This window comes from Streptomyces lateritius, from assembly GCF_014649715.1.
GTDB lineage: Bacteria > Actinomycetota > Actinomycetes > Streptomycetales > Streptomycetaceae > Streptomyces > Streptomyces lateritius.
This window is the reverse complement of sequence record NZ_BMTO01000011.1, coordinates 205,104-250,980: the sequence shown is the minus strand read 5'-3', so window position 1 is coordinate 250,980 and position 45,877 is coordinate 205,104. Positions and strand designations below refer to the sequence as shown.

Annotated in this window: 43 protein-coding genes; 28 read left to right on the top strand and 15 right to left on the bottom strand. The window is 71.4% G+C overall.

From position 1 onward, the window contains the following. The 4 genes from IE136_RS23610 to IE136_RS23595 form a co-directional block, all read right to left on the bottom strand. Positions 1-3,975 (bottom strand): LamG-like jellyroll fold domain-containing protein (locus IE136_RS23610; protein ID WP_229819066.1); only part of this gene is annotated, 3,975 nt, incomplete at its 3' end. 593 nt (positions 3,976-4,568) lie between these two features. After that, positions 4,569-6,026 (bottom strand): catalase, encoded by a 1,458-nt coding sequence (locus IE136_RS23605; RefSeq protein ID WP_158991838.1) that lies wholly within the window; start codon positions 6,024-6,026, stop codon positions 4,569-4,571. A 189-nt stretch (positions 6,027-6,215) separates the two neighbouring features. Continuing rightward, on the bottom strand, positions 6,216-7,106 hold the full coding sequence (locus tag IE136_RS23600) for a 2-hydroxy-3-oxopropionate reductase (protein ID WP_189601322.1): 891 nt from the start codon (positions 7,104-7,106) through the stop codon (positions 6,216-6,218). 41 nt (positions 7,107-7,147) lie between these two features. Further along, positions 7,148-7,981, bottom strand: coding sequence for a TIM barrel protein (locus tag IE136_RS23595; protein ID WP_158991842.1), 834 nt, complete (start codon positions 7,979-7,981; stop codon positions 7,148-7,150). Between the two features lie 140 nt (positions 7,982-8,121). On the opposite strand from IE136_RS23595, the gene IE136_RS23590 reads away from it, so the two are divergent. From IE136_RS23590 to IE136_RS23550, 9 genes are all read left to right on the top strand, one after another. Then, positions 8,122-8,382 (top strand): thiamine-binding protein, encoded by a 261-nt coding sequence (locus tag IE136_RS23590; RefSeq protein WP_189601342.1) that lies wholly within the window; start codon positions 8,122-8,124, stop codon positions 8,380-8,382. 44 nt (positions 8,383-8,426) lie between these two features. Beyond that, positions 8,427-8,747: a helix-turn-helix domain-containing protein gene (locus IE136_RS23585; RefSeq protein ID WP_229819075.1), complete on the top strand. Its 321-nt coding sequence runs from the start codon at positions 8,427-8,429 to the stop codon at positions 8,745-8,747. A 157-nt stretch (positions 8,748-8,904) separates the two neighbouring features. After that, positions 8,905-9,420 (top strand): 2-oxo-4-hydroxy-4-carboxy-5-ureidoimidazoline decarboxylase, encoded by a 516-nt coding sequence (gene uraD, locus IE136_RS23580; RefSeq protein ID WP_189601320.1) that lies wholly within the window; start codon positions 8,905-8,907, stop codon positions 9,418-9,420. Further along, complete coding sequence (uraH, locus tag IE136_RS23575) at positions 9,417-9,806, top strand: hydroxyisourate hydrolase (protein WP_158991846.1); 390 nt, start codon at positions 9,417-9,419, stop codon at positions 9,804-9,806. Before uraD ends, uraH begins: the two co-directional genes overlap by 4 nt. Before the next feature lie 5 nt (positions 9,807-9,811). Then, positions 9,812-10,735, top strand: a complete 924-nt coding sequence (pucL, locus tag IE136_RS23570; RefSeq protein ID WP_158991848.1) for a factor-independent urate hydroxylase — start codon at positions 9,812-9,814, stop codon at positions 10,733-10,735. A gap of 72 nt (positions 10,736-10,807) precedes the next feature. Beyond that, the gene (locus tag IE136_RS23565; protein ID WP_189601319.1) at positions 10,808-12,214 is read left to right on the top strand and encodes a nucleobase:cation symporter-2 family protein; all 1,407 of its coding nucleotides are present in this window, start codon (positions 10,808-10,810) and stop codon (positions 12,212-12,214) included. Between the two features lie 48 nt (positions 12,215-12,262). After that, entirely contained in the window at positions 12,263-13,651 is a 1,389-nt protein-coding gene (locus tag IE136_RS23560) for an 8-oxoguanine deaminase (protein ID WP_158991852.1), read from the top strand. A gap of 356 nt (positions 13,652-14,007) precedes the next feature. Continuing rightward, positions 14,008-15,462, top strand: a complete 1,455-nt coding sequence (locus tag IE136_RS23555) for a nucleobase:cation symporter-2 family protein (RefSeq protein ID WP_189601318.1) — start codon at positions 14,008-14,010, stop codon at positions 15,460-15,462. A gap of 98 nt (positions 15,463-15,560) precedes the next feature. Continuing rightward, the gene (locus IE136_RS23550; RefSeq protein WP_229819063.1) at positions 15,561-16,259 is read left to right on the top strand and encodes an aspartate/glutamate racemase family protein; all 699 of its coding nucleotides are present in this window, start codon (positions 15,561-15,563) and stop codon (positions 16,257-16,259) included. A gap of 73 nt (positions 16,260-16,332) precedes the next feature. On the opposite strand, the gene IE136_RS23545 is transcribed toward IE136_RS23550, so the two are convergent. Together IE136_RS23545 and IE136_RS23540 are read right to left on the bottom strand one after the other, a co-directional pair. Next, positions 16,333-16,935 (bottom strand): TIGR03086 family metal-binding protein, encoded by a 603-nt coding sequence (locus tag IE136_RS23545; RefSeq protein ID WP_189601341.1) that lies wholly within the window; start codon positions 16,933-16,935, stop codon positions 16,333-16,335. A gap of 48 nt (positions 16,936-16,983) precedes the next feature. Then, a complete protein-coding gene (locus IE136_RS23540) occupies positions 16,984-17,562 on the bottom strand; it encodes a hypothetical protein (protein WP_189601317.1) in 579 nt (192 codons plus the stop codon). Positions 17,563-17,680: 118 nt separating this feature from the next. On the opposite strand from IE136_RS23540, the gene IE136_RS23535 reads away from it, so the two are divergent. Together IE136_RS23535 and IE136_RS23530 are read left to right on the top strand one after the other, a co-directional pair. Further along, on the top strand, positions 17,681-18,655 hold the full coding sequence (locus IE136_RS23535; protein WP_189601316.1) for a fibronectin type III domain-containing protein: 975 nt from the start codon (positions 17,681-17,683) through the stop codon (positions 18,653-18,655). 64 nt (positions 18,656-18,719) lie between these two features. Then, positions 18,720-20,582, top strand: a complete 1,863-nt coding sequence (locus IE136_RS23530; RefSeq protein WP_189601315.1) for a hypothetical protein — start codon at positions 18,720-18,722, stop codon at positions 20,580-20,582. A gap of 65 nt (positions 20,583-20,647) precedes the next feature. Here the strand turns inward: IE136_RS23530 and IE136_RS23525 are convergent, their stop codons facing one another. The 3 genes from IE136_RS23525 to IE136_RS23515 all read right to left on the bottom strand — a co-directional run bounded on the left by IE136_RS23525 (position 20,648) and on the right by IE136_RS23515 (position 24,558). Continuing rightward, complete coding sequence (locus tag IE136_RS23525; RefSeq protein ID WP_189601314.1) at positions 20,648-21,814, bottom strand: GDSL-type esterase/lipase family protein; 1,167 nt, start codon at positions 21,812-21,814, stop codon at positions 20,648-20,650. 272 nt (positions 21,815-22,086) lie between these two features. After that, the gene (gene aceB, locus IE136_RS23520; protein ID WP_189601313.1) at positions 22,087-23,718 is read right to left on the bottom strand and encodes a malate synthase A; all 1,632 of its coding nucleotides are present in this window, start codon (positions 23,716-23,718) and stop codon (positions 22,087-22,089) included. Positions 23,719-23,943: 225 nt separating this feature from the next. Then, positions 23,944-24,558 (bottom strand): nucleotidyltransferase family protein, encoded by a 615-nt coding sequence (locus tag IE136_RS23515; RefSeq protein ID WP_189601312.1) that lies wholly within the window; start codon positions 24,556-24,558, stop codon positions 23,944-23,946. 155 nt (positions 24,559-24,713) lie between these two features. Here IE136_RS23515 and IE136_RS23510 point away from each other — a divergent pair, with 155 nt between their 5' ends. Beyond that, positions 24,714-25,037: a DUF5955 family protein gene (locus IE136_RS23510; RefSeq protein WP_158991866.1), complete on the top strand. Its 324-nt coding sequence runs from the start codon at positions 24,714-24,716 to the stop codon at positions 25,035-25,037. Positions 25,038-25,096: 59 nt separating this feature from the next. Here IE136_RS23510 and IE136_RS23505 read toward each other — a convergent pair whose 3' ends face one another. Together IE136_RS23505 and IE136_RS23500 are read right to left on the bottom strand one after the other, a co-directional pair. Then, positions 25,097-25,723, bottom strand: coding sequence for a response regulator (locus IE136_RS23505; RefSeq protein WP_158991867.1), 627 nt, complete (start codon positions 25,721-25,723; stop codon positions 25,097-25,099). Beyond that, positions 25,720-26,979 carry a sensor histidine kinase gene (locus IE136_RS23500; protein WP_189601311.1) on the bottom strand — a complete coding sequence of 420 codons (1,260 nt, stop codon included), beginning with the start codon at positions 26,977-26,979 and terminating at the stop codon, positions 25,720-25,722. Before IE136_RS23500 ends, IE136_RS23505 begins: the two co-directional genes overlap by 4 nt. 112 nt (positions 26,980-27,091) lie before the next feature. Here IE136_RS23500 and IE136_RS23495 point away from each other — a divergent pair, with 112 nt between their 5' ends. Continuing rightward, positions 27,092-28,177 carry an ABC transporter permease gene (locus IE136_RS23495; RefSeq protein WP_189601310.1) on the top strand — a complete coding sequence of 362 codons (1,086 nt, stop codon included), beginning with the start codon at positions 27,092-27,094 and terminating at the stop codon, positions 28,175-28,177. Then, positions 28,174-28,854 (top strand): ABC transporter ATP-binding protein, encoded by a 681-nt coding sequence (locus IE136_RS23490; protein WP_158991871.1) that lies wholly within the window; start codon positions 28,174-28,176, stop codon positions 28,852-28,854. Before IE136_RS23495 ends, IE136_RS23490 begins: the two co-directional genes overlap by 4 nt. A 296-nt stretch (positions 28,855-29,150) precedes the next feature. On the opposite strand, the gene IE136_RS23485 is transcribed toward IE136_RS23490, so the two are convergent. Further along, complete coding sequence (locus tag IE136_RS23485) at positions 29,151-29,960, bottom strand: IclR family transcriptional regulator (RefSeq protein WP_189601309.1); 810 nt, start codon at positions 29,958-29,960, stop codon at positions 29,151-29,153. 334 nt (positions 29,961-30,294) lie between these two features. Here IE136_RS23485 and allB point away from each other — a divergent pair, with 334 nt between their 5' ends. Next, positions 30,295-31,629, top strand: a complete 1,335-nt coding sequence (allB, locus tag IE136_RS23480; protein ID WP_189601308.1) for an allantoinase AllB — start codon at positions 30,295-30,297, stop codon at positions 31,627-31,629. A gap of 1 nt (position 31,630) precedes the next feature. Continuing rightward, positions 31,631-32,746, top strand: a complete 1,116-nt coding sequence (gene alc / locus IE136_RS23475) for an allantoicase (protein WP_189601307.1) — start codon at positions 31,631-31,633, stop codon at positions 32,744-32,746. Positions 32,747-32,920: 174 nt separating this feature from the next. On the opposite strand, the gene IE136_RS23470 is transcribed toward alc, so the two are convergent. Beyond that, positions 32,921-33,661, bottom strand: a complete 741-nt coding sequence (locus IE136_RS23470; RefSeq protein WP_158991879.1) for an SDR family NAD(P)-dependent oxidoreductase — start codon at positions 33,659-33,661, stop codon at positions 32,921-32,923. Between the two features lie 185 nt (positions 33,662-33,846). Here IE136_RS23470 and IE136_RS23465 point away from each other — a divergent pair, with 185 nt between their 5' ends. The 3 genes from IE136_RS23465 (at position 33,847) to IE136_RS23455 (ending at position 35,896) form a co-directional block, all read left to right on the top strand. Continuing rightward, positions 33,847-34,458: a dihydrofolate reductase family protein gene (locus IE136_RS23465; RefSeq protein WP_158991881.1), complete on the top strand. Its 612-nt coding sequence runs from the start codon at positions 33,847-33,849 to the stop codon at positions 34,456-34,458. Between the two features lie 131 nt (positions 34,459-34,589). Continuing rightward, positions 34,590-35,525, top strand: coding sequence for a DMT family transporter (locus IE136_RS23460; protein ID WP_158991883.1), 936 nt, complete (start codon positions 34,590-34,592; stop codon positions 35,523-35,525). Between the two features lie 11 nt (positions 35,526-35,536). Then, positions 35,537-35,896, top strand: a complete 360-nt coding sequence (locus IE136_RS23455) for a hypothetical protein (protein ID WP_158991885.1) — start codon at positions 35,537-35,539, stop codon at positions 35,894-35,896. Between the two features lie 60 nt (positions 35,897-35,956). Here IE136_RS23455 and IE136_RS23450 read toward each other — a convergent pair whose 3' ends face one another. Then, positions 35,957-36,175: a hypothetical protein gene (locus tag IE136_RS23450; protein ID WP_158991887.1), complete on the bottom strand. Its 219-nt coding sequence runs from the start codon at positions 36,173-36,175 to the stop codon at positions 35,957-35,959. A 145-nt stretch (positions 36,176-36,320) separates the two neighbouring features. On the opposite strand from IE136_RS23450, the gene IE136_RS23445 reads away from it, so the two are divergent. The 4 genes from IE136_RS23445 to IE136_RS23430 are packed head-to-tail and all read left to right on the top strand — an operon-like array spanning position 36,321 to position 39,851. Continuing rightward, on the top strand, positions 36,321-37,559 hold the full coding sequence (locus IE136_RS23445; protein WP_158991889.1) for a sensor histidine kinase: 1,239 nt from the start codon (positions 36,321-36,323) through the stop codon (positions 37,557-37,559). Beyond that, a complete protein-coding gene (locus tag IE136_RS23440; protein ID WP_158991891.1) occupies positions 37,556-38,227 on the top strand; it encodes a response regulator in 672 nt (223 codons plus the stop codon). Before IE136_RS23445 ends, IE136_RS23440 begins: the two co-directional genes overlap by 4 nt. Positions 38,228-38,236: 9 nt before the next feature. Further along, positions 38,237-39,415: a cytochrome P450 family protein gene (locus IE136_RS23435; RefSeq protein ID WP_158991893.1), complete on the top strand. Its 1,179-nt coding sequence runs from the start codon at positions 38,237-38,239 to the stop codon at positions 39,413-39,415. 4 nt (positions 39,416-39,419) lie between these two features. Next, complete coding sequence (locus tag IE136_RS23430; protein ID WP_158991895.1) at positions 39,420-39,851, top strand: PaaI family thioesterase; 432 nt, start codon at positions 39,420-39,422, stop codon at positions 39,849-39,851. Between the two features lie 361 nt (positions 39,852-40,212). Here the strand turns inward: IE136_RS23430 and IE136_RS23425 are convergent, their stop codons facing one another. Then, positions 40,213-41,223 carry a Gfo/Idh/MocA family oxidoreductase gene (locus tag IE136_RS23425; RefSeq protein WP_158991897.1) on the bottom strand — a complete coding sequence of 337 codons (1,011 nt, stop codon included), beginning with the start codon at positions 41,221-41,223 and terminating at the stop codon, positions 40,213-40,215. A 143-nt stretch (positions 41,224-41,366) separates the two neighbouring features. Between IE136_RS23425 and IE136_RS23420 the strand changes: the two genes are divergently transcribed. The 5 genes from IE136_RS23420 to IE136_RS23400 all read left to right on the top strand — a co-directional run. After that, positions 41,367-42,086, top strand: a complete 720-nt coding sequence (locus IE136_RS23420; protein WP_158994837.1) for a GntR family transcriptional regulator — start codon at positions 41,367-41,369, stop codon at positions 42,084-42,086. Positions 42,087-42,171: 85 nt separating this feature from the next. Next, a complete protein-coding gene (locus IE136_RS23415) occupies positions 42,172-43,191 on the top strand; it encodes a sugar ABC transporter substrate-binding protein (protein WP_158991899.1) in 1,020 nt (339 codons plus the stop codon). Further along, positions 43,188-44,240: an ABC transporter permease gene (locus tag IE136_RS23410; RefSeq protein WP_189601306.1), complete on the top strand. Its 1,053-nt coding sequence runs from the start codon at positions 43,188-43,190 to the stop codon at positions 44,238-44,240. Before IE136_RS23415 ends, IE136_RS23410 begins: the two co-directional genes overlap by 4 nt. Beyond that, complete coding sequence (locus IE136_RS23405; RefSeq protein WP_189601305.1) at positions 44,237-45,052, top strand: ATP-binding cassette domain-containing protein; 816 nt, start codon at positions 44,237-44,239, stop codon at positions 45,050-45,052. The genes IE136_RS23410 and IE136_RS23405 overlap by 4 nt, the downstream gene beginning before the upstream one ends. Before the next feature lie 36 nt (positions 45,053-45,088). Next, a partial coding sequence (locus IE136_RS23400) for an ROK family protein (RefSeq protein ID WP_229819060.1) occupies positions 45,089-45,877 on the top strand: 789 nt, incomplete at its 3' end.

The following is a 45,877-nucleotide window of genomic DNA, read 5'->3' as shown; positions in this document are numbered from 1 at the left end:
GGCGCCGGTGCAGGTGCCCTGCTTGACGCCGTCGAGGTAGAGCGTCTGCGTGGTGCCGGTGGCCGACAGGACGGCGTGGTGCCACTTGTCGTCCGCGACCTCACTCGTGGAACCGAGCGCGGCCTGACCGTTGCAGGTGGAGCTCCACCAGTGGCCGTGCAGCTTCTTGTCGGCGCCGACGTAGAGCAGGTCGCTCCAGCTGCCGGTGACTCCACCCGGGTTGTTCGGAGCGACGCTCTGGTCGCTCATGATCACGCCGGGCTGGGCCGTCTTGAACCACAGCTCGACCGAGCGGTCGGCCTTGGCGTGCAGGGGACCGTACGGCACTTCCACGAAGGAGCTGGTGCCGTTGAACTGCGCGGCTGTGGCGTCCCCGGCACCGAACGGTCCCGCCACACCCTGCGTGACGGTGTTGTAGGTGCCGAAGCCGGTGTGCAGCTCGTTCGCGGCCTGCGCCGCGCCCTGGGTGTCGTCCAGGCGCCAGTAGCCGGCCGGGGCGGTACCCATGACCGCCGAGCGGTAGACCTGCGAGGAACCGGTGACGGTGGGGGGATTGAGCTTCCACGTACCGCCGTTGCCGTCGGTGGCCTGGAGGACCAGGTCGTCGGTGGTGCCGTAGACGACCGAGGCCTGCGTCTTGCCACCCGGCGTAGTGATCTTCTGGAGCAGTCCGGCGGACCGGGTGGCCGCCTGATACTGCGCGTTGATCACGTCCGGGGTGAGCGGCTCCGTGTAGATCGCAACCTCGCCGAGCTGACCGGCGAAGTGACCGAGCTGGTCGGCGGAGTTCATCGCGGGCCAGTTGCGGTTGTTCACACCCGCGCCGAGCGCGATGTAGGGAGTGTTCCAGTCCTTGATCTGACCGGCCTTGCTGCCCTGAGCGACGCCGTCCAGGTAGAGCGTCTGGGTGTTGCCCGCGCCGGTGAGGGTCGCCTGGTGCCACGTTCCGTCGTTGACGGAGGCGGCGGAAGTGATCGTGGTGGTGCAGACCCCGGTGGCCAGGCAGCCGCGCAGCTTGCCGTCGGTGCCGACGTACAGCGCCGGTGTGTTGTACCACGTGCTGCCGACCGGGTCGGCGACGCTCAGCGGCTTGTCACCGTAGTAGAAGAGAACTCCGCCGGCTTGCGTGGTCTTGAACCACAGCGAGATCGTCGTGTACGACGGCGTCGCACCCGGGGCGCTGGGCATCTCGACGTACGAGGTGGTGCCGTTGAACGTGGCCGTCTTCTGCGTGGAGCCGGCCAGCACACTCGCGCTGCCCAGAGTCACATCATGGTAGAGACCGTTGTACTTGCCCTGGTTGGCGTCGACGGTGTCCTTGGTGACGGTCGCCCCAGGGGCTTCACCCAACCGCCAGTACGCGTACGGGTCGGCGTCCAGCACCGTGGTGCGGTGGTGATTGCCGGTGGCGTACGTGTAGGTGGTGCACTTGGTCCAGTCGGCCGGCGGACACACCTTGGTGAGCTGGTCACCGGTGTAGCCGTACTGCCAGGTCTGGGCAGTGGCGGCGTCACCCGCGGTCGACGGGTCGGTGAAGACCGTCTCCACGTGCGGCACGGTCGCGCCGGCCGGTGTGAACCAGGTCAGACCCAGCGAACGCTTGGACGTGGTGTTCGTGATGGTGGTCAGCTGGCGTGAGGCGTTGTAGGTGAACGTCTCGGCGCGTCCCGCGAAATCCACGATGCCCGATATCGCGTAGACCCCGGTCTTGCCGGTCGCCTGCGTGAAGGAGTAGGCCGTGAAGTCCTTGTCGGTCAGCTTGTAGCCGTCGGTCACCGACTCCAGCCGGGCGTAGCGGCCCAGCGGCGGCACGAAGGTGCCGTCGGTGTTGCGGCCGAAGGCGACCTGCTCGCCACCGGGGTAGGTGATCGCGACGCTGGTGACCGTGCCGGCGCTGTCCTTGGTCTCGGTCGCCTTCATGTCGACGACCGTGGACCAGCCGGCGCCGAAGGCGCTGTCGATCCGCGGGTCGAGGCTGTTGTACGAGCGGTCGATCTCCAGCGACGGGCCGATGACCGGCACGTCGGCGTCGGTGTCCTCGGTGGTGTAGTTGCCGTCGGACGGGTCGAACTCGTGGCCGTCGGTGTTCTGCGCCAGGCCGGAGGTGACCGGCGGCTGTGGCACCGTGGTGGAGAACCGGCTCGCCGAGTACAGGACGGAGTCGTATCCGTCGGTGACGCTGACGTACCAGACGTAGCTCTTGCTCCAGCTCAGCTTGCCGGCCGGCACCTTCCAGGACCGCTCGGCGGTGAGGCCGGAGCTGGTGACGGGTGTGGTGCTCGTGCTGTCGGCGTCGTAGACCTCGAAGGAGTACGTCAGGGACCCTGGCCAGTTGTCGGCGTCGCTCGCGTAGACGAGCAGTTCCGGCTGGAGGGTGTTGGCCTGGAAGTTCTCCGGCGGATACTGGGCGTTGACCTGCGGCTTGGTGTTGGCCGTGTAGGTCAGCTCCAGCGCGGGACGCCAGGCGGCGGTCGCGGAGTTGTCGGAGTGGAACTTCTTCCAGTGCAGCGCGTTGGTGGTCGGCGCGGTGAGCGCGAGACCGTAGTTCGCGGCGCCGATGGCGACCTGGTTGAACCACGTGGTCGACAGCGACACCGGCATCTTCACACCGACGTCCGTGCCGCCGTCCGAGTTGGAGCAAGAAGCACCAGGCGCCGGGGTGGCCGAGCCCATGGAGGCGCCGAAGGCCGGGCCCGGGTAGCTGGTGACCCCGGACGGGGTCCAGGACTGGGTGATCGGGTGGACCGAGAACGACGAAGCGGTGCAGGTCGAGGACCAGAGCGCATACACGTTCAGGGTGGCGGCGGTGACCCGCTGCCCCGCGAGCGTGGTGCCCAGCGAGGAGAACTGCAGGAACGAGTTCGCCTTGTTCGTGCCCGAGTCGTAGGAGCCGACCTTGATCTGCGTCTCGGTGGAGTGGTCACCACCGAGGGTGTTCTGCGCGTACGTGGAGTTCGACGCGGTCACCGTCGGGTCGACGGTCACCGGGTAGACCCGCTCGGGCGCGTCGAGCCACGCACGGTCCGCGGTCATCCGCAGGGCGGGCTTGCCGTCCACCGTGACCAGCTCGTAGGTGACGGCCCGCGACTGGGCGGCGTCGCCCGAGCGCGGGTCGATCTTGGAGTCCTCCATGAACGCGTGCGGGATGGTCGCGGTGACCTTGCCCGCCGCGTCCGTGAACTCCACATCACCGTCGGCGGCTATTCGGGGCGTGAGCCCCTTCACCGCGAGCGGGAACGTCCAGGAGTTCGCCGCCTGCGGCGAGCGCAGGACGATGTTCTCCTTGAAGCCCTCCGCCAGCGGCACCAGCTGCACGTCGGTGTCCGACAGCACATCGGCGTAGGTCACCGTGCCGTTCGCAGCGACGGTGGGCTCGGCCTTTGCGGCGTCCTTGAGCGCGTACCCGAGCGAGCGTCCGGCGCCGAAGTCGACCGACGCGAGCTGCTTATCTGCGGCGTCCGGCGCGAACTCGACATCGAGGGAGTTGGCCCGCTGCTGGAGCCGGCCGTCGGTGTCCTCGGTCAGCCGGGTGTCGATCGGCTTCCACGTGCCGTCGGTGCCCTTGAAGTTCGTACGGCCCGGGAAGTGGCGCACCGTGGTCGAGCCGTCGGCGTTGACGTAGAAGTCCGACGTCGCCGTCGACTTCTTCGCGTCACGCTTACTGGTACGGGCGTCGAAGCTCTTCGCTGTGCCGGTGACGCGGCTCGTGGTGGCCGCTTCGGGCTTGTCCACATAACGCTGGTACGGCTCCAGCTCGCCCTTGCCCTTGCCGGGGCGGCGGCCGGCGCCGCCCTCGGTGCTGGTGGCGTCGGCGGTGGCGTGGTGCCCCTTGCCGCGGGCGGTGCCGCCCCGCTGGTCGGGGGTGTCCAGGGGATCCTCACTGGCCCAGTTCAGCAGGCCGGAGAAGGACAGTTCGGGCATGCTCAGCGGCGGCAGGGTGACCCCTGTGGCCATGGCCGTCTCGGTGGTGAGCATGCAGGAGAGGGAGACAAGGACGGAAAGAGCCGTAGCCCTCGCTCTGCGTCTTCCGGTGCGACCCGGTGGAAACAGGCGAGGGCTACGGACCCAACGAACGCGCATGGGCGAGCCTTTACTTATGCGGTGCTTATAAAACGACGTGAGCCTGCCTGATGCCCGCACGGCCATGCCCACCGGGGTCTGCTGTTTTACTTGCTCTTTACCTGTCGCGAAAGCGGGTTGCCCTCCGGGCCCAAAACGGCAGAAGAGCGCGGAACCAGGGACCGTAAACCTGGTTCCGCGCTCTCGTCTGAAACCCGCCCGACGGTGCGAGGCTGGCGCGACAGGACGTTCGCGCCGCCGGGCGGAGCATAAGGGGGAGGGGTGGAGGGGCGTTGGGACCGCGGCGGTGACGACGGGATGTCCGGGGCCCCCTTCCTTCAGGTCAAGAAGGGGCCCGGTTCGCCCTTACCACCGCACTGGCTCGTGCACCGCCGCGGTCCTCACGCTGTCCGTACCGCCGACCACCCCTCATCCGGGCCGGCGGGCCGGACGGCGTACGGCACTGACCTCCCGTCATGTGCCGTACGCGGTCTGGACACCGCTGGAGATCAGTCCTCGCGCAGGGCGCGGACCGCCTCCTCGACGCGCTTGCCGTACTCCGCGTCGGCGGCGGCGAAGTGCGCGATGTTCTTCTCGATCACGTCCTCGCGGGAGACCTGCGAGAGGCCACCGGCGATGTTGGCGATCAGACGGCTCTTCTCGTCCTCCGACATCAGGCGGTAGAGCTCACCCGCCTGGAAGAAGTCGTCGTCCTTGTTGTGCAGCGGGGCCTCGTGCGTGCCGGTCCAACCGGCTATGGCCAGCGGGGCGGAGAGCGCCGCGTCGGTCTGCGAGGGACCGGAGTACGAGTTGGGCTCGTAGTTCTTGTCCGTGCGCGAGCCGTTGCGGGTGGCCATGAAGCCGTCGCGGCCGTAGTTGTCGGCGACGGTCGCCTTCGGGGCGTTCACCGGCAGCTGGGTGTGGTTGACACCGAGGCGGTAGCGGTGGGCGTCCGCGTAGGCGAAGAGGCGGCCCTGGAGCATCTTGTCCGGCGAGGGGCCGATGCCCGGGACGAAGTTGTTCGGGGAGAAGGCGGCCTGCTCGACCTCGGCGAAGACGTTCTCCGGGTTGCGGTCGAGGACCAGGCGGCCCACGCGCTGCAGCGGGTAGTCGGCGTGCGGCCACACCTTGGTGAGGTCGAACGGGTTGAAGCGGTAGTCCGGAGCCTCGGAGGCCGGCATGACCTGGACGTACAGGGTCCACGAGGGGTTCACGCCGCGCTCGATGGCCTGCAGCAGGTCGGTCTGGTGCGAGTTCGCGTCCTTGCCGACGAGCTCGGCGGCCTGCTCGGCGGAGAGCGAGCGGATGCCCTGGTTCGTCTTGAAGTGGTACTTGACGAAGAAGGCCTCGCCCGCCTCGTTGGTCCACTGGTAGGTGTGCGACCCGTAGCCGTTCATGTGACGGTACGAGGCCGGGATGCCGCGGTCACCCATCAGCCAGGTGATCTGGTGCGTGGCCTCGGGGGAGTGCGCCCAGAAGTCCCAGACGTTGTCCGGCTCCTGCTTGCCCGTGAACGGGTCGCGCTTCTGGGAGTGGATGAAGTCGGGGAACTTGATCGGGTCCTTGATGAAGAACACCGGGGTGTTGTTGCCGACGAGGTCGTAGTTGCCCTCTTCGGTGTAGAACTTCAGCGCGAAGCCACGCGGGTCGCGGACGGCGTCCGCGCCACCGAGCGAGTCGGCCACGGTCGAGAACCGGATGAAGGTCTCGGTCCGCTTGCCGACCTCGGAGAGGAAGGCGGCCTTCGTGAAGCGGGTGACGTCGTCGGTCACCTCGAAGTAGCCGTACGCGCCGGAGCCGCGGGCGTGGACCACCCGCTCCGGGATCCGCTCACGGTTGAAGCGCGCGAGCTTCTCCAGCAGGTGCTGGTCCTGCAGCAGGATGGGGCCACCGACGCCGGCGGTGGCGGAGTTCTGATTGTCGGCGACCGGGGCGCCGGACTCGGTCGTAAGCACGCGCTTCGACATCGTGACCTTCCGTACGGGAGCTGCACTGCTGGGGGTGGCTGGAGCGTAAGTACGTCCCGAAGCCAACGTCAACAGTTTGTTGAAAATGAAGTGTGGTGTTCCGGACGGCGACGACGCCTGGGCGCGACAGGACAGGTGTCAGCGCCGCCGCCGTCCGGAAATCCGGGGCCCCTTCTCGGGGGCGGGGGGTCAGACCTGCTGGCCGGAGAGGCGCTCGACGGCGCGCAGCAGGGCCGAGTGGTCCAGGCCGCCGTCGCCCTGCGCACGCAGCGAGGCGACGAGCTGGGCGACGACGGCACCGACCGGAAGGGCCGCGCCGACGTTGCGGGCGGCGTCGGTGACGATGCCCATGTCCTTGTGGTGCAGGTCGATCCGGAAGCCGGGCTTGAAGTCCCGGTTCAGGAAGTTGTCCTTCTTGCGGGTCAGGACCGTGGAACCGGCCAGGCCGCCGTTGAGGACGTCCAGGGCGGCCTGGAGGTTCACGCCGGACTTCTCGAGGAAGACGACGGCCTCGGCGCAGGCCTGGATGTTGACCGCGACGATGAGCTGGTTGGCGGCCTTCACCGTCTGGCCGGAGCCGTGCGGACCGCACAGGACGATGGTCTTGCCGAGGGCCTCGAGGATCGGCAGGGCCTCGTCGAAGTCGGCCTGCTCGCCACCCACCATGATCGACAGGACGGCCTCGATGGCGCCGGCCTCGCCGCCGGAGACGGGCGCGTCGATGACGCGGATGCCCTTCTCCTTGGCGTTCTTGGCCAGATCGACGGAGGTCTGCGGGGTGATCGACGACATGTCGATGATCAGCGCGCCCTGGCGGGCGTTCTCCAGGATGCCGTTCTCGCCGTAGGCGATGGCCTCGACCTGCGGGGAGGCCGGGACCATGGTGATGACGACGTCGGCGCCCTTGACGGCCTCGGCGATCGACGCGGCGGCGGTGCCGCCGGCCGCGGCGAGGCGGTCCAGCTTGTCCTGCTCCAGAGTGAAGCCGGTGACGGGGTAACCCGCCTTGATCAGGTTCTCGGACATGGGGGAGCCCATGATGCCGAGACCGATCCACGCGATCTTGGGAAGAGTGCTCATGGTGAGGGTGCCTCTCGAAAACAGGTGGTACGGGGAGGAGGTCAGCGGGCCGCGCGGGCCTCGGCCGGGAGCCATTCGAAGGACGCGGCGGCGTCGGCGGCCTTGTACTCCAGGCCGACCCAGCCGTCGTAGCCGGCCTTCTTGAGCTCGTCGAGGAGCTGCTCCAGCGGCAGGTCGCCGGTGCCCGGCGCGCCACGGCCCGGGTTGTCGGCGATCTGGACGTGGCCGGTCCTGTCCGCGTACTGGGCGATGACCTCGCTCACGTTCTCGCCGTTCATCGACAGGTGGTAGATGTCGAGGAGGAACTTGGCGTTGCCGAGCCCGGTGGCCGCGTTGACCTTGTCGACGACGTCGATCGCGGCGGGGGCGCTCACCAGCGGGTAGAGCGGCGACTCCGGCTTGTTCAGGGTCTCGATCAGCAGGATGGCGCCGATCCGGTCGGCGGCGCGGGCGGCGAGGACCAGGTTCTCCAGGGCGAGGGAGTCCTGGATCTGCGGGTCGACGCCGTCGACGCGGTTTCCGTAGAGCGCGTTGAGCGCCTTGCAGCCGACCGAGGCGGCGAAGTCGGCCGCCACTTCGATGTTGGCGCGGAAGCGGTCCGACTCCTCACCGGGCACCGAGAGGGCGCCCCGGTCCGGTCCAGGCAGCTGTCCGGCGTAGAAGTTCAGGCCCACCAGCTGGGTGCCGGCGTCGTCCAGAGCCTTCTTGAGCGCGTCGAGCTCGCTCTGGTCGGGGGTGGCGGTGTCGATCCAGGGCCACCACAGCTCGACCGCGGTGAAGCCCGCCGCGGCGGCGGCCGCGGGGCGCTCCAGGAGCGGGAGTTCCGTGAAGAGGATCGACAGGTTCACATCGAAGCGCTGGTCCGTGTATCCCATGAGGGGCGGCGCTCCTTCCGTATTGCGGAAGTAAGTTTCTGTCTGACGGAATGTTGCACGCAGGTGTGCGGGGGTGTCAAGAGGGCCCCGCCGCTCCGGGCTGCCGCCGGCCGGCTCCCGGCCAGTAGCGTGGGGGCATGGTGCGTTTGAGAGTGGAGTTCACGACCGAGCCGTTCGACCTGGACGAGGCGCCCGCGCACGCCGTCGTGGCGCGTGAGGTCATCCAGGCGGCCGAGCTCGACGCGGTCGACGTCGGCCCCTTCGGCAATACGGCGGAGGGCGCCGCCGACGAGGTGCTGACCGCCGTCGACGCCCTGCTGCGCAGGTCCCTGGCGGCCGGCGCGACCCGTGTCTCCCTCCAGGTCAACGTGATCGACGGTGCCAGGGAGGGCGAGAAGTGAACGAACACCCCCTGGTCGCCGCGGTGAAGCCGCTGGCCGACGCGATGGGCGCGGAGATACTGGGCCCCGAGCAGGCCGAGCCCGACGACGTGGTCCTCGCCTGGGAGGGCGAGGACGTCCTCGCCGTCCGGCTGCCGCAGCTCTCCGACTCGCTCGACCACATCCTTGCCGCGATGGAACGGCGGCACGGGATGCCGCTGGCCGAGCTCGACCGCAAGGCCAAGCAGGAGGTGGTCCGCCTGCTCGAAGCCCGCGGCGCCTTCTCCGTGCGGCACGGGGTGGAGACGGTGGCCGGGGCACTGGGTGTCAGCCGGTTCACCGTGTACAACTACCTGAACAGGGAAAACGCCGCCAAGAACGGCTAGTTGATCATGTGTTGGCCATGAGCCGTCGTCCGGATGTCGGGACGACGGCTTTTGTGTGGCCGAGTTTTCAACAAAGTGTTGACGTGGTGTTGCGGGAGGGCGTTAGCTATCCGCAGCCCGTCCGACGCACAGCGAAAAACAGCCACGGAGGCTTCCCGTGACTTCAGGTACGACACCGGGCCTCACCCGGTTCAACACCTCGGCGGACAGCGACGCTGTCGCCGCGCTCCACGAGGTGTGTTCCAGTTCGGCGTGGGCGAGCAAGATCCTCGCCCAGCGCCCGTACGCCACCGTCGAAGCCCTCTTCCTCGCCAGCGACGCCGCCATGGCCGAGCTGACCGCCGAGGATCTGGCCGAGGCGATGGCGGGCCACCCGCCGATCGGTCGTCCGAAGGCCGGGGACCCGACCTCCTCCCGCGAGCAGAGCGGGATGGCCGGCGCCTCCGAGGAGCTCAAGGCCGAGATGCTCGAACTCAACCTGGCCTACCAGGACAAGTTCGGTCATGTCTTCCTGATCTGCGCCACCGGTAAGACCGGCGAAGAGATGCGCGACGCGGTCCGCGAGCGGATCGAGCACTCGCCCGAGCAGGAGCGGGAGATCGTCCGCACCGAACTGGGCAAGATCAACCGCATCCGCCTGACCCGTCTCGTAGAGGAAGAGAGCGCCGCATGAGCACCGACACCACCGCCTCGGTCTCCACGCACATCCTGGACACCAGCATCGGCCGCCCCGCCGAGGGCGTCGCCATCACGCTCGCGGCCCGCAGCGGCTTCGACGCGGAGTGGGTCGCACTCGGTGGCTCCGCCACCGACGCGGACGGGCGCTGCAAGGACCTGCCGGCCCTGCCGGAGGGCACGACCCACGTACGACTCGACTTCGAGGTCGAGGAGTACTTCTCCAAGAAGCAAGCCGAGGCGCAGCAGGACGCCCCCCGCGTAAGGGACAGCGGTGCGTTCTTCCCGGAGGTGGCGATCACGTTCACCGTCAAGCCGGGCGAGCACTACCACGTACCGCTGCTGCTCAACCCGTTCGGCTACTCCGTTTACCGAGGGAGCTAGCAGACATGCCCACGATTCTCGGCCAGAACCAGTACGGCAAAGCAGAGAACCGCGTCGTCAAGATCACGCGGGACGGCGACACCCACCACATCAAGGACCTGAACGTCTCCGTCGCCCTCTCCGGCGACCTCGACGACGTCCACCTCACCGGCTCCAACGCCCACTGCCTGCCCACCGACACGACGAAGAACACCGTCTACGCCTTCGCCAAGGAGTACGGGATCGAGTCGGCCGAGCAGTTCGGCATCCACCTGGCGCGTCACTTCGTGACCAGCCAGGAGCCCATCCACCGGGCCCGGATCCGGATCGAGGAGTACTCCTGGGAGCGCATCGCCACCTCCGACGCCAACTCCAAGTTCATCGGCGCCGACGACGTCAACCACTCCTTCGCCCGCAAGGGCCAGGAGACCCGCGTCACCCAGATCACGTACGACGGTGAGAAGTGGGAGGTCATCTCCGGCCTCAAGGACCTCGTCGTCATGAACTCCACCAACTCGGAGTTCTGGGGCTACATCAAGGACAAGTACACGACGCTCCAGGAGGCGTACGACCGCATCCTGGCCACGCAGGTCTCCGGCCGCTGGCGGTTCAACTGGACCGACGACGAGCAGCGGATGCCCAACTGGGAGAAGTCCTACGAGCAGACGCGCAAGCACATGCTCCAGGCCTTCGCGGAGACGTACTCGTACTCGCTGCAGCAGACGCTGTACCAGATGGCCACCCGGATCATCAGCCATCGCTCGGAGATCGACGAGGTCCGCTTCTCGCTCCCGAACAAGCACCACTTCCTGGTGGACCTGGAGCCCTTCGGGCTCAAGAACGACAACGAGGTCTACTACGCCGCCGACCGCCCGTACGGCCTGATCGAGGCCACCGTGCTGCGCGACGGAGCCACGGCGCAGATCCCGGTCGACATGACCAACCTCTAAGCGGCCCTGCGTGATCGCCTCCGCCCGCCCGCAGTCGGGCGGGGGCGGCCACCAGACCGGAGGGACGTACCCATGGCACAGCCCGCAACGGGGCCGGCACCTGCCGGAGACCCGTGTTCCACCCCGCCGGCCACCTCGACCGAGGTCCACCCGGTGGACGAGAAGCTTCCCGCCTCGCGGCTCGTACCCGCCGCACTCCAGCACATCGCGGCCATGTACGCGGGCGTCGTCACCCCTCCGCTGATCATCGGCCAGGCGGTCGGCCTGGACGCCGCCGGGATGACCCGCCTCATCGCCGCGAGCCTGCTCATCGCCGGCTGTGCCACGATCCTGCAGACCATCGGTGCCGGACGGTTCGCCGGAAACCGGCTCCCGTTCGTCAACGCCGCCTCCTCCGCCGGCATCGCACCGATGCTCGCGATCGCCGAGACCAGCGCCCCTGGCCACCAACTCCCCGCCATCTACGGCGCGGTGATGGTCGCCGGAGGCTTCTGCCTCGCCGTCGGCCCCTTCTTCGGCCGGCTCCTGCGCTTCTTCCCGCCGCTCGTCACCGGCGTCGTGATCACCCTCATCGGCGTCACCCTGATGCCCGTACCGGTGAGCTGGGCCCAGGGCGGCGACAAGGAAGCCGTCGACTTCGGCGCCGGCAAGTACCTCGCGCTCGCCGCCGTCACGCTCGTCGTGATCCTGCTCTTCCAGCGCTTCGGCAAGGGCTTCCTCAAGCAGATCGCCCTGCTGCTCGGTCTCTTCATCGGCACGCTCGCCGCGATCCCCTTCGGGATGGCCGACTTCTCCGCCCTGAGGGAAGCGCCGGTCGCGGCACTGCCCTCGCCCTTCGCCTTCGGCGCACCGGAGTTCCAGCCCGCCGCGATCCTGTCCCTGTGCATCGTGATGCTCGTCCTCATGACCGAGTCCAGCGCCGGCATGCTCGCCCTCGGCGAGATCTGCGAGCGCCGCGGCGACGGGAGGACGATCACCCGCGGCCTGCGGACCGACGGCGTCGCGACCCTCCTCGGCCCCGTCTTCGGCGGCTTCCCGACCTCGGCCTTCGCCCAGAACGTCGGCGTGGTCTCGCTGACCCGGGTCCGCTCCCGCTACGTCGTCGCCGCCGCCGGTGGCGCCCTGCTGGTCCTCGGCGCCTTCCCGGTCCTCGGCGCGGTCGTCTCCATGGTGCCGATGCCCGTCCTCGGAGGCGCCGGCATCGTCCTCTTCGGCTCGATCGCGGTCAGCGGTATCCGTACCCTCTCCGAAGCCGGGCTCGACGACAGCTCCAACATCGTCCTGGTGGCCGTGGCGCTCGGAGCGGGCATCATCCCGCTCGCCGCGCCCACCTTCTACGCGGACTTCCCCGCCTGGGCACGGACCGTGCTCGGCTCCGGGATCAGCGCCGGAGCGCTGGCCGCGGTCACGCTCAACCTGTTCTTCCACCATCTCGGCACCCGGAGCCGTCACGCGGCCCCGGCACTCAAATCCTCCTAGGGTCCTGCCGTGCCCACACCACCGCAGAGGAATGAAGGAACCACCGCCATGGCAGCACCTTCGGCAGCCCAGCGCATCGTCATCGAGAACTGTGCGATCGCGACCGTGGACGCCAACGACACCGAGTACGCCTCCGGGTACCTGGTCGTCGCCGGCAACAAGATCGAGTCCATCGGCGCCGGCAAGGCGCCCGAGGGCCTGGAGAACGTGGTACGCCGGATCGACGCCACCGGTCATCTGGTGACGCCCGGTCTGATCAACACGCACCACCACTTCTACCAGTGGATCACCCGGGGCCTGGCCACCGACCACAACCTCTTCAACTGGCTGGTCGCGCTCTACCCGACCTGGGCCCGCATCGACGAGTCGATGGTCCGCGTCGCCGCCCAGGGCTCGCTGGCCATGATGGCCCGCGGCGGCGTCACCACCGCCATGGACCACCACTACGTCTACCCGAAGAACTCCGGCGACCTGTCGGGCGCCATCATCGGCGCCGCCTCCGACATGGGCGTGCGCTTCACCCTGGCCCGCGGCTCGATGGACATGAGCGAGAAGGACGGCTTCCTGCCGCCGGACTTCGCCGTCGAGACGACCGAGGGCGCGCTCGCCGCGACCGAGGAGACGGTCAAGAAGTTCCACGACGCCTCCTTCGACGCGATGACCCAGGTCGCCGTCGCCCCCTGCTCCCCCTTCTCCATCTCCACCCGTCTGCTCAAGGAGGGTGCCGAGCTGGCCCGCCGCCTCGGGGTGCGCATGCACACCCACGGCTCGGAGACGGTGGAGGAGGAGAAGTTCTGCCACGAGCTCTTCGGCATGGGCCCGACCGACTACTTCGAGTCCACCGGCTTCCTCGGTGAGGACGTGTGGATGGCGCACTGCGTCCACATGAACGACTCCGACATCGCCGCCTTCGCCCGTACCGGTACGGGTGTGGCGCACTGCCCCTCCTCCAACGCGCGCCTCGCCGCCGGCATCGCCCGGGTCCCCGACATGCTCAAGGCGGGCGTGCCGGTCGGCCTGGGTGTCGACGGCACGGCCTCCAACGAGTCGGGCGAGCTCCATACCGAGCTGCGCAACGCGCTCCTCGTCAACCGCCTCGGCGCCCACCGCGAGGCCGCGCTCAACGCCCGCCAGGCCCTGCGCCTCGGTACGTACGGTGGCGCGCAGGTCCTCGGCCGGGCCGACTCGATCGGTTCGCTGGAGGCGGGCAAGCTCGCCGACTTCGTGCTCTGGAAGATCGACGGGCTCGGTCACTCCTCGATCGCCGACCCGGTGACCGCGATCGTCTTCGGCGCCGCCGCTCCGGTGACGGCCTCTTTCGTCAACGGCAAGCAGATCGTCGAGAACAACCGCCTGCTGTTCGCGGACGAAGAGGCGATCGCCCGCGACGCGCGCGCGGAGGCTCAGCGCCTGGCCCGCATCACGGCCCAGGGCTGATCCACCCCAAGGAGTCCGACCGAGGGGGACGGCCCTCGGTCGGTCGCCACGGACCCGAGCGGGGCCCGTGGCCGGCCGGACGGGGGGTGCCCGTACGTAAAGAGGTACGGCACCCCCCGGACGGTCGATGTGTGTCCCACCTCCCCGGACGCACGACGCACGACGCACGACACGACGCACGGCACCCCCAGGCCTGCGCGACCACACGAAGAAGGCAGCACCCCCAACGAGACACCCCAGCGTTTCCTCATGAGCCGCACACCGTGAGGCGCACCACTGCACGACTTTGCACCACCTTGCACCACCTCCCTGACACCCGCGTCACCGCCGACGTGTAACCGACCGGAGGAACCGCCGTGGCCGCCAAGCCCAGGTTTCGCAATGATGCACAAGACGCAGGCGCCGACACCGAAGACCGGAGCACCAAGCATCCGGTCGACGAGACTCTGCCGCCCCTGAAAATGTTCACCAGCGGTCTGCAGCACGTGGCCGCCATGTACGCGGGCGTCGTTGCCCCGCCGTTGATCGTCGGTGCGGCTGTCGGACTCTCCGGCACCGAACTGACCTTCCTCACCGGAGCCAGCCTCTTCACCGCCGGATTCGCCACCTTCCTCCAGACGCTCGGCGTCTGGAACATCGGCGCCCGGCTGCCGTTCGTCAACGGCGTCACCTTCGCCGGCGTCGCTCCGATGCTCGCGATCGTCGACACGACCGACGACAAGACCGACGCCCTGCCCATCATCTTCGGCGCGATCATCGTCGCCGGTGTCCTGGGCTTCATAGCCGCTCCCTACTTCTCCAAGCTGGTCCGCTTCTTCCCGCCGGTCGTCACCGGCACCGTGATCACGCTCATCGGCGTCTCGCTGCTCCCGGTCGCCTTCGGCTGGGCCCAGGGGCCCAACCCCACGGCCGAGGACTACGGTTCGACCACGTACCTCACCCTCGCGGCCGTCACCCTCGCTGTGGTCCTGGTCCTGCGCCGCTTCACCAGGGGCTTCCTGAAGCAGGTCGCCGTCCTGGTCGGTCTCGTCATCGGCACGCTCATCGCGATCCCCTTCGGTGTCACGGACTTCAGCCCGGTGACCGAGGCGTCCGTCGTCGGCTTCCCGAACCCCTTCCACTTCGGCGCCCCGCAGTTCGCACTCGCCGCGATCATCTCCATGTGCGTGGTCATGCTGGTCTCGATGACCGAGTCGACCGCCGACATGCTGGCGCTCGGCGAGATCGTCGAGCGGCCGGCCGACGAGAAGACCATCGCGGCCGGACTGCGGGCCGACACCCTCGGCTCCGCCATCAGCCCGCTCTTCAACGGCTTCATGTGCAGCGCGTTCGCCCAGAACATCGGTCTGGTCGCGATGACCAAGATCCGCAGCCGCTTCGTGGTCGCCTGCGGCGGCGGCTTCCTTGTCCTGATGGGCCTCTCGCCGGTGGCCGCCTCGCTGATCTCGGTCGTCCCGCGCCCGGTGCTCGGCGGCGCGGGCGTCGTCCTCTTCGGCTCGGTCGCCGCAAGCGGCATCCAGACCCTGGTCAAGGCCGGCCTGGAGAAGGACAACAACGTGCTCATCGTGGCGGTCTCGCTGGCCGTCGGCATCATCCCGATCACGGAGCCGGAGTTCTACCACGCCTTCCCGGAGACCGCGAAGATCATCCTGGACTCGGGTATCTCGACCGGCTGCGTCGCGGCGGTCCTGCTGAACCTGGTCTTCAACCACCTCGGCAGGCGCCGGGACGACGACGAGGTCACGGCGCCCATGGAACCGGGCGAGGAGATCTCCGAGACCCGTACGGCCAAGGCGGCGCACGTCCACTGAACACGCCCCGCCCCGCCGCCGAGCCGGTCCCCGCGCGCCACGCGGGGGCCGGCCTCGCGCGCCTGCCCGGCCGGGGCGCGCCGTCGCCTCGACCGGACGTGGCGGACGCCGCCGGGACGAACCGGGGCGTCGGCGGGCGCACGGTCGTGCTCATCAACCCCAACACCTCCGTCACCACGACGGCGATGATGACCGCCGTCGCGCGGCGGACCCTGGGGCCCACCGTCCCCGTCCAGGGCCTGACCGTGGAGCGCGGCCCCCGCATGCTCACCGAACCCGCCGCGCTCCGGGCCGCGGCCCTGGAGGTGGTCACGGCCGGCCGCCTGGCGCTGTCCGCAGGCGACCGCGCGGCCCTGATCGTCGGCGCCTTCGGCGACCCCGGCCTGGACGAACTGCGGGCGCTGGCGGACATTCCGGTCGTGGGGATCGGCGAGGCGGCCCTCCTGGAGGCGTCCGCCGGGGGGACCCCCTTCGGCATCGCGACGACGACCCCCCTGCTCGCGGACTCGATCGCCGACCAGGTCGCCCGCCTCGGCCTCACGCCCCTCTTCACCGGCCTCCGCCTGACCCAGGGCGCCCCGGAGATGCTCGCCGCACGACCGGAGTCACTGCGCGAGAGCCTGGCGCTCGCGGGAGAACGCTGCGTCATCCGGGACGGAGCCCGCGCGATCGTCATCGCCGGCGGCCCCTTGTCCGACGCGGCGGAGTCCCTCCGCCCCCACTTCGCGACCCCCCTGATCGCCCCGATTCCGGCCGCCTGCCGCCTCGTCGCCCGCCTGACGCCCACCGGCGGGTGAGGCCCGGTCCGTCGACCGCACCACGCCACCGCGGCACAGTGCGGGCGCACCACCCGCCGGGCCCCGAACGCCGCTACGCGGGGCGCCAGTTCGGGTCGCGGCCGCTCAGGCCGATCACGCGGTCCAGGAGAGGGGCCGTCGCCGGGACCGGCACGACCGGGCCGAAGAAACCCTCGTCCCCGGGGGCGGCGTCCTCCGCCGGTGTCAGCAGGGCCTCCGAGACCCTCAACTCCTCCTCGCTGACTTCGTACTCCTGGTCCGTCGCCCGTGCCAGGTCCCAGCCGTGGATCAGCAGTTCGTCGAGCGCGACCCGGCCCATCACCACGGCCGGCAGTTCGACCCCGCCCGCCCGGGTGTCCCCCTCCCAGGCGCCCGGCTCCCGCCAGGCCGCCGCCAGCTCGTCCAGCGCCCGCGGCAGGGCCGTACGCCAGTCGTCCGGCAGGACCGGCAGGGACGACCCGGGCGGCGTGTTCGCCGTCGGGCCGAACTCCTTGCGGGCCGCGTCCCGAAAGGCCACGCTCAGTCCCGCCAGGTGCGCGAGCACCTCCCGTACCGCATAGGCGGGACAAGGCGTCGGGTCCCCCAGCCGCTCGTCGCCGGTGCCCGTCGCCAGCCGCGCGACCCGCTCGGCGGCCGCGCCCAGATCGATGTGCGGCGTCTTCTCCGCGTTCTCCATGTTCTCCATACGGGGCAGACCGTCCCGACCGCCCGAACTCATCGCTCCTCACCGCTCCGCTCCCATGCGCCGCAGGCACTCCCGCGCCAGTGACGGATAGGCCGCCGCGATCGCTTCGTACAGCCTTCTGCGCAGCAGCCGTTCGGCCTCGGCGCGGCCCGTCGAGCCGTACAGCCCGTCGAGCAGCGTCTCGTACCGCGACAACGCGTGCCGCAGGTAGCTCACCTGCCACCGCACCAGCGCCCCCGCTGCCACCCCGCCCGGGCCGCGGGCCCCGAGCAGGTGCCGGTGGCGGACCGCCCGGCGCTCCAGCTCCGCGGCCGGGAGCCGGGGCACCTCGATCGGTTCCGCGCGGATCGCCGCCAGCACCGCCCGTCGCCGCCGCTCCGCCCCCGCCTCAGCGGCCGCGGACCTCGACCCCGAGGCGGCCGCGCACCGCGCGAACTCCGGCGTCCGCTCCACCGCCTCCACCCGCGCCAGCAGATAGAGGCGCACGGGCGCGAGCGACCAACGCCGCGGATCCCGGCCCTGCACGTCCGGCTCGCCCAGCAGGTCCCGCACCATCGCGTCGGTCCAGCCGCGCTCGCGCAGTGCGCCGAGCGTCGTATAGGTCGTACGGTCCGTCATGATCCCCCCAGATCTCGTCACGGAGAGTGATGAATCCAGTGAAGCGCACTCCACTGACAACGACCCCGCCCCGCCCCCTTGTGGCACCTCCCGCCCGGGTGCAATAAAGGTCTGGACCATGTCGACGGACGGAGGCATTCCCGTGCAACGCCCGCTCGCCGCAACCCTCTTGACCGCCGCCACGCTGTGTCTCGCGGCCTGCTCCCCGACCCCCGCCAAGGACACCGCCGGCCCCACCGTCCCCACCGGAGTCACCGCTGCCTCCGGGAGCGCCCGCACCGTCCACGTCATGTGGAGCGCGGCCACCGACGACCGTGCCGTCACCGCCTACGAGGTCTACCAGCAGGGCCGCAAGGTGAAGGAGCTCCCCGCCACGACCCTGATGACCGACATCGTGAACCTGACCCCGGCCACCCCCTACACCTTCACCGTCCGCGCCCGCGACGCCGCGGGAAACCGCTCCCCGCACAGCGCGACCGTCCCCGCCACCACCCTTGCCGCCACCGCCCAGGACCGGACGCCCCCTACCGCCCCGGCCTCCCTGCGCGCCACCCCCGACGGTGGCCGCGCGGCCACACTGACCTGGGCACCGGCCCGCGACGACACCAAGGTCACCGCCTACGACGTCTACCAGGCCGACTCCCGGATCCACACCGTCTCCGGCACGGCCACCACGGCCCGTGTCACCAGCCTGCGCCCCGGCACCATCTACACCTTCACCGTCCGCGCCCGCGACGCCGCCGAGAACTCCTCCCCGGACAGTAACCCCGCCGACCTCACCACCGCCCGCGCCCCCGGCGCCCCCGCGAGCACCGCCCCCACCGACCTGAAGGCGACCGCCACCCAGGACGGCATCACCCTGACCTGGACCCCGCCGAAGACCGGCGCCGTGGTCAAGGAGCACCAGCTCTACCTCGACGGGAAGTTCGCCACGACCATCGTCTGGGGCGCCGAACCGCCCCTCGGCCGCGCGACCTACACCTTCACCGTCCCGGACGCCCCCGGCACCCGCTACAGCGTCAAACTCCGCGCCAGACTGCCGGACGGCACCTGGGGTGACTTCTCCGCCCAGCGCACCGTTGTCGTCCTATGACAGCGCTCCCCGCCGACCGCCTCCGCCTCGGCGTCCGGCTCGCTGCGGAACTACCCTGGGAAAGGTGGCAGCGACCGTGCTCACCAACACCGGGCTCGACACGTTCCTGCAAGGAACCCCCGAGTCCCGCGACGCCTCGTACGCGCGCGCCGCCGACGCCGTGCTCGGGCTCCTGTCCCTGCGCGGGGCCGACCGGAGGAGCGGGCTGCCGGAGCCGAGCGTCGATCTCGTGCGGCATGTGCTCGTCGAAGACCTGCCCGCCTTCGTCTACGCGACGCCCGAGGAGCTGCCGGCCTACCCGGCCGTGCTCGTGGCGCTGACCGAGAGGATGCGGGAGGCCGGGCGGCTGAACAGGAAGCGGCAGGCGCGGATCGTTGCCGCGATCCTGGAGACCGGGCCCGACTTCGAGCGGGCCATGACGGACGCCGCCAACCTCACCTGGCAGCGCTGGTACGCCTCCCTGCTGGCCGCCGACGGCGTCGACCGTGACGATCCCGCCGCCGTACGCGCCTGGCTCGCCGCCCACGACGGCGTGACGCCGCCCGACGGCCTGCACCGGGCCGCCCTGATGAACCGCAGCGAGTTCGCGGCCATGATGCTCGCCGAGGTCCTGACCGGGGCGTACGTACGGGAGGCGCAGGCGCCCTCGCCCGCCGGACCGCTGCTCTCCGACGAGGACGTCTCGCACGGCGTCGGGCGGGTGGCGGGCGAGCTCCTCGACCGGTGGACCGCTGAGGGGCTCGCCGGGGCGCTCGCCGGGTCGTACGCGCATCTCGCGCCCGGTCCGGAGGCCTTCCCCCATCTCGTCCTCGCCGACACCCTCCTCGACGAGCACCTCGACTACTACGGCGACTCCTGGACCCCGCTCCCGCCGCCGCCCATGGAGGCCCACGACCCGCAGCGGTCGGTCGAGGCCGGCGCCGATCTCCTCGCCGGCGCCGTCGAGGAGATGAGGAGTGACGAGAGCGGCGGACTGTACGACGGCGAGGCCGCGCACCTGCTCTACGCGCTGTACCAGCGGGGCTCCACCGCCGAATCGGTCGCCCGCAGGGCCGCCGAGTTCGAGGACTGGCCGGTCGACCCCCGCCTGGAGGACGCGCCCGTCCTCGTACCGGCGAAAGCGCCCGGGGAGTACCAGGTGCCGCCCGTCCCGGAACTGTCCCGGCTCGTCGGATCGGCCGTCACGGACGCCGACCGGGCCCGGCTCGAACCGTCCGCCCGGGCCATGGCCGGCACCGTCGACCGGCTCGCCGCGACCCGCATGGTCTTCCGCACCGGAGACGCCTTCGGGCTCACCCCATGGGGCGTCGAGGTGCTCCGCTACCTGCTCCGCGTCCGCGGCGTCGCCGCGCCCGACGCCGCCGAGGCCGCCGCCTGGGACGCCCCGACGATCATCGCCGCCGCCGAGGGCTGGTCCGCCTCGGCCGCCGCGCGCGTCCTCGCCGACTGGCTCCGCGCCCGCGGGGACACCGTCGACGCCTGGGCCCACCTGCTCACCGCCCTCGGCACCGTCAACGCCGGCACCTCCGAGGCGGCGGCCACCCGCGCCCTCTTCGGCGCCCTGGACCCCGAGGCCGCCCCCGTCGAGGCCCTGCGCGGCGCCCTCGACGACCCGGTGATGGGGGCGTACGCGTACGGGGTGCTGCGCGCCCGGGGCGAGCCGGCCGACGAGACCCGCGTACCGCTCTCCGCCCGCGCCGTACTGATCCTGGACCGGCTCTCCCGCCGCTCGGCCGGAGCGAGCGCCTTCGACACCGCCGCCGCCGGCTGGCCGGGCGGCGCCCGCGCCCTGGCCGAGGAGATGGCCGCGATCGACCCGCACACGGCCTTCCGGACGCTGAAGGCCCTCGGCACCACCCTCCCCGCGCCCGGCCCCGGGAAGGAGCGGGCGCGGCGCCGTCGCCGGAGCGTGCGCCGCACCCGCTGATCCCGTGGGGGAGGGGAGGCGGTCAGGGAGGAGTGGTCAGGGAGGAGTGGTCAGAGGAAGGCCGGTCAGGAGAGGGCGGTCAGGTACATCCCCGACGCCCCGGTCCCCGCCGTGTTCCGGCAGCTGAAGTTCCCGCTCGGCCGGGCGTGGATCAGCGAGAGACAGCGGCCGAGCGCCGCCTGGCCGTAGTGGTTGGGGTGCATGTTCTCCTGGAGGGGGCCCTGCGTCTGGTTCTGGTCGATCCAGCGAGCCCACTCACTGGTCGATGCCGAGGCCGGCACGGTCGCGCTGACCTGCTTGCTGGACTTCGCACACACCTCGCGCCCCTGGAGCATGTCGCGCAGATCCATGAACTGCGCGCCCTTGGCGGCGGCGACGCCCTTGAGACGGTTGGCGATCTGAGGGACCAGCGAGTCCCGCGCCCAGTCGGAGTCCAGGTTCCAGAAGGGGCAGCCGCCGGTGTTGGTACGGCTCCAGCCACTCTCCGCGTACCGGTTCTCCGCAGCGCGCGGGATGGGCGACGGGTACGACTGGAGCACGATCCGGTAGTCGGACGCGGCGTACCCGGCGCCCGACATGACCGCCCGGATCTCGTCCACCGACTTGCCGACGTTCGCCATCACGCCGTCGATCTTCGCGTCGACCTCGGCCTGCTGGTCGTCGTGGCAGTACGAATACCAGACGATGTAGTCGGTCGCGCAGGTGGTGATGATGTCGGCGAAGCCCAGGTCGTTGCCGCCGATCGACAGCACGATCGTCTCGACGTCGTGGGAGGCGGCGATGGAGGCGAGCTGGTCGGCCTGCGGCGCCTCGCCCTTGTACGCCACGCCGCCGCTCGCGGCCCGGAAGACGTTCCGGGTCGTGGCGCCCGAGCAGGCGATGTTGATCAGCGCCGAGGCGATCGGGCCGGCGCTCTTCACCTCGGCCGAGTCGGAGCGGTGACAGCCGTTGGCGGCCGTGGTCCCGTAGACGCGGCCGGGATCGTAAGCGCTCCCCGTCCACGCCCGGTCGGTCCCGTTGCGGCTGCCGGTGGTGGTCAGGCTGTTGCCCTGCCAGCGCCCGGCCTCGCCCGAGATGTAACTGTCACCCATCGACACGACGGCGGTGGGCCCGGCACCGGGGCTCGCCAGCGCCGGGGAGCCGCCACCGGCGGTCAGCAGCCCGCCCGCGGCGAGCGACAGAGCGAGAAGTCCGCGCACGGCACGGCGGGGAGAACGGTGGGGGGTGGGCATGGCTGCGCTCCTGCGTCCTTGCAGTGGAGTGAGGGTCAGCCGCCGGCCGGTGGCATGCGGAATCTGGCACGCCGTGGCTTGTTACCGCTAGGTAGCCGCACGTCTCGGTTGCGTCACATGCCCTGTGAAACGCCCCGGATCGAAAAGGGCTCCGCCCCCGGTGCTCTGCGTTCACCAGGGGCGGAGCCTGTTTTCCCCGGTCACCGCCGGGACACTGCTCGGCCGCTGTGCGGGTCGGCCGGTCAGAAGAAGTCGATCAGCAGGTGGGCGACTCAGCCGATCAGCTGCTCGTACGCCGGGAGGGTCAGGAAGTCCGCGTAGTCGGCGTCGAGGGAGACGTGGAGCAGGAGGTCGTGGGCCTGCTGCCACTTGCCGGCCGCGAATGCCTCCTCGCCGATCTCCGCGCGGATCGCGGCCAGTTCCTCCGCCGCGACCTCGCGGGCCAGTTCCGGAGTGGCCCGCACGGTCTGTCCGGCGTGCTGGAATTCGACACCCGCGTTGATCCACTGCCAGATCTGCGAGCGCGAGATCTCGGCCGTGGCGGCGTCCTCCATCAGGTTGAAGATGGCGACCGCGCCGAGGCCGCGGAGCCAGGCCTCGATGTAGCGGATGCCGACCTGGACCGCGTTGCGCAGGCCCTCGTACGTGGGGTGCGCGTCCAGGGAGGCGATGTCGATGAGTTCGGGGCCCTCGACATGGACGTCCTCGCGCAGCCGGTCCTTCTGGTTCGGCCGGTCGCCGAGGACCGCGTCGAAGGAGGCCATCGCGATCGGGACGAGGTCCGGGTGGGCGACCCAGGAGCCGTCGAAGCCGTCGCCCGCCTCGCGGTCCTTGTCCGCCTTGACCTTCTCGAAGGCGACCTTGTTGACCTCGGCGTCGCGGCGCGACGGGATGAACGCCGCCATGCCGCCGATCGCGTGCGCGCCGCGCTTGTGGCAGGTGCGGACGAGGAGTTCGGTGTACGCCCGCATGAACGGGGCCGTCATCGTCACCGCGTTGCGGTCCGGGAGGACGAACCTGGCGCCGCCGTCACGGAAGTTCTTGACGATGGAGAAGAGGTAGTCCCAGCGGCCGGCGTTGAGGCCCGCGGCGTGGTCGCGGAGCTCGTAGAGGATCTCCTCCATCTCGTACGCCGCCGTGATCGTCTCGATCAGGACGGTGGCGCGCACGGTGCCCTGCGGGATGCCGACGTAGTCCTGCGCGTAGACGAAGATGTCGTTCCAGAGGCGGGCCTCCAGGTGCGACTCCGTCTTCGGGAGGTAGAAGTACGGGCCCTTGCCGAGCTCGATGAGCCGCTTGGCGTTGTGGAAGAAGTACAGGCCGAAGTCGACCAGGGCGCCGGGGACCGGGCGGCCCTCGAAGGTCAGGTGACGCTCCTCCAGGTGCCAGCCGCGCGGGCGCATCACGACCGTGGCCAGCTCGTCGGCCGGCTTGAGGGCGTAGGACTTGCCCGACTTGGGGTCCGTGAAGTCGATCTTCCGGGTGTACGCGTCGATCAGGTTGACCTGTCCCAGGACCACGTTCTCCCAGGTCGGCGCCGAGGCGTCCTCGAAGTCGGCGAGCCACACCTTCGCGCCCGAATTCAGCGCGTTGATCGTCATCTTGCGGTCGGTCGGGCCGGTGATCTCGACACGGCGGTCGTTCAGGGCCGCCGGGGCCGGCGCGACCCGCCAGGAGTCGTCCGCGCGGATCGCGGCGGTCTCCGGGAGGAAGTCGAGCGTCGAGGTACGGGCGATCTCGGCGCGGCGCTCCGCCCGGCGGGCGAGGAGCTCGTCCCGGCGCGGCGTGAACCGCCGGTGCAGCTCCGCCACGAAGGCGAGGGCCGCGTCGGTGAGCACCTCCTCCTGCCTCGGCAGGGGCTCGGTTTCGACGACGGCCAGGGGGGACGGCGCTGGTGCGGACATGAACTGTCACTTCCTTCAGCGGGCTTCACGGGCGGTGCCTTGCGGCCGCCGGGCGTCGCGGATCGGCACGGAGTGCCGCAGGCGCCGAGATACGGCCGCGAGCGCCGTCACAAGGTCAGGCGCTTCTGAACAGTGGATACTAGTTTCCTCATGGTGGAAGTTCAATGGTTTGTTGATGTCGAGATTCTCCGGATCGACAGAACGTGGCGCTCAGTGCCACCCCCTTCACTCAAGGTGCGCCAGATCCGCCTCCGTGTCGATGTCGTACGGCTCGGCCACATCCGAGCAGTCCACCAGCGTGATCGCATCCCGGTGCTCCTTCAGATAGTCGCGCGCTCCCTGGTCACCGACCGCCCCCGCCGCGATCCCCGCCCAGCGGTCCGCGCCGAAGAGCACCGGATGGCCACGCTCGCCGCCGTACGAAGCCGCCACCAGGGCGTCGCGCGAGCGGTACGCCGACCGGACCCGCGCCACCGCCTCGGCGCCGATCCCCGGCTGGTCCACCAGGCTCACCAGGGCCGCGTCCACCGGCAGCGCCTCGGCCGCCAGCGAGGCCAGACCGGCCCGCAGCGACGACCCCATGCCCTCGGCCCACTCCGGGTTGTCGACCAGGACGCAACCGGGCAGCTGTGACAGCTCCCGTACGTGATCGGCCGAGGCGCCCAGCACCACGTGGACCACCTCGCAGCCGCCCTCCCGCAGCACGCGCACCGCGTGCTCGACCAGCGGACGGCCGCGGTGGGTCAGGAGTGCCTTGGGACGGCCGCCGAGCCGCCGTCCCCCGCCCGCGGCGAGCAGCAGGCCGGCGATCAGGGGAGGGGTGTGCTCCGTGTGCGTCATGAGCCCTGCATACCTCATGGGGCGTCATAGGGGCCCGTACACACGTAGGCCTGAATTACGCCCACGGAGTGGCGCCGCCGGCGCACGATGGCGTTAACTTGCCCGCGACCCTGGGCGCCCGGACAACCGCACAGAGTCGTGCGAGGGGGAGAACCGTGTTGCGAAGCGTGGGGCAGAGGCGTGTGACAACCGGCGGCGGCGAGGACCCGAGGGTGGCGGAGCTGACCACCGCCGTCTCCCGGCTCCGTCGCGAACTGGCGGCCCACCGGGCGGAGTTCGCCGACCGGGGGATCGCCGAGGACGAACTGGCCGCGCTGCACGCGATGGCTGTGAGCGGGATCCCCGAGGTACGGCGGCTGCGCCGCTCCCTGCTGGTGATCGCCGGCGCGATCGGCTCCGTCAGCGCCCTTTCGAACGGCCTCGCGGGGGTCCGTGAGGCGGTCGAGCTCTTCGGGGAGCCGTCACGCGAGGCGCCCTGAGCGGGGGAGGGGACCCGCGGGCCGGACGAGGACCGCGGGCCTGACCGCCCCCTCGGTGATCACCTCCGGATCAGGCGGCGGGCCGTCGCCGCCGCCACCGCCGCCGTGCGCGAGTCGACGCCCAGCTTGGCGAAGATGTGCACCAGATGGGACTTCACCGTCGCCTGGCTGAGAAAGAGCACCTTGCTGATCTGCTGGTTCGACAGGCCCTCGCCCACCAGCTGCAAGACCTCCAGCTCCCGCTTCGTCAGCGCCTCTGCCGGTGTCCGCATCCGGTCCATCAACCGGTGCGCCACGGCCGGTGCGAGCGCCGACTGGCCCGCCGCCGCCGTACGGACCGCCGCCGCCAGCTCCTCGGGCGGCGCGTCCTTCAGCAGGTAGCCCGCCGCGCCCGCCTCCACCGCCGCCAGGATGTCCGCGTCCGTGTCGTACGTGGTCAGCACCAGGACCCGGGGCCCGCCGGTACGGGACGTGATCGCCGCGGTCGCCTCCGAGCCATGCATCCCTGACCCGAACTGCAGGTCCATCAGGACCACCTCCACCCCGCCCGCCGCGGCCAGCTCGACCGCGCGCTCGGCCGTGGCCGCCTCGCCGACCACGGCGAAGTCCGGCTCCGCGGCCAGGACCGCCCGCAGTCCCGCCCGTACCACCGGATGGTCGTCGGCGAGCAGGAGACGGATCGTCATGTCGACACTCCGGTGGGAAGAGGGACGGGAGGGGTGACAGGCAGGGGCAGGGAGACGGCGACGGCCGTGCCCTGACCGGGCGCGGACTCGACCGCGAACGTGCCGCCCAGCGACTCCGCCCGCGAGCACATCGCCGGCAGCCCGAACCCGCCCTCGGCGGAGGACGCGACCCGAGCGGGGTCGAAGCCCTTGCCGTCGTCGACGACGTCCAGCGTCACCGACGCGTCCATGAACGACAGCGTGATCTCCGCCCGAGCCGCAGAGGCGTGCCGCACCGTGTTGGCCAGCGCCGACTGGGCGATCCGCAAGAGCGCCACCTCGTAGGGCGTGGGCAGTTCCACCGGTGTCCCGCTCATGGAGAACCGCACCCGCGGCCCTGTCCCGGCCGGCACCGTTCCGTCCCGCTCCGGCCCGTCGGACTCCGTTCCGTCCGGACCGGCCGCCGCTGTCCCCGCCACGCCCGGCTCGCAGAGCCGCTCCAGCGCCGCCGCCAGCGAACCGTGCTCCAGGTCCGGCGGCGACAGCGCCCGGACGAACCGCCGGGCCTCCGCGAGGTTGTCCTGCGCCGCCCGCCGCGCCCGTTCGATGTGCCCGGCGGCAGGCGAGTCCTCCGGCAGCGTCCGCTCCGCGGCCCGCAGCAGCAGCTGGATCGAGGAGAGGCCCTGCGCCAGGGTGTCGTGGATCTCCCGCGCGAGCCGCTCCCGCTCCGCCAGCGTGCCCGCGTGCCGCTCGGCCGCCGCCAGCTCCGCCCGGGTCGCGATCAGCTCCTCCACCATCCGGCGCCGCCGCTCGCTCTCCCGGTACAGCGCCTGGTAGCCCAGCACCGTCGCCACGGCCACCGCCGCGCCCAGCAGCGGACCTATGAAGACGCCCGGATTGAGCGGCGCGCCGTGCCGTACGTACGACAGGATCGCCGCGCACGCCGTCAGCGCCACCGACGGGACCGACCAGCGCACCGGCAGCAGATGCAGCTGGAGGAAGTACAGCGGGAACGCCACCCAGAGCCCCTCCGGGGTCAGCCACAGCAGCGCCAGCCAGGACGCGCACAGCACGCCGAGCCAGACCCCGGCCGCCCGCCGCGACTCCTGTACGGAGGGCAGAAAACCGGCCGCGTAGACCGCGCTCGTGAGCGCCGCCAGGGCCGCACCTCCGGCCGAGTCGGCCCGGAGCGCGGCCAGCGCCAGCAGCCCCGCCAGCAGCAGATGCAGGCAGAGGCGCAGCACGCGCAGGACGGGGGTGAGGGAACGCGGATCCATGATCCCTCCAGCGTAGGCCGGGGCAGACAATCCGGACTCAACCGAAAGTTTGATTGCGGAGCCATCCGTGGCGCGATGTCCCGGCCCGCTCCGGCCCAGCACCCTGGAGCCCATGTTCGTGGCATGGAGAGACCTGAGATTCGCCAGAGGGCGATTCACCTTGATGGGCACCGTGATCGTGCTGATCACCCTGCTCGTCGGACTGCTGTCCGGGCTGACCGCCGGACTCGCCCGTGAGAACATCTCGGCGATCACCGGGCTGCCGGCGGACCGGCTGGCCTTCGCCGCCCCGCCCTCCGGGCAGTCGGTCTCCTTCACCAACTCGGCGGTGACCGAGAGCCAGTGGCGGCGGTGGGCCGGGCGGCCCGGGGTGAGGAGCGCCGAGCCGCTCGGGATCCGTACGCTCAACGCCGCCGCGGGGGACCGTACGGCCGCGGTCTCCGCCTTCGGTACGGAACCGGCGGCCGGGATCGCGCCCGGGAGCGGGAAGCTCGGGCCGGGGCGCGTCGTGCTCTCGGCGTCCGCCGCCGAGGAGCTGGGGGCGAGCGTGGGAGAGGCGGTACGGCTGGGCCCGCTGGAGGCCACCGTCGCGGCGGTCGCGGGCGACGCCTCGTACAGCCACACGCCCGTCGCGTGGACCTCGCTCGACGACTGGCAGAGGCTCGGGCACAACGGCACGACCCCCGAGGAGCAGGCCACCGTCATCGTGCTGAGGACGTCCGGCGGGGCGGATCTCGCGGCCGGCGACCGGGCGGCGGGAACGGAGTCGAGGACCGTGGACGAAGCGCTCACCGCCATAGGGTCGTACCAGGCCGAGAACGGTTCCCTTCAGCTCATGCGGGGCTTCCTCTTCGTCATCTCCGCGCTCGTCATAGGGGCCTTCTTTACGGTCTGGACGATCCAGCGCAGCGGTGACGTCGCCGTCCTCAAGGCGCTCGGCGCCTCGACCCCGTACCTCCTCAGGGACGCCCTCGGTCAGGCGGTGCTCATGCTGGGCGCGGGCACCCTGCTCGGTACCGGCCTCGCGGTGATCGTCGGCGCGCTGGTCAGCGGCGGGGACGTGCCGTTCGTCCTGGAGCCGCTCACCGTGCTCGGCCCGGCCGCGGTGATGATCGTGCTCGGTGTGCTCGGCGCGGCCCTGTCCATCCGGCGGATCACCGCCGTCGACCCCCTGACCGCCCTCGGGAGCGCACGATGAGTCTTGTTCTGGACGATGTGACCTTGACCTACCCGGACGGGGACGGGCGCCTCACGGCACTCGACTCCGTCTCGCTGGAGGTCCCGGCGGGCCGTCTCACCGCGGTTGTGGGACCGTCCGGCTCCGGCAAGTCCAGCCTGCTCGCGGTGGCGGCGACGCTCGTCCCCCCGGACCGGGGGCGGGTCGTGGTGGCCGGTGCGGACACCGGGGCGCTAAACCCGGCGGGGAAGGCGGCGCTGCGGCGGGAGCGGATCGGGATCGTCTTCCAGCAGCCGAATCTGCTGGCGTCGCTGACGGCGGTGGAGCAGCTGCAGGTGATGGCGCACCTCTCGGGCGCCAAGCCGAAGGCGGTACGGGAGCGGGCGCTGACGCTCCTGGACGCGGTCGGCCTCGCGGACCTGGCGGGCCGCCGGCCGCACCAGCTCTCCGGCGGCCAGCGCCAGCGCGTCACGCTCGCCCGCGCCCTGATGAACGAGCCGGCGGTCCTCCTCGTCGACGAGCCCACGAGCGCCCTGGACCACGAGCGGGGCGCGGCGATCGTGAGCCTCCTGGCGGCGCTCACCCGGGACCGTGGCACGGCGACGATCCTGGTGACCCACGACCGCACGCACTTGGCCACGGCCGACCGTACGGTGACCGTCCACGACGGCCGCCTGTCCCAGCCGCCCCCTGCCTGAACCACCGGGGCCGATGCCCACCGCCGGGCCTCCGCCCGCGGGCCTCCCCCGTTTCGCCGCCCGCCCCGCCCCGTCGCGGGCGTTCGTCCCGCAGGGCGGGACGGGTGGGCACAGGGGACGGCGCCCTTGCCGGGGCCTGGCTCCCGGTCCGTACGGTCACCACAGGCGCGGCGCCGGTGGGGTGTCGTTTCCCACCCGTTCCGCCCCGGCGGAACAGTTGCCCACGACCGGCGGGGGCGGGGGATGGGTGCCGCCCCGGCTGGGGGCGGGATGCCCACGACGGGGGGCGCTGGAGGCTACGCGCCGCCGTTGCCCGCTGTGTTGGCGAGGGCGGTGGAAAGTTCCTCGGCGACCTGCTGGAGGATGGGGACGATCTTCTCCGTCGCCGCCTCCGTCACGCGGCCCGCCGGGCCCGAGATCGAGATGGCCGCCGCCGTGGGGGAGTTGGGGACGGGTACCGCGAGGCGGCGGACCCCTATCTCCTGCTCGTTGTCGTCGACCGCGTATCCCGCGTCCCGCACCAGCGCGAGCGCGTCCAGGAAGCCCTCCGGCGTGGTGATCGTCTTCTCGGTCGCGGCCGGCATGCCCGTACGGGCGAGCAGCGCGCGGACCTCCTCCGGCGGCGTGTGCGCGAGCAGCGCCTTGCCCACACCCGTGGAGTGCGGCAGCACCCGCCGGCCGACCTCGGTGAACATGCGCATCGAGTGCTTGGACGGCACCTGGGCGACGTACACGATCTCGTCGCCGTCGAGCAGAGCCATGTTCGCGGTCTCGCCCGTCTCCTCGACGAGCCGCGCGAGGTACGGGCGGGCCCAGGTACCCAGGAGCCGGGAGGCCGACTCCCCGAGGCGGATCAGGCGGGGGCCGAGGGCGTACCGGCGGTTGGGCTGCTGGCGTACGTAACCGCAGGCCACGAGGGTGCGCATCAGCCGGTGGATGGTGGGCAGCGGCAGCCCGCTGCTGGCGGAGAGCTCACTCAGCCCGACCTCGCCCCCGGCGTCGGCCATCCGCTCCAGGAGATCGAAGGCACGCTCGAGGGACTGGACGCCACCGCTCGCGGCGGCGGGCTTGGCGGCGTCGGTGGTGCTGGCGCTGGACGTCGGCACGTCAAGGTCCTTTCGGGGCAGGCGGGCAAGGCAGCAGCCTACCGGGCCGTCCGTCCGGACACACGGCCCCGGCCGCGGCGTCCGGGCCGGTCAGAGGGGTGTTTGTCCGGTGTCGACGGTTGCCCGGCGGAGTCCGGCTCCTCCCCGCATGTGCGGAGCTACGTTCTACTGTACGAAATTCCTCTTCCACTTCATGGAAACGTCCAAGGTGGCCGGTGGCGCCCGGCTTCCATGGCCCCATGCTGAAAGTGTGCCCTTGACGCCATGTCGTCCTGAGTGAAGACTCCTTCAACAGTTCGTTGAAATTCTGCTGGGTGAAAAAGAAGGGGTACGGGTGGACGTCAACCTGGTACTGCGCTCGACACGCGTCATCACCCCCGAGGGGACGCGCTCCGCGTCGATCGCCGTCTCCGGCGGGACCATCGCCGCCGTGCTGCCGTACGACGCCGAGGTGCCGGCCGGCGCGCGGCTGGAGGACGTCGGCGACGACGTCGTGCTCCCCGGGCTCGTCGACACCCACGTCCATGTGAACGACCCGGGCCGCACCGAGTGGGAGGGCTTCTGGACCGCCACGCGCGCGGCCGCCGCCGGTGGCATCACCACCCTCCTCGACATGCCGCTGAACTCGCTGCCGCCGACGACCACCGTCGAGCACCTGCGGATCAAGCAGGACGTCGCCCGCACCAAGGCGCACATCGACGTCGGCTTCTGGGGCGGCGCGCTGCCCGACAACGTCAAGGACCTGCGGCCGCTGTACGACGCCGGTGTCTTCGGCTTCAAGTGCTTCCTGTCGCCCTCCGGCGTGGAGGAGTTCCCCGAGCTGGACCAGGAGCAGCTGGCGAACTCCCTCGCCGAGATCGCCGGCTTCGACGGCCTGATGATCGTGCACGCGGAGGACCCCCACCACCTCGCCGCCGCGCCCCAGAAGAAGGGCGAGAAGTACGCCGACTTCCTCGCCTCCCGGCCGCGCGACGCCGAGAACACCGCGATCGAGAACCTGATCAACCAGGCGCGCCGGCTGAACGCCCGCGTCCACGTGCTGCACCTTTCCTCCTCGGACGCGCTGCCGCTGATCGCCGCCGCCAAGGCCGAGGGCGTCAAGATCACAGTCGAGTCCTGCCCGCACTTCCTCACCCTCACCGCCGAGGAGGTCCCGGACGGCGCCACCGAGTTCAAGTGCTGCCCGCCCATCCGCGAGGCCGCGAACCAGGACGCGCTGTGGGAGGGCCTGGCGGACGGCACGATCGACTGCGTCGTCTCCGACCACTCGCCGTCCACCGCCGACCTGAAGACCCCGGACTTCCTCTCCGCCTGGGGCGGCATCTCCTCCCTCCAGCTCGGCCTGCCGGCCGTCTGGACCGAGGCGCGCCGCCGCGGTCGCACCCTGGAGGACGTCGCCCGCTGGATGTCCGAGGCCCCGGCCCGGCTCGCGGGGCTGTCGCAGAAGGGCGCCATCGAGGCCGGCCGCGACGCCGACTTCGCCGTGCTCGCGCCCGACGAGACCTTCACGGTCGACCCGGCCGAGCTCCAGCACCGCAACCGGCTCACCGCGTACGCGGGCAAGACCCTGCACGGCGTCGTGAAGTCCACCTGGCTGCGCGGCGAGCGCATCGCCGACCACGGCACCCTGGCCGAGCCCTCCGGCCGCCTCCTCGAAAGGAACAACTGACGTGTCCGCCATACCCGGCTTCACCGGTGACGCCAGCCCCTACGGCGGTGGCGATCCGTACGCGGACTACCGCACCGCCGAGTTCCCCTTCACGCGGTACGCGGACCTCGCCGACCGCCGCCTCGGCGCGGGCGTGATCGCCGCCAACGACGAGTTCTTCGCCGAGCGCGAGAACATGCTCAAGCCGCAGGCCGCGGAGTTCGACCCCGAGCACTTCGGGCACAAGGGCAAGATCATGGACGGCTGGGAGACCCGCCGCCGCCGGGGCGTCTCCGCGCAGCGGCCGCACCCGACCGAGGACGACCACGACTGGGCGCTGGTACGCCTCGGCGCCCCCGGTGTCGTGCGCGGCATCGTGATCGACACCGCTCACTTCCGCGGCAACTACCCGCAGGCCGTCTCCGTCGAGGCCACCTCCGTGGCCGGCTCGCCCTCCCCCGAGGAGCTCCTCGCCGACGACGTGAAGTGGACGACCCTCGTCCCGCGCACCGCCATCGGCGGCCACGCCGCCAACGGCTTCGCCGTCGACGTCGAGCAGCGCTTCACGCATCTGCGCGTGAACCAGCATCCGGACGGCGGCATCGCCCGCCTGCGCGTGTACGGCGAGGTCGCCCCGGACCCGAAGTGGCTCGCGGTCCTCGGCACCTTCGACCTCGCGGCGCTGGAGAACGGCGGCCAGGTCGAGGACGCCTCCGACCGCTTCTACTCCCCGGCGACCAACACCATCCAGCCGGGCCGCTCGCACAAGATGGACGACGGCTGGGAGACCCGCCGCCGCCGCGACAAGGGCAACGACTGGATCCGCTACCAGCTGGCGGCCGAGTCCCAGATCCGCGCCGTCGAGATCGACACGGCCTACCTGAAGGGCAACAGCGCGGGCTGGGCGGCGCTCTCCGTGGCGGCCGAGGGCTCCGAGGAGTGGACCGAGGTCCTGCCCAGGACCCGGCTCCAGCCGGACACCAACCACCGCTTCGTGCTCGACACCCCGGCGGTCGGCTCCCGCGTCCGGATCGACATCTACCCGGACGGCGGCATCTCCCGCCTCCGCCTCTTCGGCTCTCTCACCGAAGCGGGCACGGCCCGCCTGACCGCCCGCCACCAGGAACTGGGCGGGTAACCCGGACGGGCGACCAACGGGTCACCACGAACTGGGCGGGCCACGACACCCCGCCCGGCCCGCGAGGGCGCACCGGCCCGACAGCACCGGTGCGCCCTCGCGCCACTTCGAGCGCGGTGCCTCTTCCGCGCCGCTTCCCTCCTCCGCGGCGCCTCTTCCGTGCCGCTTCCTCCGCTACGCCGCGTGGCCGCCGTCCACCGAGAACTCCGCGCCCGTCACGTACTCCCCCTCCGGACCCGCCAGGAACGCCACCATCGCGGCCACCTCCTCCGGGGCCCCGAAACGGCCCAGCGCCGTCATGGCCGCCTGGCCCTGCGCGTACGGTCCGTCCGCCGGGTTCATGTCGGTGTCGACCGGGCCCGGATGGACGATGTTGGCCGTGATGCCGCGACCGCCCAGCTCCCTCGCGAGCGCCTTGGTGAGGCCGACCAGGGCCGACTTGCTCGTCGCGTAGAGCGTGCCGCCGGGGCCGGGGACGCGGGCCGTCATGCACGTGCCGATCGTGACGATCCGCCCACCGCTCCCCATCCGCCCGGCCGCCGCCTGGGAGGCGAGGAAAGCCGCGCGCACATTCACCGCGAGCACCCGGTCCACATCCGCCAGGCTCAGGCTTTCCAGCGGTCCGAGGACGCCCACGCCCACGTTGTTGACCAGCACGTCCAGCCGCCCGAGGGCGTCCGCCGCCCACTCCACCGCGCCCGCCGCGTCCCCGGCGTCCGCCGCGTCGGCCCGCAGGGGCAGCGCCTTGCGGCCGGCCGCCTCGATCGCCGCCGCGACCTCGCGCGCCCGCTCCTCGTTCCGTACGTACGTGAAGGCCACGTCCGCGCCCTCCCGGGCCAGCCGCAGGGCGGTGGCGGCGCCCATGCCCCGGCTGCCGCCCGTCACCAGGACCGCCTTGCCGTTCATCGTGGACATCCCGAACCTCCTGAAAAGTGATGAGTGGTTGCGAGTTCAATGAAAGGCGGCGGGAGCAGCGGGTGCTGGCGGCAATCGGACACCGATCACGGGACACCGATGACTTTCGCCGGGCGGTGGAGTCGGAGCTTGTGAGACACGATGGACCGGGGGACACCCGGCCCGAACCGAAAGGCACCCGCGCCATGGGCAACCTCAGCCTCACCCAGTTCCTCACCCTCGACGGCGTCTACCAGGCGCCAGGCGGCCCCGACGAGGACCGCAGCGGCGGATTCGAGCACGGCGGATGGTCCGTGCCCTACGGCGACGAGGACTTCGGCCGCTTCATCGACGAGGTCTTCCAGCGGCCCGCCGCCTTCCTGCTCGGCCGCCGCACGTACGAGATCTTCGCCGGCTTCTGGCCCAAGCAGACCGACCCCGCCGACCCGGTCGCCTCGAAGCTCAACGCCCTCCCGAAGTACGTCGCCTCGACCACGCTCACCTCGGCCGACTGGTCCGGCACGACCGTTCTCGGCGGCGATCCGGTCCAGGAGGTCACCGCGCTCAAGGACCGCACCGACGGTGAGGTGCAGATGCACGGCAGCGGCGGCCTCGCCCGGACCCTGCTGGCGCACGACCTGATCGACACGCTCCACCTGCTCGTCTTCCCCGTCGTCCTCGGCACGGGCCGTCGCCTCTTCACCGACGGCACCCGCCCCACGGCCTTCCGCCACACCGAAGCCAGGACCACGGGGTCGGGGATCGCCATCCACACGTACAACCTCGCGGGCCGCCCCGAATACGGCAGCTACGCGTGACACCCCAGGTGGCGGGGCCTGACCGCGGAAGAAAGATGTAGCCTCCACGGGCCGGTCCGGGTACGGTGGGCGTTCCGCGTGCGAGCCGCCGAAGTCTCCACTCAGTCCACCGAGTTGGAGCAGGGCCGTACATGACTGCCACGTCACCGATCGCCGCTTCCGCACCCCTTCGCGCCGCGCGCCGCGCCTGGCTCACCGACCTCCCGGTGCTCCTCGTCGCCGTCGTCTGGGGCGCCAGCTACCTCGCGGCCAAGGGCATCACCACCACCCACACCGTCGTCGCGGTGCTGGTCCTGCGGTTCGCCGTCGTCCTGCCCGTCCTCGTCGTCGCCGGATGGAGCAGACTGCGGGCGCTGCGCCCCGCCCAGTGGCGCGGCGCCGGCCTCCTCGGCCTGGTGCTCAGCGGGATCTTCCTCCTGGAGACGTACGGCGTCGTCCACACCTCCGCCACCAACGCCGGCCTGATCATCAGCCTCACCATGATCTTCACGCCGCTCGCCGAGGCCGCCGTCACGCGCACCCGGCCGCCCCGGGCCTTCCTGGCCGCCGCCGCGCTCTCGGTGGCGGGCGTGGTGCTGCTGACGCAGGGGGCGGGGTTCACCACGCCCTCGCCCGGCGACCTGCTCATGCTGCTCGCCGCCGTGGCCCGTACCGTCCACGTCCTGGCCATGTCCCGGATCAAGGCCGTGCGGAGCGCCGACTCCCTCTCCCTCACCACCGTCCAACTCGGCTCCGCCGTCCTCGTCTTCGCCCTGCTCGCGGCGGCTCCCGGCACGGGCGCATCGCCCTGGTCGGTGGCGCTCGACTTCGGGGTGCGCGAGTGGGCGGGACTCGTCTTCCTCTCCGTCTTCTGCACGCTCTTCGCCTTCTTCGTGCAGATGTGGGCCGTGCGCCGCACCTCCCCGTCGCGGGTCAGCCTCCTGCTCGGCACGGAACCGCTCTGGGCCGCGGCGGCCGGCATCGCGCTCGCCGGAGACCGCCCGGGGGTCCTCGGCGTCGCGGGCGCCGTCCTCGTCCTCGCCGGGACGACCTGGGGCCGTCGCGCCGCCGGGGCGGGCCCCCGATAGGTTCTTGATCCATGCGTTCACTGCCGTACGACATAGATTTCCGCGCCCGCGCGCGGCGCACCCAGGGCTGGGGACTCGGGCTGCTCGCCGTCGCCGGCCTGCTGTGGATCTGGTTCGCCGTCCTCCTCTTCACGCCCTACGAGAACGAGGGGTACAGCCGCGAGTGCACCTCCCGGTTCACGAGCGACAACCTCCACAACGACGACAGCCGCTGTGTCGAGGAACGCGACTGGCCCGAACTGATGGCGGTCCTCGGCGCGTCCCTGCCGTTCGCCGTCGTCGGCGCCGTCCTTCACACCAGCGGCTCTGTCTCCCACCGCATGGCCGAGCACCTCGCCGAGGTCACCCGCCTCAACGAGGCCAAGGGCTAGGCCGGGTCCGTGAAGTCCCGCCTGCCCTACGGGCAGACGGCGCTACCTTCCGGACCCGACCTAAGCCTTCTTCACCCCGTCCGAGAGGATGAGAACCACGAGACCCAGCACCGCGATCACGATGTTGGCGAACAGCTCCCTGCCGTCCAGGAACCACACGTTCTCCGTCAGGAACCGGGTGAAGCCCATGAAGGGGAACCAGCCGGTCAGCTCGCGCAGCACTCCCGAGACGCCGCCGATGAGCACCACGACGCCGAGGATCTCCAGAAACTTCTTCATGCACCGAGCATGATCGGCCCGGCGGGGTGCCCGCGTCGGTCCACCGGACATGGCGGAGCGACCGAAGTCTCGCCTCGCGCGACTTTGGTAGCGTCCGCCGCTCCGTGACCGCCGTCGCGCATCTCATCTGCGTACTTTGGTGCGTATGACACGGACGGACCGCCACGCCTGGCTGCTTCCCTCGGCCATGGCCGACACCCCGGCGGACACCCCACCGGGCCGCCGCCCGCGCCGGACCGTTCGCGACTGGCTCGTCGATGCCCTCCTCTTCCTCCTCGCGGTCTTCGTCGGGCTCGTCGCCGCCGACAGCACCGACCAGCTCAACAGCGAGGTCGTCGCCCTCGCGGACCAGCTCGTCGGCGCCGCCGCGTGCTGCGCCCTCTGGCTGCGACGCCGTTGGCCCGTGGGGGTCGCGGTCGTCCTCACCGTGATCAGCACGGTCGCCCCGGTCGCCGGCGGAGCGGCCCTCGCCGCGCTCTTCGGCGTCGCCGTCCGCCGGCCCGTCCGGGAGACCGCGCTCATGGGCGCGCTCGCCGTGGTCTCCTCCACCGCGCAGGTCTTCCTGCGCCCCGACCCGTCCCTCCACCCGGCGGCGGCCGTCGTGATCGGTATCGTCGTGACCCTGCTGGTGACCGCCTGGGGCATGCTCGTACGTTCCCGGCGCCAGCTCGTCGAGGCCCTGCGCGAGCGTGCCCACCGCGCGGAGGCGGAGACCGAACTGCGGGCCGAGCAGGCCCAGCGGCTCGCCCGGGAGGCCATCGCCCGCGAGATGCACGACGTCCTCGCCCACCGGCTCACCCTGCTCAGCGTGCACGCCGGAGCCCTCGAATTCCGGCCCGACGCCCCGCCCGCGCAGGTCGCCCGCGCCGCAGGCGTCATCCGGGACAGCGCCCACGAAGCCCTCCAGGACCTGCGCGAGATCATCGGCGTGCTGCGGGCCCCGGGGGAGGGGGGCGACGGGGACCGGCCCCAGCCCACGCTCGCCAGCCTCGACACGCTGGTCGAGGAGTCGCGCCGGGCCGGTACGGAGGTCGTCCTCGACATCGGCCTGGACGGTGATCCCGAGAGCGGTGAGGAGTCGGCCGCCGTCCCCGCCGCCACCGGCCGCACCGTCTACCGCATCGCGCAGGAGGGCCTCACCAACGCCCGTAAGCACGCCCCCGGCACCGAGGTCACCGTCACCCTCCGCGGCCGCCCCGGCGACGGACTCACCGTCGAGGTCCACAACCCGGCGCCCACCGGCCCCGTCCCGCACGTGCCCGGATCCGGCCAGGGCCTCATCGGCCTCACCGAACGCGCCACCCTCGCCGGTGGCCGGCTGGAGCACGGCCCGGCCCCCGACGGCGGATTCGCCCTGCGCGCCTGGCTACCGTGGCCCCCATGACCATCCGGCTGCTCATCGTCGACGACGACCCCCTGGTCCGCGCGGGCCTCACCCTCATGCTCGGCGGCGCCGAGGACATAGAGATCGTCGGCGAGGGCGCCGACGGCCGGGACGTCCCCGAACTCGTCGACCGGCACGCCCCCGACGTCGTCCTCATGGACATCCGGATGCCGTACGTCGACGGCCTCACGGCCACCGAACGGCTCCGCGCCCGCCCCGGCGCCCCCGAGGTCGTCGTCCTCACCACCTTCCACGCCGACGAACAGGTCCTGCGCGCCCTGCGCGCCGGGGCGGCCGGCTTCGTCCTCAAGGACACCGCGCCCGCCGAGATCGTCGCCTCCGTGCGCAGGGTGGCCGCCGGAGACCCCGTCCTCTCCCCGGCCGTCACCCGCCAGTTGATGAGCCATGTCGCCGGACACCAGGAACAGCCCCGCCGCGCCACAGCCGCCGACCGCCTCGCCGAACTCGCCCAGCGTGAAAGGGAGGTGGCCGTCGCCGTCGGCCGAGGCCACTCCAACGCGGAGATCGCAGCGACCCTCTACATGAGCGTCCCGACCGTCAAGACGCACGTCTCGCGCGTTCTGGCCAAGCTCGGCCTCAACAACCGGGTCCAGATCGCCCTGCTCGTCCACGACGCCGGCCTCCTGGAGGGCGAGGACAGCGCATAGGCTGGGCCGATGTCCGTCATCGATCTGGGGGAGTACGGCGCGGACTTCACCGCGAACCCTTATCCGTACTACGCGAAAATGCGCGAGGCCGGGCCCGTCCACCGGGTACGCACCACGGACGGCGCCGAGCTGTGGCTGATCGTCGGCTACGAGGAGGCGCGGGCCGCCCTGGCCGACCCGAGGCTGTCCAAGTCGCCGTCCGTCGTCGGCATGACCATGCTGGACGAGCAGGTCATCGGTCCCAACCTCCTCGTGCTCGACCCGCCCGACCACACCCGGCTGCGCAGACTCGTCGCGGGGCAGTTCACCGGCCGGCGGGTGGAGAGCCTGCGGCCGCGCCTGGAGCGGCTCACCGGCGAACTCGCCGACGCCATGGCGCCGGCCGGTCACGCCGACCTGGTCGACTCCTTCGCCTTCCCGCTGCCCATCACCGTCATCTGCGAACTCCTCGGCGTTCCGGCCGCCGACCGCGACACCTTCCGCGCCTGGACCAACGAGATCGTCGCCCCGACCGGCGCAGGGCCGGAGGCCGAGGCGATCGAGGGCCTCGCCGCCTATCTCGACGCGCTCGTGGAGGACAAGCGCGCCGCGGGATCCACCGACGACCTGCTCTCCGACCTGATCACCGCCCGCGCGGAGGACGGCGACCGGCTCTCCCTGGCCGAACTGCGCGCGCTCGGCTACCTCCTGCTCATCGCCGGCCACGAGACCACGGTCAACCTCATCGCCAACGCCGTACGGGCGTTGCTCACCCACCCCGAGCAACTAGCGGCGGTCCGCGCCGACTTCGGTCTGCTCGACGCCGTGGTGGAGGAGACGCTGCGCTGGGAGGGGCCGGTGGAGAACGCGACCTTCCGGTTCACCCGGGAGCCGGTACGGATCGGGCAGACGCTCGTCCCCGCGTACGAGCCGGTGCTCGTCTCCCTCGCCTCCGGCGACCGGGATCCGGCGCGCTATCCCGACGCCGACCGCTTCGACCTCCACCGGGACGCGCGCGGCCATCTCGCCTTCGGCCACGGCATCCACTACTGCCTGGGCGCCCCGCTCGCCCGGCTGGAGGCACGTATCGCGATCCGGACGCTCCTGGAACGCTTCCCCGGGCTGGAACTCGACCCCGAAGGCGGGGCGTTGGACTGGCTGCCCGGCATGCTCATCCGCGGCGTCCGCCGCCTTCCCGTCAGATGGTGATCCCATGACCGCCGCCCCGTCGCACGATCTCGACCTCACGCTCGCCCGCAAGGTCCTGGACGCCCAGCCGTTCAGCCGGCTCGTGGGCGCACGCATGACCGCCTTCGGCGAGGGTCGGGCGACCCTGGAGATCCCGCTGCGTGAGGAACTCCGGCAGCAGAACGGCTTCGTCCACGGCGGCGTGCTCTCGTACGCGGCCGACAACGCGCTCACCTTCGCCGCCGGAACGGCGCTCGGCGGCGCGGTGCTGACGGCGGGCTTCTCCATCCAGTACGTCCGCCCGGCGCTCGGCTCCACCCTGCTCGCCCGGGCGGAGGTCGTCCACGCGGGCCGCCGCCAGGCGGTGGTCCGCTGCGACCTGCTGACCGTGGACGCGGAGGGCGCCGAAACCCTGTGCGCGGTGGCCCAGGGCACAGTCCTCGCCGCGAACGGCTGACGCCCGGCCGCCCGGCCCCGGCATTCCCGCCGCCCGGCGGCCTGGCGGTGTCCCCGGCCGGCCGGGCGCCGTGCGGTCGGCCTGTCGGCCTGTCGGCCCTGTCGGCACGACAGGCTGTGAGCCTGTCCGCTCTACGGCCCAGGGAGTGTCGGCCGCCGGCCCTGCGGCCTGCTCGGCCGCGCAGTCGCCGGCACGGCCGCTTGCCGGCCCGCGGGCTTGCGGCCCTGCCGCCTGCTCTGCCGGGTGGTCGCCGGATCGCTCGGGCCTGCGGTCTGTCGGCCTGCTCGGCCCTGCGGTCCTGCGGTCTGTCGGTCTGCTCGGCCGGGTGGTCGTCGGCCCCGGGCCGCCTCCCGCCGGTCCGTCAGGCCGGCGCCGACGGGATTTCGGTGAGGGTGACCGGGCGGCGTTCGCGGCGGGAGCGTTCGCAGGCTTCCGCGATGCGTAGGGCCTCCAGGGCCTCGCGGCCGTCGCAGGGGTTGGGGCGTTCGCCGCGCACCAGGTGGACGAAGGCGTCGAGTTCGGCCTCGTACGCGGGGGCGAACCGCTCCAGGAAGCCGGGCCAGGGTTTGACCGGGGCCGGGGGGCCGGAGGGTTCCACCGAGGTGAGCGGGGTTCGGTCGTCGAGGCCGACGGTGATCTGGTCCCGCTCGCCTGCCAGCTCCATCCGTACGTCGTAGCCCGCCCCGTTGCACCGCGTCGCCGTCGCTGTCGCCAGCGTGCCGTCGTCCAGGGTGAGCACCGCCGCGGCCGTGTCGACGTCATCGGCCTCCCGGAACATCGCCGGGCCCGCGTCCGAGCCGGTCGCGTACACCTCGACGACCTCCCGCCCGGTCACCCAGCGCAGGATGTCGACATCGTGCACCAGGCAGTCCCGGAACAGCCCGCCGGAGAGGGGCAGGTACGGGGCGGGCGGCGGCGCCGGGTCGGAGGTGACCGCCCGTACGGTGTGCAGGCGGCCGAGCCGGCCCGCCCGCACGGCCTCGCGCGCGGCCACGTACCCGGCGTCGAAGCGGCGCATGAACCCCAGCTGCAGCTCGGTGCCCGCGGTCTCGACGGCCCGGAGCGCGGCCAGCGTCCCCGGCACGTCCAGGGCGATGGGCTTCTCGCAGAAGGCGGGGAGCCCGGCGCCGGCGGCGTGGGCGATGAGTTCGGCGTGGGCGGCGGTCGCGGAGGCGATGACGACGGCGTCGAGCGGGTGATCGAGCAGGGCGTCGACTGTGGGCGCGACGGTGGCGCCGACCGCCCCGCCCACCTGGGCCGCCCGGGCGGCGTCGGCGTCCGCCACGACCAGCGAGGAGACCGCCGGGTGGCGGGCGAGCACCCCCGCGTGGAAGGCCCCGATACGTCCCGTTCCGATGAGTCCGATGCGCATGGCCCCCAAGGTGGTGCCGAACGCGCACCCTGTCAAGGATTTGTCAGGACAATCGGACTTCACCACTTCCTGTCATCATCTCCTCGGGCTACGCTCCGTCCGTGTCCAAGCCGTCGGCGTCCGCCTCCCTCCCCCCGTTCTCCGTGGACCGCACCAGCCCGGTCCCGCTCTACTTCCAGCTCGCCCAGCAGCTGGAGGCGGCGATCGAGAACGGTGCGCTGACCCCGGGCAGCCTGCTCGGCAACGAGATCGACCTCGCCACCCGCCTGGGACTGTCCCGCCCCACCGTCCGCCAGGCCATCCAGACCCTCGTCGACAAGGGCCTCCTGATCCGCCGCCGCGGGGTCGGCACCCAGGTCCTGCACAGCCAGGTGCGGCGCCCGCTGGAACTGAGCAGCCTCTACGACGACCTGGAGGCGGCCGGCCAGCACCCCACCACCCGGGTCCTGGCCAACCACGTCGAACCCGCGACCGCCCGGGTCGCCGCCGCCCTCGGCGTACCGGAGGGCACCGACGTGCGCTACGTCGAGCGGCTGCGGGCGGCGCACGGTGAGCCCATGGCCTACCTCCGCAACCATCTGCCGGCCGGCCTCCTGGAGCCGGACACCGCCCGACTGGAGGCGACCGGCCTCTACCGGATGGTGCGGGGCGCCGGTATCACTCTGCACAGCGCCCGGCAGACGGTCGGCGCGCGGGCCGCCACCGCGGCCGAGGCCGAACTGCTCGCCGAGGAGGAGGGCGCCCCGCTGCTGACGATGGAACGCACCACGTACGACGACACCGGCCGCGCCGTCGAGTTCGGCTCCCACCTCTACCGGGCCTCGCGGTACTCCTTCGAGTTCCAGTTGCTGGTCAGAGCGTGAGCCGACAACCCCGGTGACGGTCCGGAAAACCCCCATGACCGATACTGCAATGCACGCAGAAGGACATAAAGGAGGGCACGGCCTCGTGACCAGGGTTCGCACAGGAGGGGTACGCGCGACGATCGGCGCCGTGCTCGCGGTGGCGCTGACCGCCGCGCTCGCGGGGTGCAGCAGCACCGGCGGCAAGCGCGCGGAGGACGCCCGCAAGGCGGCCGCGGCCCAGGGAAGGTCCGCCGTGAACACCCCCCGGTGGACCTTCGCCATGGTCACCCACTCGGGCGACGGCGACACCTTCTGGGACATCGTCCAGAACGGCGCCAAGCAGGCCGCCGTCAAGGACAACATCAACTTCCTCTACGCGCACAGCGACGAGGGACAGGCGCAGGCCCAGCTCATCGACTCGTACATCGCGAAGGGCGTCGACGGGCTCGTCGTCACCCTCGCCAAGCCCGACGCGATGAAGACGGCCGTCGAGAAGGCGGTCAAGGCCGGCATCCCGGTGATCACCGTCAACTCCGGCTCCGAGCAGTCCAAGGCCTTCGGGGCGCTCACCCACATCGGTCAGGACGAGACGGTCGCCGGCGAGGCCGTCGGCGACGAACTGGACGAGCGGGGCAGGAAGAAGGCCCTGTGCGTCCTGCACGAGCAGGGCAACGTGGGCCACGAGCAGCGCTGCGCCGGTGCCAGGAAGACCTTCGGCGGAGAGCTCCAGAACCTGTACGTCGACGGGACCAACATGCCCGACGTGCAGGCCTCCATCGAGGCCAAGCTCCAGTCCGACCCCGCCATCGACGCCGTCGTCACCCTGGGCGCGCCGTTCGCCGACGCCGCCGTCCAGGCGAAGAAGACCGCGGGCTCCGAGGCCGAGATCGACACCTTCGACCTCAACGCCAAGGTCGCCACCGCGCTCGGCGCCGGCACCCTCGGCTTCGCCGTCGACCAGCAGCCCTACCTCCAGGGCTACCAGGCCGTCGACCTGCTCTGGCTGTACAAGTACAACGCCGACGTCCTCGGCGGCGGCAAGGCCGTCCTCACCGGCCCCCAGATCATCACCAAGGACGACGCCACCGCGCTGAAGGGCTACACGGAGCGGGGCACCCGATGAGCGCGACCGCCCCGGCCGACGACCTCGACCACGTCGACGAGCGGCTGCTGCGCACCTCTTCGCTGAAGAAGCTGCTCGCCCGCCCCGAACTCGGCTCGGTCGTCGGAGCCGTCGCCGTCTTCCTCTTCTTCTCGATCGTCGCGGACAGCTTCCTGCGCGCCTCCAGCCTCGGCACGGTCCTCTACGCGGCCTCCACCATCGGCATCATGGCGGTGCCCGTCGCCCTGCTGATGATCGGCGGCGAGTTCGACCTGTCGGCCGGCGTCCTGGTGACCACCTCGGCGCTCGTCTCGTCGATGTTCAGCTACCAGATGACGGCGAACGTCTGGGTCGGCGTCGGCGTCTCGCTGCTCGTCACCCTCGCCGTCGGCGTCTTCAACGGCGTGCTGCTGACCCGCACCAAGCTGCCGAGCTTCATCATCACCCTCGGCACCTTCCTGATGCTGACCGGTCTCAACCTGGGCTTCACCAAGCTGATCAGCGGCACGGTCTCCACCAAGTCGATCGCCGACATGGAGGGCTTCCCCTCCGCCCGTAAGCTCTTCGCCTCCCAGCTGACCGTCGGCGGCGTCGACCTCAAGGTGACCATCCTGTGGTGGATCGGGCTCGTCGCCCTCGCCACCTGGATCCTGCTGCGTACCCGCTTCGGCAACTGGATCTTCGCCGTGGGCGGCGGCGCGGACGCGGCCCGCGCCGTCGGCGTCCCGGTCTCCCGGACGAAGATCGGGCTCTACGCGGGCGTGGCCTTCTGCGCCTGGATCTCCGGCCAGCACCTGCTCTTCTCCTTCGACGTCGTCCAGTCCGGCGAGGGCGTCGGCAACGAGCTGATCTACATCATCGCGGCGGTGATCGGCGGCTGCCTGATCACCGGCGGGTACGGCTCCGCCATCGGCTCCGCGGTCGGCGCGTTCATCTTCGGCATGACCGGCAAGGGCATCGTGTACGCGGAGTGGGACCCGGACTGGTTCAAATTCTTCCTGGGCGCGATGCTCCTGCTGGCGACCCTGTTGAACGCCTGGATCCGCAAGCGCGTGGAGGCCACCAAGTGACGACCGCGTCCACGACCGCGCCCACGACGGGGACCGCCCTCGTCGAGCTCGACGACGTGAGCAAGTACTACGGGAACGTCCGCGCCCTCGAAGGGGTCTCGCTCGAGGTCCACGCCGGCGAGATCACCTGCGTCCTCGGCGACAACGGCGCCGGCAAGTCCACCCTCATCAAGATCGTCGCGGGCCTCCACCGGCACGACGCGGGAACCTTCCGCATCGAGGGCGAGGACGTCTCCCTCGCCAGCCCGCGAGAGGCCCTGGACCTGGGCATCGCCACCGTCTACCAGGACCTGGCCGTCGTCCCCCTGATGCCGGTCTGGCGGAACTTCTTCCTCGGCTCCGAGCCCACCAAGGGCGCCGGCCCCTTCAAGCGCCTCGACGTCGAACGCATGCGCGCGACCACCCGCGCCGAGTTGCTCCGCATGGGCATCGACCTGCGCGACGTCGACCAGCCCATCGGCACCCTCTCGGGCGGCGAGCGCCAGTGCGTGGCCATCGCCCGCGCGGTCCACTTCGGTGCCAAGGTCCTGGTCCTCGACGAGCCCACCGCCGCTCTCGGTGTGAAGCAGTCCGGAGTGGTCCTGAAATATGTGGCCGCCGCCCGTGACCAGGGCCTCGGAGTGGTCCTCATCACCCACAACCCGCACCACGCCTACCTCGTCGGGGACCGATTCGTCCTGCTCAAGCGCGGTCTCATGGCGGCCGTCCACACCAAGGACTCGGTCACGCTCGACGAGTTGACCCGGCAGATGGCCGGTGGCAGCGAGCTGGAGGACCTGCGCCACGAGCTGGAGCGCCCCTCCGCCACATAACGGTCCTCCGACACCGCACCTGGCAGAATCGAGCCGATGAGTACCTACCGCGACCTCACCCAGCGTGGCTCCGCCCGGGGAACCGTGCTGCGGACCGTCGGCACCCGCGAACGGCGCTCCCACCTCAGCGCGCCGCGGGTGCCCACCGTCGGCATCGACATCGGCGGTACGAAGGTGATGGCCGGTGTCGTCGACGCGGACGGCGTCATCCTGGAGAAGATCAAGACCGAGACGCCGGACAAGTCCAAGAGCGCCAAGGTTGTCGAGGACACCATCGTCGAGCTGGTCCTCGACCTCTCCGACCGGCACGACGTGCACGCCGTGGGCATCGGTGCGGCCGGCTGGGTCGACGCGGAGCGGGCCACGGTGCTCTTCGCCCCGCACCTCGCCTGGCGCAACGAACCGCTGCGCGACGCGCTCGAGTCCCGGCTCGCCGTCCCCGTCATGGTGGACAACGACGCCAACACCGCCGCCTGGGCCGAGTGGCGCTTCGGCGCCGGACGAGGCGAGGACCATCTCGTCATGATCACGCTCGGTACCGGCATCGGCGGGGCGATCCTGGAGGACGGCCGCGTCAAGCGGGGCAAGTTCGGCGTCGCCGGCGAGTTCGGCCACATGCAGGTCGTCCCCGGCGGCCACCGCTGCCCCTGCGGAAACCGCGGCTGCTGGGAGCAGTACAGCTCCGGCAACGCCCTGGTCCGCGAGGCCCGTGAACTGGCCGCCGCCGACTCCCCGGTCGCGTACAACATCATCGAGCGGGTCAAGGGAAACGTCCCCGAGATCACCGGTCCGCTCATCACCGAGCTGGCCCGTGAGGGCGACGCC

Coding starts and splice junctions, on each gene's coding strand:
- IE136_RS23560 (WP_158991852.1), top strand. CDS start 12,263: ATGGCAGCACCTTCGGCAGCCCAGCGCATCGTCATCGAGAACTGTGCG.
- IE136_RS23465 (WP_158991881.1), top strand. CDS start 33,847: ATGGGCAACCTCAGCCTCACCCAGTTCCTCACCCTCGACGGCGTCTAC.
- IE136_RS23435 (WP_158991893.1), top strand. CDS start 38,237: ATGTCCGTCATCGATCTGGGGGAGTACGGCGCGGACTTCACCGCGAAC.
- IE136_RS23540 (WP_189601317.1), bottom strand. CDS start 17,562: ATGACGGACCGTACGACCTATACGACGCTCGGCGCACTGCGCGAGCGC.
- IE136_RS23440 (WP_158991891.1), top strand. CDS start 37,556: ATGACCATCCGGCTGCTCATCGTCGACGACGACCCCCTGGTCCGCGCG.
- IE136_RS23600 (WP_189601322.1), bottom strand. CDS start 7,106: ATGAGCACTCTTCCCAAGATCGCGTGGATCGGTCTCGGCATCATGGGC.
- IE136_RS23500 (WP_189601311.1), bottom strand. CDS start 26,979: ATGGATCCGCGTTCCCTCACCCCCGTCCTGCGCGTGCTGCGCCTCTGC.
- uraH (WP_158991846.1), top strand. CDS start 9,417: ATGAGCACCGACACCACCGCCTCGGTCTCCACGCACATCCTGGACACC.
- IE136_RS23595 (WP_158991842.1), bottom strand. CDS start 7,981: ATGGGATACACGGACCAGCGCTTCGATGTGAACCTGTCGATCCTCTTC.
- IE136_RS23585 (WP_229819075.1), top strand. CDS start 8,427: ATGGGCGCGGAGATACTGGGCCCCGAGCAGGCCGAGCCCGACGACGTG.
- IE136_RS23460 (WP_158991883.1), top strand. CDS start 34,590: ATGACTGCCACGTCACCGATCGCCGCTTCCGCACCCCTTCGCGCCGCG.
- IE136_RS23425 (WP_158991897.1), bottom strand. CDS start 41,223: ATGCGCATCGGACTCATCGGAACGGGACGTATCGGGGCCTTCCACGCG.
- IE136_RS23450 (WP_158991887.1), bottom strand. CDS start 36,175: ATGAAGAAGTTTCTGGAGATCCTCGGCGTCGTGGTGCTCATCGGCGGC.
- IE136_RS23410 (WP_189601306.1), top strand. CDS start 43,188: ATGAGCGCGACCGCCCCGGCCGACGACCTCGACCACGTCGACGAGCGG.
- IE136_RS23605 (WP_158991838.1), bottom strand. CDS start 6,026: ATGTCGAAGCGCGTGCTTACGACCGAGTCCGGCGCCCCGGTCGCCGAC.
- IE136_RS23565 (WP_189601319.1), top strand. CDS start 10,808: ATGGCACAGCCCGCAACGGGGCCGGCACCTGCCGGAGACCCGTGTTCC.
- IE136_RS23525 (WP_189601314.1), bottom strand. CDS start 21,814: ATGCCCACCCCCCACCGTTCTCCCCGCCGTGCCGTGCGCGGACTTCTC.
- IE136_RS23445 (WP_158991889.1), top strand. CDS start 36,321: ATGACACGGACGGACCGCCACGCCTGGCTGCTTCCCTCGGCCATGGCC.
- IE136_RS23490 (WP_158991871.1), top strand. CDS start 28,174: ATGAGTCTTGTTCTGGACGATGTGACCTTGACCTACCCGGACGGGGAC.
- IE136_RS23455 (WP_158991885.1), top strand. CDS start 35,537: ATGCGTTCACTGCCGTACGACATAGATTTCCGCGCCCGCGCGCGGCGC.
- IE136_RS23470 (WP_158991879.1), bottom strand. CDS start 33,661: ATGTCCACGATGAACGGCAAGGCGGTCCTGGTGACGGGCGGCAGCCGG.
- IE136_RS23495 (WP_189601310.1), top strand. CDS start 27,092: ATGTTCGTGGCATGGAGAGACCTGAGATTCGCCAGAGGGCGATTCACC.
- aceB (WP_189601313.1), bottom strand. CDS start 23,718: ATGTCCGCACCAGCGCCGTCCCCCCTGGCCGTCGTCGAAACCGAGCCC.
- IE136_RS23515 (WP_189601312.1), bottom strand. CDS start 24,558: ATGACGCACACGGAGCACACCCCTCCCCTGATCGCCGGCCTGCTGCTC.
- IE136_RS23545 (WP_189601341.1), bottom strand. CDS start 16,935: ATGGAGAACGCGGAGAAGACGCCGCACATCGATCTGGGCGCGGCCGCC.
- pucL (WP_158991848.1), top strand. CDS start 9,812: ATGCCCACGATTCTCGGCCAGAACCAGTACGGCAAAGCAGAGAACCGC.
- IE136_RS23535 (WP_189601316.1), top strand. CDS start 17,681: ATGTCGACGGACGGAGGCATTCCCGTGCAACGCCCGCTCGCCGCAACC.
- IE136_RS23505 (WP_158991867.1), bottom strand. CDS start 25,723: ATGACGATCCGTCTCCTGCTCGCCGACGACCATCCGGTGGTACGGGCG.
- IE136_RS23430 (WP_158991895.1), top strand. CDS start 39,420: ATGACCGCCGCCCCGTCGCACGATCTCGACCTCACGCTCGCCCGCAAG.